This is a genomic window from Azospirillum cavernae (genome assembly GCF_003590795.1).
In the GTDB taxonomy this organism is placed as follows: Bacteria; Pseudomonadota; Alphaproteobacteria; order Azospirillales; family Azospirillaceae; genus Azospirillum; species Azospirillum cavernae.
This window is the reverse complement of the sequence record NZ_QYUL01000004.1, coordinates 1-57,671: the sequence shown is the minus strand read 5'-3', so window position 1 is coordinate 57,671 and position 57,671 is coordinate 1. Positions and strand designations below refer to the sequence as shown.

At 62.5% G+C, this 57,671-nt stretch carries 53 protein-coding genes and 1 pseudogene (1 of these 54 running past the window's edge); 33 read left to right on the top strand and 21 right to left on the bottom strand.

What is annotated here, in order from left to right; translation table 11 throughout:
* On the top strand, positions 1-847 hold the 3' portion of the coding sequence (locus D3877_RS23450; protein ID WP_119833235.1) for a WD40 repeat domain-containing protein. It extends 221 nt beyond the left edge of the window; the window shows 847 of its 1,068 coding nt (coding positions 222-1,068); its start codon lies beyond the left edge, outside the window; its stop codon occupies positions 845-847.
* A gap of 287 nt (positions 848-1,134) precedes the next feature.
* The gene (locus tag D3877_RS29570; RefSeq protein ID WP_147395266.1) at positions 1,135-2,679 is read left to right on the top strand and encodes a hypothetical protein; all 1,545 of its coding nucleotides are present in this window, start codon (positions 1,135-1,137) and stop codon (positions 2,677-2,679) included.
* Between the two features lie 190 nt (positions 2,680-2,869).
* Here the strand turns inward: D3877_RS29570 and D3877_RS23445 are convergent, their stop codons facing one another.
* Together D3877_RS23445 and D3877_RS23440 are read right to left on the bottom strand one after the other, a co-directional pair.
* Positions 2,870-5,302, bottom strand: coding sequence for a phage/plasmid primase, P4 family (locus D3877_RS23445; protein WP_119833234.1), 2,433 nt, complete (start codon positions 5,300-5,302; stop codon positions 2,870-2,872).
* Positions 5,295-5,777 carry a hypothetical protein gene (locus D3877_RS23440; protein ID WP_119833233.1) on the bottom strand — a complete coding sequence of 161 codons (483 nt, stop codon included), beginning with the start codon at positions 5,775-5,777 and terminating at the stop codon, positions 5,295-5,297. The genes D3877_RS23445 and D3877_RS23440 overlap by 8 nt, the downstream gene beginning before the upstream one ends.
* Positions 5,778-5,910: 133 nt before the next feature.
* Here D3877_RS23440 and D3877_RS23435 point away from each other — a divergent pair, with 133 nt between their 5' ends.
* From D3877_RS23435 to D3877_RS23305, 26 genes are all read left to right on the top strand, one after another.
* Positions 5,911-7,641, top strand: coding sequence for a phage terminase large subunit family protein (locus tag D3877_RS23435; protein WP_119833232.1), 1,731 nt, complete (start codon positions 5,911-5,913; stop codon positions 7,639-7,641).
* A complete protein-coding gene (locus D3877_RS23430) occupies positions 7,635-9,089 on the top strand; it encodes a hypothetical protein (protein ID WP_119833231.1) in 1,455 nt (484 codons plus the stop codon). Before D3877_RS23435 ends, D3877_RS23430 begins: the two co-directional genes overlap by 7 nt.
* An 88-nt stretch (positions 9,090-9,177) precedes the next feature.
* A complete protein-coding gene (locus tag D3877_RS23425; RefSeq protein WP_119833230.1) occupies positions 9,178-10,314 on the top strand; it encodes a hypothetical protein in 1,137 nt (378 codons plus the stop codon).
* 12 nt (positions 10,315-10,326) lie between these two features.
* Positions 10,327-10,725 carry a hypothetical protein gene (locus tag D3877_RS23420; RefSeq protein WP_119833229.1) on the top strand — a complete coding sequence of 133 codons (399 nt, stop codon included), beginning with the start codon at positions 10,327-10,329 and terminating at the stop codon, positions 10,723-10,725.
* A gap of 33 nt (positions 10,726-10,758) precedes the next feature.
* A complete protein-coding gene (locus tag D3877_RS23415) occupies positions 10,759-11,967 on the top strand; it encodes a hypothetical protein (RefSeq protein WP_119833228.1) in 1,209 nt (402 codons plus the stop codon).
* Between the two features lie 58 nt (positions 11,968-12,025).
* Positions 12,026-12,364: a hypothetical protein gene (locus tag D3877_RS23410; protein ID WP_119833227.1), complete on the top strand. Its 339-nt coding sequence runs from the start codon at positions 12,026-12,028 to the stop codon at positions 12,362-12,364.
* Positions 12,348-13,061 carry a hypothetical protein gene (locus D3877_RS23405; protein WP_119833226.1) on the top strand — a complete coding sequence of 238 codons (714 nt, stop codon included), beginning with the start codon at positions 12,348-12,350 and terminating at the stop codon, positions 13,059-13,061. The genes D3877_RS23410 and D3877_RS23405 overlap by 17 nt, the downstream gene beginning before the upstream one ends.
* 2 nt (positions 13,062-13,063) lie before the next feature.
* A complete protein-coding gene (locus tag D3877_RS23400; RefSeq protein WP_119833225.1) occupies positions 13,064-13,606 on the top strand; it encodes a hypothetical protein in 543 nt (180 codons plus the stop codon).
* Positions 13,606-14,292, top strand: a complete 687-nt coding sequence (locus D3877_RS23395) for a hypothetical protein (protein ID WP_119833224.1) — start codon at positions 13,606-13,608, stop codon at positions 14,290-14,292. Before D3877_RS23400 ends, D3877_RS23395 begins: the two co-directional genes overlap by 1 nt.
* An 8-nt stretch (positions 14,293-14,300) precedes the next feature.
* Positions 14,301-14,750 carry a hypothetical protein gene (locus D3877_RS23390; protein ID WP_119833223.1) on the top strand — a complete coding sequence of 150 codons (450 nt, stop codon included), beginning with the start codon at positions 14,301-14,303 and terminating at the stop codon, positions 14,748-14,750.
* Positions 14,751-14,845: 95 nt separating this feature from the next.
* Positions 14,846-15,562: a hypothetical protein gene (locus D3877_RS23385; protein ID WP_119833222.1), complete on the top strand. Its 717-nt coding sequence runs from the start codon at positions 14,846-14,848 to the stop codon at positions 15,560-15,562.
* Between the two features lie 53 nt (positions 15,563-15,615).
* Positions 15,616-16,005: a hypothetical protein gene (locus D3877_RS23380; protein ID WP_119833221.1), complete on the top strand. Its 390-nt coding sequence runs from the start codon at positions 15,616-15,618 to the stop codon at positions 16,003-16,005.
* A 553-nt stretch (positions 16,006-16,558) separates the two neighbouring features.
* Positions 16,559-21,424 (top strand): phage tail tape measure protein, encoded by a 4,866-nt coding sequence (locus D3877_RS23370; protein ID WP_158599979.1) that lies wholly within the window; start codon positions 16,559-16,561, stop codon positions 21,422-21,424.
* The gene (locus tag D3877_RS23365) at positions 21,424-21,831 is read left to right on the top strand and encodes a hypothetical protein (RefSeq protein WP_119833218.1); all 408 of its coding nucleotides are present in this window, start codon (positions 21,424-21,426) and stop codon (positions 21,829-21,831) included. Before D3877_RS23370 ends, D3877_RS23365 begins: the two co-directional genes overlap by 1 nt.
* Positions 21,828-22,313 (top strand): phage minor tail protein L, encoded by a 486-nt coding sequence (locus tag D3877_RS23360; RefSeq protein WP_119833217.1) that lies wholly within the window; start codon positions 21,828-21,830, stop codon positions 22,311-22,313. The genes D3877_RS23365 and D3877_RS23360 overlap by 4 nt, the downstream gene beginning before the upstream one ends.
* On the top strand, positions 22,310-22,813 hold the full coding sequence (locus tag D3877_RS23355; protein ID WP_119833216.1) for an NlpC/P60 family protein: 504 nt from the start codon (positions 22,310-22,312) through the stop codon (positions 22,811-22,813). Before D3877_RS23360 ends, D3877_RS23355 begins: the two co-directional genes overlap by 4 nt.
* A complete protein-coding gene (locus D3877_RS23350; protein ID WP_119833215.1) occupies positions 22,798-23,118 on the top strand; it encodes a hypothetical protein in 321 nt (106 codons plus the stop codon). Before D3877_RS23355 ends, D3877_RS23350 begins: the two co-directional genes overlap by 16 nt.
* Complete coding sequence (locus D3877_RS23345) at positions 23,109-23,645, top strand: tail assembly protein (protein WP_119833214.1); 537 nt, start codon at positions 23,109-23,111, stop codon at positions 23,643-23,645. Before D3877_RS23350 ends, D3877_RS23345 begins: the two co-directional genes overlap by 10 nt.
* Positions 23,646-23,647: 2 nt before the next feature.
* Positions 23,648-27,634 (top strand): TipJ family phage tail tip protein, encoded by a 3,987-nt coding sequence (gene gpJ / locus D3877_RS23340; RefSeq protein WP_119833213.1) that lies wholly within the window; start codon positions 23,648-23,650, stop codon positions 27,632-27,634.
* A complete protein-coding gene (locus tag D3877_RS23335; RefSeq protein WP_119833212.1) occupies positions 27,631-29,721 on the top strand; it encodes a hypothetical protein in 2,091 nt (696 codons plus the stop codon). The genes gpJ and D3877_RS23335 overlap by 4 nt, the downstream gene beginning before the upstream one ends.
* Positions 29,721-30,917 (top strand): hypothetical protein, encoded by a 1,197-nt coding sequence (locus tag D3877_RS23330; RefSeq protein ID WP_119833211.1) that lies wholly within the window; start codon positions 29,721-29,723, stop codon positions 30,915-30,917. Before D3877_RS23335 ends, D3877_RS23330 begins: the two co-directional genes overlap by 1 nt.
* Before the next feature lie 91 nt (positions 30,918-31,008).
* Positions 31,009-31,464: a hypothetical protein gene (locus D3877_RS23325; RefSeq protein WP_119833210.1), complete on the top strand. Its 456-nt coding sequence runs from the start codon at positions 31,009-31,011 to the stop codon at positions 31,462-31,464.
* Complete coding sequence (locus D3877_RS23320; protein WP_119833209.1) at positions 31,461-32,057, top strand: lysozyme family protein; 597 nt, start codon at positions 31,461-31,463, stop codon at positions 32,055-32,057. The genes D3877_RS23325 and D3877_RS23320 overlap by 4 nt, the downstream gene beginning before the upstream one ends.
* Positions 32,057-32,611 carry a hypothetical protein gene (locus D3877_RS23315; protein ID WP_119833208.1) on the top strand — a complete coding sequence of 185 codons (555 nt, stop codon included), beginning with the start codon at positions 32,057-32,059 and terminating at the stop codon, positions 32,609-32,611. Before D3877_RS23320 ends, D3877_RS23315 begins: the two co-directional genes overlap by 1 nt.
* A gap of 571 nt (positions 32,612-33,182) precedes the next feature.
* Positions 33,183-34,004, top strand: a complete 822-nt coding sequence (locus D3877_RS23310) for a DUF5131 family protein (protein ID WP_119833207.1) — start codon at positions 33,183-33,185, stop codon at positions 34,002-34,004.
* A 791-nt stretch (positions 34,005-34,795) separates the two neighbouring features.
* Positions 34,796-36,178, top strand: coding sequence for a three-Cys-motif partner protein TcmP (locus tag D3877_RS23305; RefSeq protein WP_119833206.1), 1,383 nt, complete (start codon positions 34,796-34,798; stop codon positions 36,176-36,178).
* A 194-nt stretch (positions 36,179-36,372) separates the two neighbouring features.
* On the opposite strand, the gene D3877_RS29975 is transcribed toward D3877_RS23305, so the two are convergent.
* On the bottom strand, positions 36,373-37,347 hold the full coding sequence (locus D3877_RS29975) for a glycosyltransferase family 9 protein (RefSeq protein ID WP_158599977.1): 975 nt from the start codon (positions 37,345-37,347) through the stop codon (positions 36,373-36,375).
* A 42-nt stretch (positions 37,348-37,389) separates the two neighbouring features.
* Here D3877_RS29975 and D3877_RS29970 point away from each other — a divergent pair, with 42 nt between their 5' ends.
* Positions 37,390-37,668: a hypothetical protein gene (locus D3877_RS29970; protein ID WP_158599976.1), complete on the top strand. Its 279-nt coding sequence runs from the start codon at positions 37,390-37,392 to the stop codon at positions 37,666-37,668.
* Positions 37,669-38,103: 435 nt separating this feature from the next.
* Here the strand turns inward: D3877_RS29970 and D3877_RS31070 are convergent, their stop codons facing one another.
* Genes D3877_RS31070 through D3877_RS23265 form a run of 6 tightly spaced genes read right to left on the bottom strand, consistent with a single transcriptional unit; the run spans position 38,104 to position 41,682 of the window.
* The gene (locus D3877_RS31070; RefSeq protein ID WP_420796913.1) at positions 38,104-38,625 is read right to left on the bottom strand and encodes a DUF2312 domain-containing protein; all 522 of its coding nucleotides are present in this window, start codon (positions 38,623-38,625) and stop codon (positions 38,104-38,106) included.
* Entirely contained in the window at positions 38,625-39,908 is a 1,284-nt protein-coding gene (locus tag D3877_RS23285) for an ATP-dependent DNA ligase (RefSeq protein ID WP_119833204.1), read from the bottom strand. The genes D3877_RS31070 and D3877_RS23285 overlap by 1 nt, the downstream gene beginning before the upstream one ends.
* A gap of 5 nt (positions 39,909-39,913) precedes the next feature.
* Positions 39,914-40,363, bottom strand: coding sequence for a nucleoside 2-deoxyribosyltransferase (locus D3877_RS23280; RefSeq protein WP_119833203.1), 450 nt, complete (start codon positions 40,361-40,363; stop codon positions 39,914-39,916).
* Positions 40,363-40,863: a nucleoside triphosphate pyrophosphohydrolase family protein gene (locus tag D3877_RS23275; protein WP_119833202.1), complete on the bottom strand. Its 501-nt coding sequence runs from the start codon at positions 40,861-40,863 to the stop codon at positions 40,363-40,365. The genes D3877_RS23280 and D3877_RS23275 overlap by 1 nt, the downstream gene beginning before the upstream one ends.
* The gene (locus tag D3877_RS23270; protein WP_119833201.1) at positions 40,860-41,066 is read right to left on the bottom strand and encodes a hypothetical protein; all 207 of its coding nucleotides are present in this window, start codon (positions 41,064-41,066) and stop codon (positions 40,860-40,862) included. The genes D3877_RS23275 and D3877_RS23270 overlap by 4 nt, the downstream gene beginning before the upstream one ends.
* A gap of 1 nt (position 41,067) precedes the next feature.
* The gene (locus D3877_RS23265; protein WP_119833200.1) at positions 41,068-41,682 is read right to left on the bottom strand and encodes a deoxynucleotide monophosphate kinase family protein; all 615 of its coding nucleotides are present in this window, start codon (positions 41,680-41,682) and stop codon (positions 41,068-41,070) included.
* Positions 41,683-42,528: 846 nt separating this feature from the next.
* Here D3877_RS23265 and D3877_RS23260 point away from each other — a divergent pair.
* The gene (locus tag D3877_RS23260; RefSeq protein ID WP_158599975.1) at positions 42,529-47,700 is read left to right on the top strand and encodes a beta strand repeat-containing protein; all 5,172 of its coding nucleotides are present in this window, start codon (positions 42,529-42,531) and stop codon (positions 47,698-47,700) included.
* A gap of 337 nt (positions 47,701-48,037) precedes the next feature.
* On the opposite strand, the gene D3877_RS29965 is transcribed toward D3877_RS23260, so the two are convergent.
* Positions 48,038-48,244, bottom strand: a complete 207-nt coding sequence (locus D3877_RS29965) for a tyrosine-type recombinase/integrase (protein ID WP_158599974.1) — start codon at positions 48,242-48,244, stop codon at positions 48,038-48,040.
* On the opposite strand from D3877_RS29965, the gene D3877_RS29960 reads away from it, so the two are divergent.
* Entirely contained in the window at positions 48,233-48,469 is a 237-nt protein-coding gene (locus D3877_RS29960; RefSeq protein ID WP_158599973.1) for a hypothetical protein, read from the top strand. The genes D3877_RS29965 and D3877_RS29960 overlap by 12 nt on opposite strands.
* 327 nt (positions 48,470-48,796) lie before the next feature.
* On the opposite strand, the gene D3877_RS23250 is transcribed toward D3877_RS29960, so the two are convergent.
* The 8 genes and pseudogenes from D3877_RS23250 to D3877_RS23220 all read right to left on the bottom strand — a co-directional run bounded on the left by D3877_RS23250 (position 48,797) and on the right by D3877_RS23220 (position 53,371).
* The gene (locus D3877_RS23250; protein ID WP_119833197.1) at positions 48,797-49,747 is read right to left on the bottom strand and encodes a carbon starvation induced protein CsiD; all 951 of its coding nucleotides are present in this window, start codon (positions 49,745-49,747) and stop codon (positions 48,797-48,799) included.
* 12 nt (positions 49,748-49,759) lie between these two features.
* Positions 49,760-50,242: an ATP-grasp domain-containing protein gene (locus tag D3877_RS23245; protein ID WP_119833196.1), complete on the bottom strand. Its 483-nt coding sequence runs from the start codon at positions 50,240-50,242 to the stop codon at positions 49,760-49,762.
* 11 nt (positions 50,243-50,253) lie between these two features.
* On the bottom strand, positions 50,254-50,862 hold the full coding sequence (locus tag D3877_RS23240; protein ID WP_147395265.1) for an ATP-grasp domain-containing protein: 609 nt from the start codon (positions 50,860-50,862) through the stop codon (positions 50,254-50,256).
* A gap of 4 nt (positions 50,863-50,866) precedes the next feature.
* On the bottom strand, positions 50,867-51,007 hold the full coding sequence (locus D3877_RS29955; protein ID WP_158599972.1) for a hypothetical protein: 141 nt from the start codon (positions 51,005-51,007) through the stop codon (positions 50,867-50,869).
* A 9-nt stretch (positions 51,008-51,016) separates the two neighbouring features.
* The gene (locus D3877_RS23235) at positions 51,017-51,202 is read right to left on the bottom strand and encodes a hypothetical protein (protein ID WP_211100297.1); all 186 of its coding nucleotides are present in this window, start codon (positions 51,200-51,202) and stop codon (positions 51,017-51,019) included.
* Positions 51,203-51,222: 20 nt separating this feature from the next.
* Entirely contained in the window at positions 51,223-51,951 is a 729-nt protein-coding gene (locus D3877_RS30655) for an FAD/NAD(P)-binding protein (RefSeq protein WP_238475043.1), read from the bottom strand.
* 70 nt (positions 51,952-52,021) lie between these two features.
* A pseudogene (locus tag D3877_RS31065) lies at positions 52,022-52,438 on the bottom strand (FAD/NAD(P)-binding protein); the annotation flags it as partial.
* 66 nt (positions 52,439-52,504) lie between these two features.
* A complete protein-coding gene (locus D3877_RS23220; protein WP_147395264.1) occupies positions 52,505-53,371 on the bottom strand; it encodes a DMT family transporter in 867 nt (288 codons plus the stop codon).
* Between the two features lie 947 nt (positions 53,372-54,318).
* Between D3877_RS23220 and D3877_RS23215 the strand changes: the two genes are divergently transcribed.
* Together D3877_RS23215 and D3877_RS29565 are read left to right on the top strand one after the other, a co-directional pair.
* Complete coding sequence (locus D3877_RS23215; RefSeq protein ID WP_119833190.1) at positions 54,319-54,669, top strand: hypothetical protein; 351 nt, start codon at positions 54,319-54,321, stop codon at positions 54,667-54,669.
* Between the two features lie 310 nt (positions 54,670-54,979).
* Positions 54,980-55,168, top strand: coding sequence for a helix-turn-helix transcriptional regulator (locus tag D3877_RS29565; RefSeq protein WP_147395263.1), 189 nt, complete (start codon positions 54,980-54,982; stop codon positions 55,166-55,168).
* 195 nt (positions 55,169-55,363) lie between these two features.
* On the opposite strand, the gene D3877_RS23205 is transcribed toward D3877_RS29565, so the two are convergent.
* From D3877_RS23205 to D3877_RS29950, 3 genes are all read right to left on the bottom strand, one after another.
* Positions 55,364-55,474, bottom strand: a complete 111-nt coding sequence (locus D3877_RS23205) for a hypothetical protein (protein WP_119833188.1) — start codon at positions 55,472-55,474, stop codon at positions 55,364-55,366.
* 150 nt (positions 55,475-55,624) lie between these two features.
* On the bottom strand, positions 55,625-55,852 hold the full coding sequence (locus D3877_RS29560) for a hypothetical protein (protein ID WP_147395262.1): 228 nt from the start codon (positions 55,850-55,852) through the stop codon (positions 55,625-55,627).
* Between the two features lie 285 nt (positions 55,853-56,137).
* The coding region (locus D3877_RS29950) for an ATP-binding cassette domain-containing protein (RefSeq protein WP_199720924.1) at positions 56,138-57,671 on the bottom strand (1,534 nt) is incomplete at its 5' end.

The following is a 57,671-nucleotide window of genomic DNA, read 5'->3' as shown; positions in this document are numbered from 1 at the left end:
CGATGGGCGTCTCGCGGTGATTCTGACCGGCACCGTCAACAAGCTGGTGATCTTCAACGCCGACACCCAGGATGTGATCGCCGAGATCGACGGAACCTTCACCAAGATCATTGGGTGGCGACCGACCGCCAACGATGTGCTGGCCGTCACGGACGCCGGCGGGTACGTGAAGTTCTATGACGCCGCGACCTGGACCCCGGTGTCTGGCGCCTACAGTCGTTCCACGGCGGTGAACGCGGGGGAGTGGTCCCCTGACGGGGCTTACATCGTTCTGGGCTTCGCATCCGGCAGTTCCTCAAGCCCATCCTTCCAGGTCATCGCCTGGGCGACCATGACCGCTTTCTCCAACCAGCTCACGGTTTCGACCGCCATAACCTCGCTGACTGTGGCGAAGGGGCGAGAAGGAACGGCAATATTTGTTTACTATGTCCTGAGCAACAACCTTTATGGCGCGTATCTAAACACATCAACATCAAAAATAATAACCTTAAGCCTAATAACAAGCATCGGCTTTCTGAACAATTTTGTTTCCACATCAAGCAAACTTGCGGGCATCGTGAATGGGTCCGTGGCGAACACCGCCTTCCGCGTCACCAATTGGACTGCGGTGAGCGGCCTACCGGCAGCCTCGACCGCGACCAACTACAACGCCGTGACCTGGACCGGAGGGGGCACGCTGGTGGCGGCCTCTCCGCAAGGACGGTATCTCCTGGGGCGTATATCCCAAACCTCGGGCATGACGAAGCAATTCAATTACTACGACGCCTCTCTGTCCGCCTATTATGCGGGCTTTGACACGGGCCTGAGTGTCAATGATTTCCGATGGGACCCACGAGGTTCGCTGTGAAGGAAAGCCCCGCTTCATCGGCGGGGCTTGTTGCTTGCGGCCGTTCCTGTCCAGTTAAGACACTTACTGTATGTGGGGTTGCTGCATCCGCTACTTGAAAGGCTACTGTGCGCTAGGAGCGGATGTGTGGGGAGAGGGCTTTTCTTTTGGCGATTTTTCATGCGTATTAATATATGAATCAGGCTATCATGATCCTTTGATGGGAGGCAGGTTGTAAAATTCTGCGCTGAGAACCCGTTTAAAATGATGGGGAATTTTCTAAAATCCAAAGTAGGAGCACGCTTCCAATGACCGAGCAATCACGCATTTTGACAGCATCGTCTCCCGAGCACTTGCTCGTTGAACGCATTGCGCTTCAAGAGCGCCAGATGGTTCATGATTGCCTCGCTCCGTACGAGCCGATTTCTGCAACATATGCTTGGCTTGATACTCTTCGCGCTATCGAAGAGTGCATTAACTTAATAAACGTCGATTGGGACGATGACGAATTTGAAGAATACATATACTCTCTCCCGCTCAGCCTGCACGTCGAATTGACACCGCAGTTTCAGGCTGTGCGCCAATTATTTATTAAAAAATTCAGCAGAAATTTCGCAAACCGCTTTACCAATCTTATAAGGTATGGCGTAGGTATAGCGACAGGTTTTGATGCACACGGACACTCTGAGATCGCTTCTTATTTTAGAACAGTCGGATCTATGATAATCTATCTTCAATCGCGACGGCGCCATTTCATAGCTCTACTTCATATGATTCCGAAGGCATGTTGCGGAAATAAGGCTGTAATACCTTACGATGCGCTCCTTATCTTCCTGCCGATGATTGAGCTCAACGGAGTTCAATTGAAAGGCGCACAGAACGCGCTGAAGGTGAAGCTGTCTCGGACAAAACTTGGTCTGCCGGCGCAAGAATCTGCTGAATTGGCAATGCTAGATCCATTTTTTCTTGAGCCCGAGCGAGCACCGATCATCAATATGCCAATCACGGACGATGTTACACAATGGGCGATGAGGGAAACGTTAAGTCCAGACAGAATTTTCTCAGCTGCTGAACTCCGAAATGATATTCTCAATATCGAAATAGCCTATTCAGAATTCGAATTGGCGAAGACAGAATTTCCATCTGCGGCAGGAATAGTGCGTCGTTTATCCATCAATTTTGTGGAAAAGGACTTTTGGATCGTAGTAAGTCCAGAAGATATTTCAGCGCTATTTGATGAATTTAGAGCGCCACCAGACTTGAAATCTGCATTTCTCTCATCGGGAGTGACCTATCTAGATTGTCTGTCTACTTATTCCCCTTTTGTTTTAATCAATGGCGTCTATCGATCAACCGTTACACTTCTGAGTCGTTTTATCTACTACTGGCGCGCTCGGTGCCTTGATCGTCAAAAGCGTTATCAGATCCGCACAGGCTTCATATTTGAAGAAGCGGTTCGCCAGGAGATAAGCCGACAGGGCTTCGTTGTGCAAGATGTACGGCGCATCAATCGTCGTGAGTTTGATGTTGTAACTGTTCGGGATGGCGTAATTTGGAACATTCAATGCAAAAACAATTTTACTGATATCGATTATCTCGAGGCGGACGCTTCGCGCTTTGCTAGATTCAATTATAGGCTAGTGCGTGCTTATGAGAGCGCCTTGTTAAAGGAAAAGAACCGAGAACATCTACTGAAGGAGAAGCTGGCGCTGAACGAGGTCCAACACATGGTGGTGTCACGCTTCCCGGTCGTTAGTGACAATCCGAGATTCGTGCCGTATAGCCGCATAAAGATGTTCGGTGAAATAGCCAATGACGTGATTTCCCATAACCAAAAAGGTGTGGTTTCTTAAGGATGCCGCGAAAATCAGAGAGCATAACACGTATAGCATGACTTAGTCGGTTCATATGATGTTGATTGGGAGGTCGCGATGCACGCTTTACCTTCCCTCTATGCCGTGGGTGACTGCCTAAACCGGGTAGGCACGCTTGCAACGTTCTGCCAGTAGAACAGCTCGATCAGGTCGGGCCGGGTGATTTCGATCACGCGGCCTCGGCGGGCGTCGCAGAGGTGCCGTTCACGTACAACACTTGGGTGTTTCCATCCTTGTCCTTCTGCGAAATGGGCGTGAAGCCGAAGACGTTCGCCAAATTCTCCATCCGACCCAAGAAGCTCCTCAAGGTAACAGGCCGGGCATCCCCCGCCTCGGCGCAGAAGCGATAGTATTCGGTGTAGAGTTGTGTCGATGAGGTGGGGGCGGAATTCAGGCATAGGACGCCCACGCCCTTCTGCTTCATAAAAAAACGCACGCTGTCATTGGCGTCCGCCATTGCCTCCACGGCCTGGGCGTGAGACGCCGGGATGGTGTAGCTGTGCTGGCGGATCAGGCGCGGCATCCCCTGGATCGCCCAGGCGGTGATCGCCTCGCGCTCCTCGGCGATCAGGATGTCCGCGAAGTCGAGTTGCACGTCTTCCAGCGGGACCGGCTGGTTGAAGGTCAGGACCAGCCAGCGGCGGTTGAACCCTTCCGACGTGTCCCTGGTCTTCGGCAGATGGTTCGACCCGAACCAGTGGGCGCACATCGGTCGGATGTCGAAGGCGTCCTTCCCCTTGTACTGGACCGGGATGCTCTCGCCCTCGACCACCTGCTTGAAGATGTCGCCCTGGATGTATTTGCTTTCGGACAGTTCGCCCGCCACGTTCAGCAGCTTGCCGACGAAACCGACCGGCATGAACTTGTCGCCCCAGGTGTTCGGCGGGATGTTGCTCACCGCCTCCTCGGGCAGCAGGCCGCGCATCACCTTCAGCACCTGGGATTTGCCGGAGCGGGCCACGCCGACCAGCAGGACCGCGCGCTGGAGGCGCGGCGCCATGCCCATGAGCGTGGCGCACATCGCCTCCTGGAGGGCCGTGATCTTGTCCGGGCGGTCGGCGTCCTTGGCCCAGCGCTCGTTCAGAAAGGCCAGCCAGCGCGGGCAACGGTCGGCCAGCTCGGGCATGTAGCGGTAGGGCAGACAGTAGGTCGCCCCATAGGCCGGATCGTGCGGCAGCATCCGGCCATCCTGGGAAAGGTAGCCGTTGGCGAAGTTGATGCCGACGAGGGCGCTATCGACCAGCGGGCGGGAGACCTTGCGGCCCATCACCTTGAGGATGCCGCTGTGATCCGCCGCCTTGCGGGCGGCGGGAAGATCGCCGTAATCGTTCGAGATCAGGCGGTAGATGTCCTCGTCGATCTTCCGTTCCCAGTGCGAGCCGGTCCAGGACCAGAATTTGTTGAAGGCGAACCGCACCTCGCCGAAGCGGCGCAGGTCGGCCAGCACCTGTTCGGCGATCTCGCTGTGGTCGGTGCCGACCACCTCGCCCTGGCGCAGTTCCCGCAGCCGCCGCTTCAGCGACGTGAAGGAAATGCCGGTCATCGAGGTCTCGGCGATCCAGCGGAGGATTTGCTCCTCGTGCAGAGCGTCGAACTGCTGGCGGGCGATCCGGTCCAGCGCCTTGTTCACCTCATCGACGCGGCGAAGATCCTCGGGAGGAAGCGCGCCAAGCGCGGCGTCCAGGTGGGTCCGCACCTGTTCGGGCGTCCATTCCTGGTTCTCGTCGGTGATGACGTTCAGGCCCAGCCCGGACTTCATCTCCCCCGACAGGTTGGCGTCCCAACCGACCGGCAACATGCGGCGCTTGTCCCCGGTCACATCCGAGACCAGGAACTCCGCCATGCGGACGATGCCCTTGTTGATGTCAACGTCGTCGCCCGCGACCTTCTCCACGCGGGCGTCGTGCCAACCGCGCATCTGGGCGACGGCTTCGAGGAACGTGACCTCGCCGCGCAGGATGGTGTTGGCGTAGAGACCGGCGACCTGGATCATCCGGTTGTCGCGGGCGCCCGGCGCCACCCATTCCGTCAGCTTGGTGAAGCCGTTGGCCGACAGCTCGTAGCCGAGTTCCTTCAGCCCTTCGCGCAGGATGATCTCCACGTCGCGCGGGAGCGGCGGAAGCTCGTCGTAGACTTCCAGCAGATCGACGTTCGCCCGGTAGGGAAGCCCGGTGTCCGGGTGGATCGACGGCGGGATCACGAGCTGCGTCTTGGCGGACAGCAGCTCCATGATGGTCGCGTCGTCCGCCTGCTTGATGCGGAAGGTGCGGTGTCCCGACCAGCGGAAGGCCAGAGCGAATCCCTTGCGGCCAAGACGCCGCCACGGGCTGTGCGGCAGCACGGTGTCGATGAACTGGTGAACCTTGGGGTCGTCGGTGTCCACGTCCAGCATCTCGATGCCGGACTGGGGGCCGAGCGCGACGCCGATGTTCCCGTGGGCGAACTCCGACAGCCAGCGGGCCTTCTGCTCTTCGGTCGGCAGGCTGTCGCTGAACATCTGCCAAGCGTCGATGGCGGGACGCTTCTGGCCCTTGACGAGCGGGATGGCGGGAATGCCGCGCGACCAGAAGGCCGGGGCGTGCGCGGCGAAGAGGTCAGCCATGGTCGTCCTGGGTTTCGAGGGCGGCGCCCAGGCGTTCCATGGCTTCGGCCCGCTGGTCGGGCGTCAGCATGTCCTCGAAGATGCCCAGCACGATGTCCTGGAACTGACCAACCGCCTTCATGCTGCTGGCCCGCTCCGTCAAGGAGATGAGCTTTTCCAGCAGGGCGGTGCGGGTCCGGTAGTAGGACATCCGCTCGGACACGTCGTCGGCCTTCAGCTTCTGGCCGAAGTCGCGGATTTCCAGGTAGAGGGCTTGGGTTTCGTCTTCGAGGATTTGCTGCTTCGATCCGGCGCGGCGCAGAAAAGCCTGGGGGCTGTCGCCGGAACCCGGAGCCAGGAGCTTCAGCAGCTCTTTGACCTTGGCGTCGTAGGAGCAGTCATCCGCGTCCAGATAGGCCGGGTCCAGCCGGAGCTGTTCCTGCACCACCTGGAGCGGGGCCAACGTCTTCTGACTGAGATCAGGGTAGAAGCGCATGGGCGGCCTGGAGTGGGGGGAGGCCCAGATCGTTCGCGACAACGCCCCCTGGGCGCAACGCCAGAGACGTTAGCGAGGATTCGCTAACGTCCTTTCGCTGTGCGCCAAGTCGTCGCCCGACTACCGTCGCCCGATGACCCGTCCAATCCAAGACTTCCTGTCGCGCGCCCGCGCCCGCTTCGATGTCGATCAGGCGGCGAGCTATGGTGACTGGATCACGCAGAACACATTGCTGCGGGGGCGGCCATTCTCGATGGCGAAGTATCCGTTTCAACAGGCCATCGCCGATGACATGCACGAGAATTTGTCGGTCATCAAATGCTCCCAGGTTGGTTTGACCGAGGTTCAGGTCCGCAAAATCCTCGCCTTCGTGAAGCGCAACAAAGGGGTCAACGCGATCTACACGTTGCCCGACGAGGCGATGTTCAAGAAGGTCAGCCAGATGCGGGTGAAACCCTGCATCGAAGAGAACGCCGTCTTCCAGCCGGAGAGCGGGGAGAAGATGGTCCGCTCGATGTCCACGATGCAGTTCGGCACGAGCTTCCTGCTGATGACCAACGCGACGGAGGGCGCCGCCACCTCGACGCCCGCCGATTACCTCGTCCATGACGAGGTGGACCTGACCGATCAGGGAATGCTGTCCCTGTTCCAGTCGCGTCTCCAGAATTCCGAATGGCGGATCAAGCACCGCTTCTCGACCCCGACCTTCTTCGGCTTCGGGATTGACGGCGACTATGAGGTGACGGACCAGCGCGAGTGGGTCATCCGCTGCCCCTATTGCCGTCACGTTCAGATCCCGGACTTCACCCGCGACTTCGTGGTGATCCCCGGTCTGCCCGACGACATCGAAGACCTGGGGCACATCACCGAAAGCCTGATGCCCAAGCTGGACCTTCTCGGCGCCTACGTCATGTGCGAGCGCTGCCACCAAGGCCCACTCGATCTGGACGATGAGGGGCGCCGCTGGGTCGCCCAGCGGCCCGACATCCAGCACGCGCGGGGCTATCGGGTCCGCCCGCTGTCCACCGGCCGCATCGGCATCCCCTACATCATCGGCCAGCTTCTGGAATACAAGCGCCGCGACTATCTGCGCGGCTGGTCGAACACGGTGCTGGGCAAGCCCTACATCGACGGCAACATCCGCCTGGAGCGCGCCGACATCGAGGCGTGCATCGCCCCGGTCCCGACCCGGCCGGATGAGGTGGACCCGACCCGCCCGCATTTCCTGGGCATCGACATGGGCGCGGTCTGCCACCTGATCCTGGGCGTCGGCACGCCGGAGGACTGCGACGCGCTGCTGTTCGAGACGATCCCGGCCAACGACATCGTGGACCGGGTGAAGGGCCTGTGCGGTCAGGTCAACATCGTGGCCGGCGCGGTTGACCGTCACCCCTACACCCCGACCGCCCACGACATCTTCGAGGTCAGCGGGAGGAAGGTGTTCCCCGTCGAGTACCGTGGATCGGCCGAAATCAACATCGTCTTCGACGAGTTCAAGAACCCGGCCTACGCCCAGGCCGACCGCACCTCGCTCCTCGACGTGGCGGCCAAGTCCGTCCGCTCGAAGAGGATCACCCTCTGCGGCTACGGCCACCAGAAGGAAACGATCATCACCCACTTCCGCGACAACGTGCGCGACGAGAAGCCGGAAAGCCCGGCCCGCTGGGTGAAGCTCAAGGGCGACGATCATTACTTCCACGCCCTCGGTTTCATGCTGTTCAGCCTCCGGCTTTGGCAGGCGCTTCAGCCGCTGCGGAAGGCCGAGACGCGAACCCTCTACGAAACCATTGGCGCGGACTGGGTGCCCGACGACGTGGGTCTCCTGGTTCCGTCGAGCCACAGCCAGGGGCTGCTATCATGGTGATGGACCTGTTCAAGCTCGGGGGCTTCAAACGCCGGGCCAATCGCGGCGGCGCCTCGATCACCAACACCTTCAACGGTCAGACGCCGGGCGGGCTGCTTTCCGTCCCGATGTACCAGGAACACATGCGCGACCTGTTCAAGGACAGGTTCCGCAAGGACAGCCGCTCCATCATGAAGGAGGCGTTTCAGGGCGACCCGGACGTGAGCGCCGCCGTCAACGCCTACCTGACCGTCTCGAACACCGACATGCTGGTCAGCGTGCATGATGAGCAGGGAAACCTGGACCGCGAGGGGTACGCCGTCCTTCAGCAGATCATCCGGCGCCTGACGGTGCAGTCCGACTTCTCGGCCTTCCAGCTCAAACCCTCTCTCCGGCTGCTGGCCGCCGAGATGCGCTACATGATCCTGCTGCGCGGCGGCGTGGCGAACGAACTGGTGTTCGACCGCACCCTGGCCCCCAGCGAAATCCGGCAGGTGGACCTCGCCACGGTGCGCTGGAAGGAGCCGAAGCCCGGCCAGTACAAGCCGGTGCAAATCCCGGCGGGGGGAGTGGGCGAAATCCCGCTCGACATCCCGACCTTCTTCGTCAGCTTCTTCCGCCGCGACCCGACCTCGATCTACACGAACAGCCATTTCGTCTCGGCGATCAACACCATCGCCGCGCGTCAGCAGGTCATCAACGATCTGTACCGGATCATGTACGTCACCGGCTTCCCGCGCATTGACATCAAGGTGCTGGAGGATGTGGTTCGCCAGTCCGCGCCCGCCGACGTTCAGGCGGACGCCGACAAGATGGCGAATTGGGCGCGGAGCAAGTTGCAGGAGATCGCCAAGTCCTTCGGCTCGCTGCGGGTGGATCAGGCGTTCATCCATTGGGACAGCGTGGAAGCCTCCATCATCAACGACGACAACCCCGGCGTGGGCATCGACATCTCGAAGGTCATCGACGTTCTGAACGCCCAGAACCAGGCGGCCCTGAAGGTGATGTCCACGATCATCGGCCGGGGGGAGAGCGGCGTGAACACGGCGTCGGTCGAGGCCCGCATCTTTTCCATGAACGCGGACGAGATCAACGAGCCGGTGGCCGACAATCTGTCCCGCCTCTTCACCTTCGCGCTGATGATGCAGGGCCGCGCCAACTACGCGGTGGTCCGCTTCCGCAAGGCTGAACTCCGGCCTTCGCTGGAGCTGGAAAACCACATGACCATGCGCCAGTCCCGTCTGCTGTCGCTGCTGTCCCTGGGCCTCATCAACGACGACGAGTTCCACATGGAAATGTTCGGTCGCCACCGACCGGACGACGCGCCCGCCCTGGCTGGCACCGGCTTCATGACGGTCAGCTCGACCACCACCGACACCAGTGCCGAGGAGAGCGGCAACGCCCTCGACCGCAGCCTGACCCCGGAGGGCAGCGCCGTGGCGAACAGCAAAATGGTCAAGAAGAGTTAGGGCTGGACCAGTAATCCCTATCACGTTGAAGCAGCCGAACCCATTCGGTCAACTTGCCCAGACCTCACCCCTTTACTTGGATGACGGCATGGGCAAGCGGGTCCAAGTCACCGATGTCATTGCCAGCCGGATCAAGACGACGGCCGGCAACGACGTCAATCTCGACAACCTCGTGGTCTACGAGGCCCTGGCGCTGAACACCCTGCCGATCCGGCAGAAGGGGTCGATCTTCGACGGCGCCGTGGTCTCCGAACGCACGATGACCGAGATGGCCGCCATGCTCCAGCGGGGCGAGGGCGTGCCGATCCAGGTGATGCACGACACCAAGGTGCTCCCGGTCGGCAAGGCGTTCTGGGCCGAGATCACGCGCGACCGCTCCAACCGCCCGCAGCTTCCGGTCCAGTTCTACATCCCGAACACCGAGACCGATCTCATCAACAAGATCGAGAACGCCACCGTCGATGAGGTGTCGGTCGGATTCCAGGCCAAGACGATCACCTGTTCCAAGTGTGGGTTCGACTATCTCGGCCCGGACGCGGACTTCATGAACGTCCTCTCCCTGACCTGTGAGAACGGCCACGCCATCGGCAAGGACAGCGTCCACACCCACGTCGATGGTCTCAGCGCTTGGCACGAGATGTCCCTGGTCGGCAAGGGGGCCGCGAACGGGGCGAAGATTCTGTCCCAGGCCGCCGCGCAGGGCGCCGCCCTGACCGCCAGCGGCACGACGGGCAAGGCCCTCCTCCTTCAACTGACGGCATCGAAAGAACCCACCATGCCCGATCCCGTGACCGTGAACCTGTCCGAACTGACGGGCTTCGCGTCCCAGTTGGCGACCGCCCAGGCGGACCTCGCCACCGCCAAGAAAGACCTCGACGCCAAGGGCGGCGAGGTCGCCAGCCTGACCGCCAAGATCGACGGCCTCAACACCCAGATCACCGAACTCGCGGCGAAGCTGGCCGAGGCCGAGAAGGTCGAGCCGGTCAAGATCGACACCGATCCGACGCTCTCCTTCCTGACGGACCAGTTCACCAAGCTGCACGTCGCCCTCGGCCAGAAGGACGCGACCGCGCCCAAGACGGCGACGGAGCTGATCGCTGGCATCACGGCGGCGCAGGGCAAGCTCTCGTCGCTGATTCCGGTCGGCGGGGTCGCCACCGGCGCGGTCTCCGACGCCGCCAAGGGCGCCGGTTTCACCAACGCCGCCTTCAAGTCGCGCAATTAAGGAGCAGGTTCCATGGCCTACAACGGCATTGGCATGGGTGTGACGCTGCTGGGTCTCGACCACCCGGAGTTCGGCTACACCGTCTATCTCGCCTCGGGCACCGGCAAGGCCCACGTCGGCTGCGCGCTGTCGGCCGACACCACCGCCAACACGATGAAGCCCGCCGCCGATGGCGACATCGTCCGGGGCGTCCTCTTCACCGTCGAGGACCGCAGCCAGGAAGGCATCCTGGTCGGCGCCATGCAGACCAAGGGCGGCTACAAGCTGCCGGTCAAGAGCGGCGCCACCATCAACGTCGGCCAGTCGGTCGTCGGCGCCGGGGACGGGACCGTCAAGGCGGCGACCACCGCGCAACCCAACAATTTCGTGGCCGAGGTTCTGACCGGCTACGTCGTCGTCGTCTTCCAGTAAGCCCGCGTCGGCTTCAACAAGGGTCTCAATCCTATGCCCGAAGTTCGTTCCCTCAATGAGATCCAGCGCCGGTCGCCCGAAGCGGTGCTCGCCGGTCTCACCACCGAAGGCCAGTCCCGCGACGCCGGACTGCGCCTGCTGCGTGACGCCAACAGCTTCGGCATCGGCGTCCGCGACTACCTGCTGCTGTCCATCGACCCGCGCCTGTCCGAGACGCCGGCACGCTTCGACGGGCTGAACGGCTACGAAGCCTCGCTGGCCTTCCTCAACATGCCGGTGCGCAACGACTTCGCCAACGGCATCACCCTTCAGGCGGCGTCCCAAACCTTCCAGACCTGGGAAGGCAGCCGGGCGATGTTCCCGGAGGTGGTGGACGACATGATGCGGTGGGCCTACCGCCAGGACACCCTGGAGACGGTCGAACCGCTGGTCTCCAACAGCCGCACCATCTCCGGCCCGGAACTCATCACCGCCGTGATCCTGGACCCGGACAACGACAAGGACAACTACCGCACCTCCGTGGTGTCGGAAGGTGGCCGCATCCCGGTTCGCACGATCCGCATGACCGAGAATTCGGTCAAAATCTGGAAGCACGGTTCGGGCTACCAGACGACCTACGAGTTCAGCCGCCGGGCCTCGCTCGACATGCTGACCCCGTTCGCGGCGCGCGTTCAGCGCGAGCTGGAACGGTCGAAGGTCGGCGTGGCGACGACCGTCATGCTGAACGGCGACGGCGTGCATCCGGCGGCGGGCGTGGTCAAGCAGACGGCGTTCGGCGGCACCCAGTCCGGCCGGATCGAGTACAAGCCGCTGCTGAAGTGGCTGGTCTCGCGCGCCAAGGCGGGCGTGCCGGTGGACATGGTGATGGGCAACTGGGACGCCTACGTCGAGTGGCTGATGCTGTTCATGGCGCCGGCCATCGCGAAGGTCGCGTCCGGCGAAGGGCTGGACACCAAGACGGCGGCCGAGCGGCTGGCGTCCGTGGGCGTCGGTCTTCAGGCCAGCCTGCCGGTGTTGAACTTCAACGTCGGCTTCGCTCTGTCCTCGACCATGGGGGACGGCAAGCTGCTGGGCTACACCAAGGCGGAAACGCTGGAGGAGCTGGTCGAGGCGAACTCGATGATCTCCGAGAGCGAGCAGTCGATCCGCAACCAAGTCATCACCTACGTGAAGACCCAGAGTTCGGGCTACAAGCTGGCCTTCGGCGACACCCGCGAAATCTACGACTACACGACCGCCTGATCGTGGGCCGTGACGGGGCGTCGGCCAACGCCGCCCCTTCTGACTTTGGGGGACCCCGATGAAAGCCATCCTGAACACCAAGGGCAACTTCCTGCTGCTGGACCCATCGTCGGGCCAGGAGGTTCCCTATCACCGCCCGGCGGTGGTCGAGGTGACGAACTTCTTTCAGGCCCGCCTCGGCATCGGTCAGCTTGAGGTGATCCACGCCAACCTCCCGGACATCGCCGACGACAAGGAACTGGCGGCGTGCATCAAGGAGCATGGCGTGGATGAGGGGGTCGAGACCTACCTGCTGACGCTCGCCGCCCTGACGGCCACGCCCGACGAGGACGAAGCGTCGTTCATGCCGGAGACCTTGCCGCCCGCCAAGGCGAAGACCGATGGCGATCCGGTATGAGATCGCCGGGGAGGATGTGACGCTCGTCCTTCCCCTCCTCATCGACGGCGACGGCACGACCGCCGATGACGGGACCGTCGCCATCAAGCTGCGCGACCACATCGGCGCCCTCGTCTACGCCGACACGATCTCCCTGTCCGAGGACGCGACCGAGTTCCTGTTCAGCGTCGCCGCCCATCTGAACGAGAAGACCCGCGCGTTCGAGCGCCGGACGATCACCTACCGCTGGACCACCAGCGGGCGTCCGGCCAGCCGCACCGTGACCTATGTCCTGGCCGATTACGTGGCGATGGACGCCACCCCGGACATGGTGCGCGAGCGGTTGGGGGTCTCCCGCGCCGAACTGGCCGACACCGAGATCGACCTGTTGGGCGCCTACCACACCCTGGCCGACACCCTCGGCGGGACGGCGCTGGCCGACCGGCTGGCCTCGGGAACCACGGACATGCTGCGCGCCAACCGCGCCATCGTCCTGACCGCCGCCCTGTCCCTGCTGCCCTCCCTGCGCCTGAAGGCGGCCCAGGCCGAGAAGTCGGGCGACGAGAGCTTCACCCGCTTCGACATCGACTGGGGCGCCCTGGAAACCGCCCTGAAGGACGAGGCGGCGTCCTCGACCTCCAGCTCGGCGACGGGCACGGGCGCTCCGCTGTTCATGCTCTCCGTCGCTCCCGATCCGCTCAACCCGTGGGATGATTGACCATGCCCGAGATGTCCCGCCTGGGCGCGCGTTACGACACGACCTACCGGGACAGCCGGGGGCGACGGGTGACGGGCCGCTTCGTCGCCGTGCCGGAGAGCAACCCAACCCAGGTCGTCCCCCAGAAGCGCCTCTTCCGCACGCCGGCCAACACGATCCTGCGTCCGGGCGACATCCTCCTCGATCTCCCCGGCACGCGCTATCTGCTGGCGGAAGGACCGGCGGGCGTCTATCGGCAGGAGGTGGTGAAGCGGACCTTCCGCTGCATCGAACTGGACCATTATCTTCAATGGACGCGGCGCACCGCGAAGATCGACCCGGTGATGAAGGTCGAGATCGACGACGCCGTCGCCGACCTGGGGCTGATCTGGTGCAACGTCGATCCCCGCGACGAGCGGCTGGAGCGGTCCTCGAAAGTCGCCAGCAGCTACGAGAAGTTCAAGCTCTACACCAACGCCCCGCTCCAGATTGACGACAAGGTTGGGGACTACCTGATCGTCCGCGTCGAGAAGGTGGCCGGGGTCATCGTCGCGGATGCCCAGTGATGGCGGGGAAGAGGTTCGACCCCGACCTCATCCTTCGCAACGTCCGGGTCGCGTTCGAGGAGCGCACCGACCAGGAGATGGAGCGCCGCATCCAGACGGTGGTCCGCAACGTCCGGCGCGAGCAGTCCAAATTCTTCACCATCCTGGCGACCCAGACCATCGGCACGCTGAACACGCCAGCCAATGTGGATTTCGGGGCGGCCCTTGGTCCCGTGAAGGGTGGGCGCGTCCCCTGGGAGACTCTGTCCGATGGCTGGCGCAAAGAGAAGAACCCGGCCCACCGGGATCGGTTCTTCATGAACACCGGCAGCCTTGCCGAACAGTTGATGGCGATGTCGCCCTTCGACCTGTTCGGAACCCCGGACTATTACCGGGGCAAGCGCCTGAAGAACGACGCCAAATACACCTGGACCATCCGTCTTTTCCCCGCTCTCAGCCGCCGGTACCCCCAGTTCGCCGGGCTGGAGAAGCACCCGAAATTCGCCGCCAGCGGAGTCGGGAAGAAGTTCTACGCGCGGCCAGCCGGCGGCAAGGGCAAGCCCATCATCAAGCGGCCCTTGCTCCAGCCCTTCCTGGTGACGTGGAACCTGCGCCTCCAGAAGGTGATCCTGCGCACGCTGGGTCGTTCCAACTCCTCGCGTGAGGCCAACACGCTGGGCCGCACCATCGGTGGGGCCATCGAATAGGAACCGTCATGTCATCCCATTTCCTGCACCTTTTCAAATCCACCGTCCGCGTCGTGACCGACACGATCCAGGAGGTGAAGGACGCGGGCATCGCCGACGCCCAGTTCATGAACATGGACGACATGGCCGAGATCGCCGAATGGCCCAACGTGGACCTGATCGGCATGGCCCAGTTTTCCATCACGTTCGACGACCATCTGATCGACATGACCTGCGCCTTCGGCGTCTCGCCCTACCAGGACCGGCAACTCCTCCGGCACATCACGATCATGGATCGTCTGGTCGATAAGCTGAAGCCGATGGCGACCCACCCTGTCTTCCATGCGGACACGGGCGACAAACTCGGCTGGATGAAAGTCACCAATGGGACGACGGTGCGCGGCATGGAGCGCACCGAAAGCCGACCGCTTCAGTTCATCGTCGCCAGCTTCGTGACCAGCCTGACCTACCAGCTCTGATCCTGCATTAGCGTCGCGTTGCTAATCGCTATGCTGTAGCGCCAGATTCCCCCGTTGGTCATCCATTGGAGCACTGCTTTCCACAGGAGTGACCCATGGCCGGTGAGGCGAAATCCACCAGCTTCGTGCTCGGCACGGCGACCGTGATGATCGGCCCGCGTGCGGATGTGTTCGAGCTGACCCCCGAAGAACATTCCATTGGGCTGGTGAAGAACTTCACCCTCAGCGGCGATCCCTCCTACCTCGACCTGACGCATGGTGTCCGCAACACCATCGTCTATTCGGTGATGACCTCCTTCCCGATCAAGGCGACGATGGAGGTTTTCGAGTTCACCTCGAAGAACCTGATGTACGGCCTGGGTCTCGACGGCACCGGCCTGGACACCACGGCGGCCTCGACCACCGGCACGGTGCCGACCATTTTCCCGACCGCCACCGGCTGGTACGTCTGCCAGGAAAACACCGAGGGCCGCGACCTCGTGTTCGCCGGGCAGCAGAACGCGGACATCCCCGACAGCATGGGCTTCACCGCCGCCGCCCGCATTCGCAAGATGAACATGGTCCCGGTCGGCAAGAAGGATGAGCAGCCGTTCCTCGGCGCCAAGATCGTCGGCATCCTGCCCGAGGGCAACGAGCCGGTCACGATCATCATCCCGAAGATGCGCATTCAGAAGGGCTTCACGCTGGCCTTCACGACCGACAACTACTCGAACATGCCCTATGAGTTCACGCCGTTCGACACGGTTCCCGGCGACGCCCACCACACCATCTTCAAGGATGTGGGCGTGGCGATGATGCTGACCGGCAACTGACCGAGATGACCCCTCCGGTTTGAGCCGGTGGGGTCCCCATCCCCCGCGAGGACATGATGACCAACAGCCTCAACCGCACCCTGACCCTTGAGATCAACGGCAAGAGCCGTGACCTCTTCATGTCGTTCGGCCTGCTGAACGAACTGGCCTCCCTCCTTGGCGATGTGGACCGGCTGACCGAACTGCCGATCAATCACGAGCTGCGCACCGTCATCCTGAAGGCGGTCCTCTCCGAGCGCACGAAGGCCGGAAAAATCGTGACCGAGGCCGACCTGTCGGAGATCGACATGGACCCCCAGGACGTTCCGAAGATCCTCGCCTGGGTCGGGGAATGGGTGGTCGATTTTTTCATTCAATCCGGCGAAGCCGTGAAGTCGGTCTTCGTCGCGAACATGGAACGGGTGAAGTCCCTGACCTCCTCACCGAATGGTACCGCAGCCTGACGTTCGACGAGGCGATCTGCTGGGCGTTCGACACGCTGCCAAGCCGCCTCCGCGAACTCTATTGGTCCATCTCCTGGGATGATTTGCGCACCCAAGTCCGCCTCAAACTTGGGAACGAACAGGCAAAATCGAACCAGGGCGTCGTCTCCCTGATCTTCGTCGCCTCGAAGATATTCGGCGGCAAGTCCGGCCCGAATGGAGGCGCCGCCGCCCGCCCCGTGAAGAACGCCCGCGAAGCGCAGATGGCTTGGTCCGCTCTCATGCGGGCTTCAAAGGGTGGATGAACATGGCGACATCGGACTACGAGTTTTCCGCCTCCGTAAACACGACATCGGCCGAACAATCTCTCAAAAATCTTGAGAGCCTGCTGCGTCGTGTCGCCCTGGGGGCCATCCGATTTGACGCCGCCTTGAAAGCAATTGGCGGACAAGACCTTAAGATAAAGGACGTAAAATCCACTCTCAATGCCCTAAAGACTGAATTTTCTCTGCTGAAAGTAGGCGATGTCAACGCCTCGCGCTCGAACGCGGCGTTCGAGGGCGTCATCAAGGGCATGACCGACAAGGCGAAGGTCGAGCTGCGGAAGTTCGGCGACACCGCCAGCCTCGAAGCCAAGGCGTCGCTGAACCGCTTCCAGAACACGCTGAACCAGGGCGCCCGGTCTCTCAACCAGGACGGCCTGCTGAACGACGTGCTGGGTGGGAAGTTCAAGGCGGCGAACTCGACCGCTGGCCTGAAGCGGCAGATCGGCGACCTGACCTCCCTCTACAACAGCTTCTACGACAATCTCGGTCGGAAGCGGGAGGGCAGCTCCGTCCTGGAAAATCTGGGCGGCGCGCTGTCCCAGGCCCAGACCAAACTGAAGCAGGTCGCCGACCCGATCACGGCAACCGTTGCCGACGCGCGCAAGCAGGTTCGCGACCTCGGCGCCGAGCTTGCCTCGGTCGTGATGCAGTCCGACCGGAAGAAGCAGACCCTCGGCGCCCGCGCCTATGAGGGGGACGCCCTCTCCACGGTCAAGCGGGGCGGGATCGGCGACCTGTCGGATCAGCAACTGAAGCTGGCCGAAAAGGCGGCGGCCCGCGTGCGCGAGACCACGCGCGGCGAGTTGGAGAGCCTGAAGGCCCAGCAGTCCAGCGCCTCGGCCATCGCCCAGAAGAACCGGGAGCTGGAACGCACCGCGACCCTGGAAGCCCAGATCACGGCCGAGCTGTCGCGCCGGAAGTCGGCTTCGGCAACGCCGGTCAAATCGACCCAGGAAAAGGCCGACGCCTCCTGGGACATGACGTTCGCCCGCGTCAACTCGGGCGGCGGGGCCAAGCTGCTGGAGATGCAGGCCCGCCTGCTGGTGAACTATCAGGCCATCAACGCCGCCCTGTCGTCCTTCAGCTTCGGCGCCCAGTTCGTCAAGGAACTGGACGCCGAGATGCGGAACCTCCAGGCGATCAGCAACACCACGGACACCGCCATGCAGGGTCTGCGGCAGACGCTGATCGGCGTGTCCGAGGACACCAAGTTCACGGCGGTGGAGGTGACGAAGGCCGCCACCACCATGTCGCAGGCTGGGTTCTCGACCGACCAAATCCAGGGCGCCATCAAGGGCGTCACCCTGCTGGCGACCGCCACCGGGTCCGACCTTGCCCAGTCCGTGGACGTGGCGACCTCCATCGTAGGCGTGTTCAACGTTCGCGCCGAGGAGATGGGACAGGTGGCGAACCAAGTCACCTCGGCCCTGAACCTCTCGAAGCTGACCATGGAGAAGCTGGCGACCGGCATCCAGTACGCCGGCAACATCGCGGCGGACAACAACGTGAGCTTCACGGAGTTGGTCACGGTGATGGGGGCGATGTCGAACGCCGGCATCAAGAACGGTTCGACGCTGGGCACCGGCATCCGGCAGTTGATGATCGACCTTCAGAACCCGACCGAGAAGCTGATTTCGGGGCTGGCGAAGGTTGGCCTGACCATGGCCGACGTGGACGTGCGCTCGAAGGGGTTGATCGGGGTGCTCCAGACCCTGAAGGACGCCGGTTTCACGACGGCCGACGCGATCCAGACCTTGGAGGTGCGGTCGGCGGCGGCCTACTCGGCGGCGGCGAAGTTCACGGACGGCATGGCCGAGATGCAGCGGCAAATCCTCCTGTCGAACGCGGCGGTCGAGGCGAACGACATCCAGATGAAATCCTTCGAGAACACCTGGAAGCAGTTCACGTCGGTGTTCGGGACCTTCGCCGATCAGATCGGGCGGGGGGCGCTCCTGGCGCTGCGCGACCTCGTGGCCGGCATCTCGGAGGTCGTTTCGGCCATGTCCAGGATGTCCGCCATCGGGACCATCGGGGACGCCGGCATCGCCGCCGCCTTCACCGCCATGGCGATGGCGGCGCTGAACCTCATCAAGAACCTGACCCCGGTGCGCGCCCTGATCGGCGGTGTGGGCGCCGCCATGACCGCCACGGCGGCGACGGCGGTCTCCATGGCGACCGCCGTGAAGACGGCCGGTGGCGTCTCGGCGGCGTTCACCGCCAGCCTCGCCAGCTTGCGCGGCGGGCTGCTGACGGCCCAGGGAGCCACGGCGGCCTTCAGCACCGCCATGACCGGCTTGGTCGCGGTCCTGTCCCGTTTCATCGTGCCCGCCGCGATCTTCCTGATCGCCGAGAGCTTCATCTCCGGCGCCCGAGAGGCGGATCGCTACGCCTCGGCCATCGACCAAGCGAAGGCGAGGGTCGATGAGCTGAACGGTCGGGTGCAGCAGCAACAGGAAGCCATGCAGTCCGTCTCCAAGCAGATGGACATCTACCAGGATCGGTCGGAGCGCCTGAAGTCGCACCAGGACGAATTGAGCGTGGCCGTCCTGGAAGCCGAACAGAAATTCGGGAAGCTCGGTTTCACCATGGACGGGTTGGAGCCGACTTTCGACAACATGATGCGGGCCTTGCAGAACCTGCAAGGCAAGCTGGCCGAGGATTTCACCGGCAACCTTGAAGCCCAACTCGACGCCCTGGGCAACAAGGTCAGGACCACCCAGCTCCAACTTCAAAGCTTTGGAGACCTGAACCAGATCGGCCCGCTGTTGGCGGGGATCGGCGAGAGCGACGCCCTGACCGTGGAGCGGACAGCCGTCCCGAAGAAGGCCCGGACGGGGAACTTCGTCAACGACACCTACGAGGGTGTCATGGACATCGTCACGAACCCCGTTCAACGGTTCAAGGCGGACATGGCGGCCTTGTTCAATGACAAGGCGACCCTGGCCCAGCTCCGGCCCGACAGCATCACCGGCCTGAACACGTCGGCGCTGAAGACCGACCTCGGGAAGCAGATCACCAGCCACCTTCAGCAAGGCCCGAACGCCAACGTCAACGACGTCAACCGCAGCATTGGGGACATCGAGCGCCGGATCATCGAGACCCGGCGCTCGGGCCAGGACACCTCCGGGCTTGAGAAGCTGAAGGACACCCTGGAGAAGTTGAGCACCGGACTGGTCAACATCCGTGCCGATGAACAGAAGCAGAAGGACATCAAGGACAACCAGCTTCCCGCCGCCAAGTTCATGGAGACGGTTGGCCCCGCGCTGGAGCAGCAGGTTCGCGAGTACAAATCGCTCACCGACAGCGTGAAGCGACAGATCGATGCCGCCGGTTCGGCCCGCGAAAAGGACAAGGTCCTGAAGGAGAACCAGCCCAAGCTGGAGGCGGCGAAGTCCGCGCTCATGTCCGCGCGGGGCGGTTTGGCGGGGGATCAGCAGAAGGTCTTCGACAAGCTGATGGGTTCGACCATGAACGAGGTCGAGCATGTGGTCGAAGGCATGGGCGACGACATCGCCGACAGCCTGGACAAGGCCGAAAAGCGGGTGAAGCAGGAGCGGGCCAAGCGGCTCGAAGCCCAGATCACCCGGCTTGGCCGCTTCCGCAAGGGCGAGGACCCGAACCAGGGGGATGTCGAGAGCCGGATCGCCCAGGTGAAATCGGTCGGCGCCGAGCTGATGGACGCCGAGCTGTCGGCCTTGCGCACCCAGCTTGAGGGCGACAAGGATTTGGCCGGCAACCCGGAGGAGATCGAAGCCGCGCTGAACGAGCGGAAGATGGCGATCCAGGAAAAGATCGACGCCTCCGTCGAAGGTCTCGGCCGCCTGTATGACGGCATGGAAAAGTCGCTCACGCTGAAGACCGAGAGCGCCATGGCCGCCCTGAAGCGGCTGGACAAGGAGAGCAAGGAGACGCTGGAGCAATCGACCTTCGAGGCCGCGACCCCGACCCGGATGCGGTCGGTCACGATCAACGCCAAGAAGGAGATGGTCTCGCGTGGTCTCGCGAACGAAACCGACATCGTTGCCCTGGAAATGGACCAGCGCGACGACCAGGACAAGCTCGAAGAGACCATGGTCGGCCTCTACAAGCGGCGGGCGGACGACATCGCCGAACTGATGCGGAAAGCCACGGAGGCTTCCGACGCCGAGATCAGGAAGATGGAGGAGCTGAAGGCCGCGTCCGAGGATGCGACCAGGGGGCTGAACGCGCGCAAGGAAGCCCAGAAGGAATACAACGAGACCGTCAGCGAGCACAAAACCACCCTGAACGAAGTCACCTCCTTGACGATTGCGCACAAGGACGCCCTTCGTCAGGTCGAGGAGCAGCAAGAGAAGGTTCGGGCGAAGAACGACGACCTGTCCGGCAACTGGACGAAAGCCTGGAAGGCCAACACCCAAAAGACGCTGGAGACGGCGGGCGCGTTCAAGACCTTCCAGGACGCGACCATCGCCCTGGGGCAGACGGCCATCACCGAGGGGATGAGCGGCCTTTCGACGTTCATTTCCGATCTCGCGTCGGGCGCCAAGACGGCGGGCGAAGCCTTCCGCGACATGGCCCGGTCCTTCGCCACGGCTCTCTTGAACATGGCGTCGCAGCAGGCCGCCGCGTCCGTCATGGGGGCGCTGTTCGGGAACGCGGCCACCGGCAACTCAGGCGCCAGCGGGGCCGCCAGCGGCGCGTCCGGCGGCATCATCTCCTCGCTGGGGAGCTGGGTCAGCTCCCTGTTCTACACGGGCGGCCCGGTGCGCAACGCCAGCGGCACCCGGCTGCGCCTCTCCACCGGCAGCGTGTCGGGGGTGGATGTCGGGCGCGACAGCGTGGACGCGATCCTGCGCCCCGGCGAGTTCGTCATGAACAAGTCGGCGACCGACGCGGTGGGGGAGGATTTCCTGGCCGACTTGAACGCACGCGGCGCGGCGGCTCTGCCAAGTCAAATGCCGACCATGCCGAAGCCCACCCAACCGGCCCCGGTCAAGACGAACGTCTACGTCGTGTCGCCGGATCGCGCCCCGCAGATGGGGCCGAGCGATGTGGTCGCCACGATCAGCAACGACATCGCGACCGGCGGCTCCGTCAAGCAGCTCATCAAGTCCGTTGTCGCCGGGAGGATGTGATGGCCGATATCGAAGAGTACATCTGGAGCGCCTTCCGATGCTCCGTGAAATACGGCGATGTGAACCCGAGCATGCAATTCGGGATGAACTGGGAGTTCGTGGCGGCCCCGGAAGCCCCGGCGCTGAAGCAGCTCACCCTCCAGTATGAGAGCCTTTGCTACTATTCGGACTGGGACGCCGCCGGAGAATACCTCGTTCCCAACAAGGAGAGGAGTCCGGCAACCAACATGTGGCTGTTGGAGGCGTTCTACACCCGGCACCTCCGGCACAAGAAGTTCAAGATCGCCACACCCGGCTACGGCTATATTTACTGCCGCTTCAAAGAACCCCTCGAAATACCCGACGGCATTGTGGACGGCTACGGCTGGACCGAAAACTTTGAGGTTGTTCTCCAGGAGGTACGATGAGCCTGCCACCGACCGACCATCAATGGGACGCCGTGAAGCTGACGGGCGACGGAAAGGTCGATCTCTTCGAGATCGTCTGCCTGGATGGCATGAAGTTCTTCCTGAAGAACAGCGACACGGTGACGTACAACAGCGTCACCTACGAGGGGGTTGCCCTTCAGTTCGGGGGTTCCCGGCGCACCTCGAAGGAGGAAACCCCGCGCCCGTCGCTGACGCTGGTGAACCCGGAAGGGGTTTTGAGCCAGTATGTTTTGGATGAGCTGTTCGACTTCGGCAAAGTCGTTCGTCGTCAACTTCTCCGCACCGAGTTGGACGGCGACACCGGCGCCCCCTACGAGGAAAAATACTTCATCTCGCGGGCGACCTCGCTGACGAAACGAAGCGTGACCTTCGAGCTGCGCGGCTACAGCGACCGGTTCAACGCCAACATACCGGCCCGCATGTACATCCTCCCGGACTTCCCGATGGTGAGCCTGCAATGACCCTGCGGTATGAACATCTGATGGATCGTGAGTTTGTCTTCGGCAAGACCGATTGCCTGACGCTGGTGCGGGACATCTATCGGGACAACTTCGGCATCGCCATCACCAACTACGCCCGCCCCACCGCGTTCTGGGAGCACGGCTTCAACCTCTACATCCAGTTCCAGGAACGGGAGGGGTTCAAGATCGTGGATTACGACCCCTTCGGGATGCAGCCGGGCGACGTGTTCGTGTGCGCCATCATGACCAAGGTCCCGGCCCACGCGGCGGTCTATCTGGGGGATGGCCGGGTGGTCCACCACCTCCCCCCGAGCGAGCGGCAACCCGCCCGGCGGGGACGCCCCTCGGTCGATCCCGTTAAGGGCCTCATCCGTAACACCCTGTGCGCTTGCTTGAGGCATGGCGACGTGGTGGTAAAGGAAGAGTTGGGCGAACCGGTCAATTTGATTGAAAGCGCCCCGGATTTCATCAAACGGAGGCTGCTGTGCCCGAGCGCCTGACCGAGTTTTACTCCGACGAGGGACCCGAGCGCATTGGGTTCATCTTCAAGGACGGAACCATCGCCGAGGTGGTGAACGTCTACGAGAACCCCCTGGAAGGGGCCAGCATCGCGCCGGAAGACCTGTTGGAATGGCTGCCCCATTCCTCCGGCCTTTGGCACACCCACCCCGGCAAGCCGTCGAATCTCACCGTCCAGGACATGCGGTCCTTCAAAGCCTTCCCCGATCACGCCCACTACATCGTGGGCCAGGACGGGATCGCCAAATATGTGGTGGATCGCGGCGAGGTGATCCGATGCGCGTGATCTTCCACGGTCATCTTCAGAAGCTGTGCCCCGTCGTCCATGACATGAAGGTGGACAGCCCGTATGAGGCGCTGACCGCGCTGGTCGCCCAGATTCCCGTTCTGCAAATCGTCCGTGGCGGCCAAGGCTACCCGTGCCGGGTCGTCGGGTTCCGCACCCCCCAGGCCCTGATGCGGCGCAGCGACGTGGAGGAGATCCACGTCATGCCCGACTACACGGTGGCCGGCAAAGCCGGTTCGTGGATACAGATCGGGATCGGCGCAATCCTGGTCGCGGTCGGCGCCTACACCGGCAACGCCTTCCTCATCAACGCTGGCGTCGCCCTCATCATGGGCGGCATCCTCCAACTGCTGGCGCCGTCGCCGAACAAGGACGGCAACCCCGACGCCTCGAAATATCTGGGGGCGCCGAAAAACACCGTGGCAATGGGCACGCGCATCATCATCGCCTATGGCGTCAACCGGCTGTACGGGCAATTCCTCTCCTACGATGTGAATGTGATCGGCGTCCCTGTTGCTGGGGAATGAGCATGGACTATGAGGTGCATGGCAAGGTTGGGGCAAAGAAGGCCGCGCCGGACAATCTCCGCTCCGAAGACCAGATGGAATGTGTCCTCGGTCTTTGCGAGGGCGAGATCGAGGGGTTCTACAGCGCCACGGACGGTTACGACGGCCTCGACAGCTTGATGCTGAACGACACCTCGTTCCGCAATCTCGACGGCAGCTTGAACTTCGATGACAGCACCGTCCACCTCTACAACGGGACGGCGGATCAGGGACCGATCCAGCCGATCCTCGGCGGGTTGGCCCGCAGCCGTTCGGTCGGGGTCAGTCTGGCCTACGCGGTGCCCGTCACCCGCACCTCCATGGGCGGAACCGACATCAATTTCCTGGATGTCCGGCTGGTCATCAACGCCCTCTACGACAACGACAGCTATTGGGAGGGCAGCCTTTCCTGCTCGTTCAAGATCGAGTGGAAGCTGACGGCGCTGACCCGGTGGACATCCAAGACCGTCACCGTCACCGGCAAGACGACCTCCAGCTCGTTCGTTCGCGAAGTCCGCGTCCCCGTCTCCCCCGATGAGACGACGAACAACCGCTACGACATCCGGGTGACGCTCCTCACCCAGTCGTCGGGGAACTTCGTGGCCCAGGCCACCTGGGAAAGCTTTCAGGAGGTCCAGCGCTATCCCGAGCGGGGCTTCGAGAACACCGCAGTCCTGCATTTCTGGTGCAAGGCGACCAATCAGATCTCGGCGCTGCCCGAAATCAGCGGCATCTACAAATGCATGCGGGTCCGGGTCCCGTCGAACTTCAACCCGACGACCCGCACCTACATCGGCATCTGGGACGGGTCCTTCGTGACGGCCTGGACCGACGACCCGGCGTGGTGCCTCTACGACTTGGTGATGAACGACCGCTATGGCCTGAACGCCTATGGTCCCATCACCCTGAACAAATGGGACGCCTATCGGGCCTCGAAATTCTGCAACAGGTTCGTCCCGGCGAAGATGCTGAGTGACGCGGGCCTGCCGGTGGACATCCCGGCGGCGGCCCTCACCCAGGACGCCACCCGTTTCGACTTCTACAGCGTCATCCCGATCAACGCGACGGGGGTGAACCGCTGGCATGACTGGCTGATCTCGGACCCGATGCAGAGCTATCTTGTCCAGTTCAGCGAGGATGGGACCAACGTCTCCTATTTCGCGGGCGCGGAGAAATCGGTCGGCTATCGGGTGAATCTTCCCACCGATGGAACCTACACGTTCCGATTCTGGGCCGACGACACCGTCTATGTCTCCGTCGATGGCGTGCAGATCGGCATGACCTCGCTGCCCATCACCAACACCACGGGCGGGCAAACCGACGTGGCCGTTCCGATGACGGCGGGCGCGCACGTCGTCAAATTCCTGGTGGTGAACCAGAGTTTCGCGGCCGATCCCTCCACCAACCCCTACGCCCTGTCCGCTGCGATCTATCAGCCGGACGGAAACCTCCTGTGGAACAGCCGGATGACCGAGACCTTGGTCACGGAGCCGCTGTGTCCCGAGGGCTGGACCTACAAGAATGACCGGTGCGAGAAGACCAACCCCGAGGACAAGGTTTGGGAGCCGCGCTTCACCTTCAACGGTGTCCTGAGCGACGCGCGGCTGTCGATGGAACAGGTCCGCTACATGGCGGGGGCGTTCCATGGCGTCCTCTATGACGACCTGGATGGCAGCATCCGTCTGTGCGTGCCGGATGCCCAGCCGCCGACCGCGATCTTCAACCAGGAGAATGTCGAGAACGGGGTCTTCGAGTACAGCCTGACCGACCTGACCACCCGCTACAACGACTGGACCATCTCCTTCGTCAACCCGGACCTTCTGTGGACCGAAGACCGCCTGCGCATCTTCGACCCGGATCACATCGCCAAGTATGGCCGGCTGCCCACCGACTTCATCGCCATCGCCTGTATCTATGAGAGCGAGGCGATCCGCCGGGGCTACTACCGCTACCAGATCGCCACCGGCCAGACGAAGATGGTGACATTCACCACCAACCGTCAGAGCTGCTGGGTCCGCCCCTACGACCGCATCCGCATCGCCGACCGGCACGCGGACGGCAAGCAGTCCGGGCGCGTGAAGCTGGTGCATGACGACCTGAAGACCATCGACCTGCACGAGCCGGTCAGCGTGACCGCCGCGACCGGGTTCGACTTCAACGCCGTTGCCCCTTTCGACTATCAGGCCCTCGACAGCGCCGGGCCTATCGCCGACGAGATGAACGCCATCGGTGTTCGCATGAGCGAGGATGGCTCTACCGGCGTGTTCTATTACGACGCCGAGAAGTCGGTCGGCTACACCGTCACCCTGCCGGCGACGGGGACCTACATCATCCGTCTCTGGGCGGACGACAGCATCACGGCCTATCTGGACGATGCGCAGATCGGCCAGACCAACCTGAGCATCACGACGGCCAACGGGATCGGCTACACCGACGTGGCGTTCGAGGCCACGGCGGGGTCTCACACTCTGAAGCTCGTGGTCGCGAACGGGAACCTGACCAGCAGCCCCTCGACCAACCCCTACAGCTTCGCCGCCAAGATCCTCACCGCAGCCGCCACCGAGCTGTGGAACACCCGGATGACCGAAACCGTGGTCGCCGAGATCGGATCATACTTCATCCCGCAGGTTCCAGGCGGCGGGTCCAAGGCGTTCGCGATTGCCAGCACGGGCGCCGACCTGACCACCATCATCTTGCGGACCCCATTGGAAGGCGATTACCCGGAGCTGTACTTCCCGTTCAACATCATCTCCGAGAAACCCGCGAAGGAGAAGATGTGGCGCGTCCTCGACATCCAGGAATCCGAAGGCTCGCCCGACAAGGTGGTGATCGAGGCCGTCATCGACTGGTGCTTCGATGATTATGAGGAGAACCGGGAGGGGGTTGCCGACTACACGCCCGGCCCGATCCTGGACGGGGTGTTCAAGCCAGGCACGACCCCGACCACGGAAGATGTCCCGCCGGGGATGAGCTGCCCGGATTTCTCCATCGACTGGAGCGATGACGGCCGGCAGATCCTCATCTCACCCAATGGGTTGAACGACACCTACACGCGCTACAACGGCGAGTACAAGGTCTTCTCCCGGTTGCAGGGGACGACCGACGCCTGGACCCAGCGGTCCACCTCGGCCAACGCGATCCTCAACCACCCGGCTGGCGCCTGCGAGTTCAAGGTTCTTCCCTACAACATCTATGGCGTGGCGGCGGATTTCAGCAGCGCCCCGACCTGTCTCTACGCGGTCCCGCAATGCCCGCCCACCGAGGTTCTGGGCACGCCGCAGGATGTCAACGTGGCCGTCTCCTGGGACGGCAACGGTGGCCGCTATGGCTACATGATCGACTGGACGGCCGGCGGCGTTTACGTCGCCAGTTATCAGGTCGTGTGCCGCGACATCGAGACCGGCGCGGTCTACCACACGGCGGACATTGAGACGCCGTACTTCCGCTACACCGCCGCGATGCAAATCCAGGACGGCGCCCCTTCGGACGCCCGAGGCTTCACCTTTGAGATCCGCTTTCGGGATGAGTGCGGAAACCTGGGCGACCCGGCCACCGTCACCGGAACCAACCGACCGGACGCGACCGACGAGAGCTACGACAGCACCCAGACCATCAACTACAACTGCGCCACCCTGAAGAACCCGATCCTCCAAGGATACAGCGAGCACATCCTCGACCTCGGCAGCAAGTCCGGCTTGGTGGAGCTGAACATCAAGGAAAGCAACAACTTCATCATCAACTTGGTGGGGGATGTGGAGATCGCGGTGCTGGGCGGATGTGGCGACGGCAAGCCCGTGACCATCATCTTCACCCGGCCCGAGGGCGAGCATCAGGCGAGCTACGCCAACCCCGTCCGGTGGCGGAACGCCAAGCTGCCGCCGATCACCAGCGATCTGGCGATGCACCTGCTGTTCGACATGGGCGGGAGCGTCGGCTGGCTGGGCGCCGAGGGTGGGGCGAGGTTCGGATGACCATCAACTTCTGGGCCTTCTGGCTCCAGGACGACGACATCCTCGTGGACCGTATGGTCGGCGTCGGCCGCCTGGACATCGACGGCAGCGCCGTCACCGTCACCAACTTTGAGGTCGTCACCCCGGTCGAGGAGATCAACTTCCCCATCGACAAGGTGCGGATGGCCTCCTACACGCGCAGCACGATGCCCATGGTCGCGCTGGGCAACGGCGACACGCTCTACATCTTCGAGAGCGGAAAGCCGTTCAAGGAGGAGGAGGCCCTTTACGTCGCCGGGATCACGGCGAAAGCCTTCGACATCTCGTCCATGGATTATTGCCGGGCGGTCAGCGGTTACAGCTTCTACGGCGTCATGACCGTCTTCGCCCAGCCCGATCAATCGGTGAAGGTGGCGACCTGGAGGACTGTCTATTCCGGCGGCTACCTGTCGGGCGCCAAGAAGCAGTTGCAGGAAAAGCTGCTGCCCGCCAACCACTCGGCATCCGCCGTGTCGCTCGGCAATTTTGGGGCGGATGTCTACGGCGTTTCGTCCAACCTGACGATCCCCGATCTCTACAACCACGAGACCCACACCGCCGCGTCCTATGAGGTGTATGTCCAGCCGGAGCCTCAGAAAGAGGTGCTGGAACCCGCCTGGAATCTCGTCCGCCGGCCGGTCGGCTACTTCAAATACATTTGGGCCTGCGCGACCTACAAGCGTGAGACCTACCGCCCCGCGACCTGGATCAAGCAGGTCTGGTACGACGCCCTCTACAAGGAACAGAGCTGGGTCGCTCCGACCGCCTACGCCGAGACCCTGACCGGGACCTACAGCATCTACTTCGTCAAGGCGACGACCGATGTCTCGGTGGCGACGGCCTACGGCGCCTCCATCTACATCGACCCGTACTCGGCGGACAAAACCTGCACCACCTACATGTTCCGGCGCGAACTGGTCAGCGTCACGAAATACAGCACCAATTATTGGAAGCTCACCTACCGCCAATACACGGTCAACACCTGCGCCAAGGACGGGTACTGGACGAACACGGGGACGACGGGGCGTTTCGCCACCCAACCGGCCGAGACCGCCACCACCCGGTGGGTGCTGTCCTCGCTCGGCTACTGGTCCACCACGACCGAGACAATGGTGACGGACACCCAACCGGCGGACGGGGCCGGATACAAATGGATCCTATCCCTGGCCTCGGGCTGGGATTACGTCGAGACCATCACGTCCTGCGCCACGCCGGTCAGCACATCGGCGGTGCGCTACACCCTGAGCGCCGCCGGGAAATGGGTGTATTCCGGGGTGGTCTACGCCGACGCCGCGCCCGCCAGCACCAGCGCGATCAAGTATGTCGCCACCACGGCGGCGGTGTGGCTGGTGGACACCGGGGGCTATGACGCATCCTGGACGCGGCAATTGGTCCAGGACGCGCACTGGGCGGTCGAGACCACCATGAACACGGCGCGGGCGCTCGCCACCAGGGTCAACACCCCGCCCGCCGGGTGGCGGTTGCCGAAGACCTCGGTCGAGCTTCAGACCCTGCCGTCGCGCGAGATCGTCCCCCCCTTCTGGTCGCGGTGGGAGGGCGCGACCCTCACCGCCCAGCCGGACGGAACGGAGGGGACCGACTGGCGGCGGACCTTGCGCCTCCAGGGCTTCACCATGCCGGTCTACGCGCTGGTCAACGCGGGCGCCATGATGATGTCCATCGACCAGGGCAGCTATGTGATCCGCTACGATGAGAGCAAGGGCACGCTGAAGACCGACGAACTCATGAAGCCCATCGCTCTGGCCGCCACCTTCCTCAACAACGGCGCCGATCTGGTGGACACCGCGCTGGCCGATGGCGGCTGGTCCCCGGTCCTTGCCGCCGATGATTACGTCTTCGACTTCGACGGTGGGTTCTATCCAATCGGCGAGACGATCTACAGCCATGAGCTGGACGGGGAGGACTACGAGGGTTTGGCCGACGCCGAGATCAATGGCGGGTTCTATCCGGTCGCCGAGAACGACCTGTACGGCGCCGAGCAAGACGGCAACCTCTACCCGCAGACGATCAGCGCCTATGAGTATGAACCCGATGGGGAGCGGTATTGATGAGCCTCAGCCATTTTCATTCCAGCTCCTTCGATCCGACCACCACGGCGGATGAGGTCACGGGCCTGCTGCCGGCCCAGGTCGCCCAGCGGGTGTCCGAGGCCGCCGTCTATCAGGTCCGGGAGACGGTGCCGAAGGTCCGGGTTCAGACGATCAGCGACACGACCCCGGAGTTGGCGAAGTCCCTCATCAACCTGACGAGGATCTACATCGGGCCGGACGCGGCGGCTGCCGCCAACAAGACCCTCCACGCCTACATCACGTCGATCAACGACCAGTACGCCAGCCAGGGCAAGCATGTGATCTGGAGCAGCGGCTGGAGTTTCCAGGACCTGAGCAAGGGCGGCGTTCCGCGCGGCTACTTCACCGGCAGCTATCGGGTGGCGTCGGGAACCTACGCCCTGGGTTGGCGCGACCTCAAGGACGGGGAGGATTTGAACCGTTACGCCCGCGTCTACACGGTCAACGGCACGAAGACCCAGGACCGTTGGCCGGTCGAGGGGGAGACCCTGACCGGCAAGACCCTCGTCACCATTCGTTCGGCCACCACCCGCTACGTCTATCCGGGGGAGAACACCCAGGGGCGGACGACGACCAACTACACCTACAAGGCGGCCCAGTCCGGTTTCGTGCCGAAGGAACTCCCGCTCACCTTCCAGAACACCCACTGGATGACGGCCAAATTGTCGAGCGATCAAAACTACATGGCGGATCGCGTTGCCTACGATCACCTCAACATGACGCTCCAGTTCGTGACCAGCGGCGGGTGCTGGCTCAACGGGACCGGGGCGGTCTTCGGCATCGCCGGGGAACTGGCGGACGGACGGATCGCCCTGGCCCTGACCAAGCTGTCGGCGGACGGGCGCGCTTTCAACGTGACCCTGGACCCGATGGTCCTGGAGGGCGTGCCGTCCGGTCGGGTGTTGCGCATGGTCCCGATCTCCACCAACCGGAGCGCCATCCTGGTGGATTTGTACGCCACCGAGGGCTTCCAGTACGCCGTCTTCTTCTTCAAGAACCTGCACGCCGGAAACCCGGTCCTGCTGAAATCGACCATCCTCGACCTGACCCCCGGCCCGGAGGCCGACCTGACGGCCGCCGACCTGTGTTCGCTCGGTGGATCGGCGGTCTGGGTCGTGTTGCGGGACCGGATCACGGGCTTCGCCAAGACATACAGCCTGACCTCGCCCGCATAGCGGTTAGAGATCCAGCCCAAACACAGCTACGGATTCCCTTCTTCTCCCACGGTGCTTTTATGTCCCAGTGCCGTGGGCGGGGGATGAAGCCGTGGATGATGTTCTGCAAAATCTTATCGGCCTCGCCGCCGATACGGCGGCCCCGTGGTGGGTGAAAGCCGCGCTCGGCGGCGCCGGGGTTGCCGGTTGTCTCTATCTGCGCAGCCGCAAGCAGCGGACGGAGGAGGATGTGACCCTCACCGCCGTCCACAGCAAGGCTTACGCCGCCCTGAAACGGCAGATCACCGACCAAGCCACCACGATTTCCCAGCTCCAGAAAGAGATTCAGGACCTGTACGCCGAACTCCGGCGGCAGCAGGAGGCCGAAATGTCAGCCCGGAAGGAGCTGGGCACGATCCAGGTCGAGCTGCACATGACCCGTCAAGCCATGGAGGAATGGGCCACCGTCTGGGAGCAGGTTCAAACCCAGGTGAAGGCCAACGCTTGCGCGGAATGCGTGCTCTCCCACATTCACCCGCCGTTCATTCCGCAGGGGGTTTCGCCATGAACGTCTGCCAGGAAGCGCTGGACCTCATCATCCTTTTCGAGGTCACGAGCCAAGCCGTCTACGAGAAGAAATACGCCCGCCCAACTTGGCCGGGGGGCGACAGCGGCGTCACCATCGGGATCGGGTTCGACCTCGGCTACGAGACCGGCGAGGGGCTGGATCGTGACTGGCCGATGCTGCCCAAGGACATCCGCAGCCGGTTGAAGACCGTGACCGGGCTGACGGGCGCCAAGGCCCAGGCCGCGCTGCCGACCTTGCGGGACATCGCCATTCCGTGGGCCGCTGCGGGCGAGAGCTTCCGCACTGCCACGTTGCCGCGCTACGTGGACCAGACGGTCGGCGCCTTCCCCGGCTGCGAGACGTTGCCGGCGCTGTGCTTCGGCACCCTGGTCAGCCTCGTCTACAACCGGGGCGCCTCCGTCAAGGGGGACCGCCGGGTCGAGATGGCCGCGATCCGCGACCTGATCCGGGCTGGCACGTTGACCGAGGTGCCCGACCAGTTCCGCAAGATGAAGCGCCTGTGGCCCACCGTCGAGGGTCTGCGCGACCGACGTGAGAAAGAAGCCTGCCTCTGGGAAGGGGGACTCCGCTGATGGCGAATATCTTCGACGACATCTGGACCGGCGTGACCAGCCTGATATCCACCGTGGCCCCGACCATCGCCACCGCTCTCGGCGGCCCGCTCGCCGGCACGGCGGTCAGCGCCATCACGGGCGCGCTCGGCCTCGACGCCACGACCCCGGCCAAGGAGATCGTGGCCGCCGTCCAGAAGGCGGACCCGGAGACCCTGCTGAAGCTGAAGCAGGCCGAGCAGGACTTCCAGGCCACGCTTGCCAAGCTCGACGTGGACCTGGAACGGATCGCCGCCGACGACCGCGCCTCGGCGCGCGACCGCGAGAAGGCGGTCGGCAGCACGGCGATCAACATCCTGGCCGGCATCGTGATCGTCGGCTTCTTCGCCACGGTCGGCTACGTCCTGTCGGGCCGGGTCGGTCTGACCGGGGAGCAGGGCGTGCTGGTCGGCACGGTGGTGGGCTATGTGTCGGCGAAGGCCGATCAGGTGGTCAGCTACTTCTTCGGCTCCTCGCATGGCTCCGAGAGGAAGACCGCCGCGATGTCGGCGGCCATGACGAAGGCGCGGGGATGATTGTGCCTGCGCAGGCCCACGAAGCCCTGGCCCAGGTTGAGCGCCTGCGGGGTTGAATCAGATAGAACTATTCCCATTATCGAGCAGGAGTTCGCCATAAAATCTTGGGATTTGAAATAAAACAACCGTCATTCCCATAATCATAGAGTTAATATACTAAAAGTATAGAATAATATTCTGAACAAATTAACAAAAACCCTGATTTTCCATATATATTATAAAAAATTTACTCAAGAAGGCGCGAGATATATGCCTGATTTACGCTGCGCTTCACCGTTTTGATGCTGTTCAGCCGTATTGAGTTTCAGCAGAGTGGTGGTCAAAAGAAGTCCAACGCCAGCCTTCACAAGGTGAAAACCCCCACTGAGTCTGCTGGTAATCGCATGCTTGTTCTCTTATTGTTCTATAGCGTAATTTATGCTATTCAGCAAAAAACGTGATGTGCCGAGCCAAATGCGGGTACGATCCCGACGCGAAAGAACCGCTTCATGCCCACTCACGGTATGGAGCATTTTTATTCACAAGGCCGCTCGGCGGATTAAGATGAGGGCCAGCGAGGCAGGAGCGGCGTTTGGCAAAGAACTCGAAGATTGAGTGGACGACTCATACGTTTAACCCCTGGTGGGGTTGCGTAAAAATGTCACCGGCATGTAAATTTTGCTATGCGGAGAGTTGGGCTAAAAGACTGGGGGAGCCGGTTTGGGGTCTTCATGCGGATCGACGCTTTTTTGGCGAGCGACATTGGGCCGAGCCGCTTCAGTGGAACAGAACAGCGTTAGCAACGGGCCAGCGTGCCCGTGTGTTCTGCGCCTCTATGGCAGATGTATTTGAGGACCGTGTCGATCTCGACCCGGAGCGTGAACGGTTGTGGCAGCTAATTACTGAGACTCCCGCGTTGGATTGGCTCCTTTTAACGAAGCGTCCTGATCGTGTACGGTCCTGTACACCCTGGCGTGACGAGTTTCCAAAGAATGTTTGGCTTGGAACAACAACCGAAAATCAGGAGTGGGCTGACCGGCGATTGCCTGCGCTCGCTGATATTCCTGCTGCCGTGCGTTTCATTTCGGCTGAACCGTTGCTTGGTCCACTTAGCCTGAAAGGTTGGACCGACTCGATTGATTGGGTTATCACAGGTGGAGAAAGTGGACCCAAGGCACGTCCGTCAAGCCCTTCTTGGTTTCGATCATTGCTCAATGAGTGTATGACGGCTGATATCCCTTTTCACTTCAAACAATGGGGTGATTGGGCGCCTGGTCAGGGGATCAATTTGGCTAAAGCGCGAAGCGCAGCAGCCGATGACGGAACAACGATGCTGCGAATCGGAAAGAAAGCTGCTGGTCGTATACTTGATGGCATGACATGGGATGGTCTTCCACGGATTATCACTGCTTGATAGAGGATTAGGAATTGTGAGTGCGCGCATCAAGTATAGCACTGGAAATGGGAATACGATTCCTTACCCACCGCTCTTTGATGAAATTCGGCGAAATTATGGATTCATCGATACACGAGGGCATCCCGACCGCGTCGCGGAGATACCGGAGGCACAGGAAAGCCGAGCGCTGGCCGCCTTACTCACTAAACTTGCCATACCGAATGCGCGCCTAGTCTCACTCGGATGTGATCTTGGGCAGCATGATGTACCCAGGGCACGCATTGAGGCACGCCGAATAGCAGGCGGATATGTTCAAATTGTTGCCGGGAACGCTGAAGATTATGAATTAAAATTTCTCCAATCTGTAGCAAAAGAAATAGAGTATGGCCTAAAGGTAGCGGCTAATGCTGATAGGTAGGAAGTAAACCTCCAACTTGCACCGGTCTTTCTTGCGATTGAGGAAGTCGAAGTCCAATCTATCTGGCTCTGGTTCTTTGCGGAGGCATCAACAATTGACCGGGCGATAGCCTCACGTGAGCGTCTCATTAAGGCAATAGAGCAGATCATCGCAATCTAAGGGACGTAGTGGCAAAGTCTATTATGTTCAAATTCTAAACATATGATTGCTTGGCTGATAGGGCAGATGCGCAATTCATCAAAGAGAAACGACCGCTGACGACGCAGTTCGGAAAGACACAGCCTCCAACAAAAGGCAGTTCAGTTTTCAATCGATTGCACTAGGCAACAGCTCACGTTTCAAGTCATGGTGGAACTTCACTTGAGGCTTCGTTCCATCTGAAAGATCTGCCATGGCGAGGAAGAAGGTCGATAGCGATCAGCTTGGCTTGACCATACCTGGGTTGTATGAGCTTGCCAAACCCAAGTTAGCGCTGGGTAAGCCTGAAAAACTGGGGTATCATTGGGGACCCGGAATGGCGCTGCCCGAACTTGGGGAGCATAGCGCCGCTAAACACGACATCTATAGCACGTATGTTGATCGGTACGTTGCAACTCTTACAAAACGGCATGTCCAATCTCAGCTTAGAATGACCATCGTTGATGGGTTCTGTGGCGGTGGCTTGTATTCGATGGGTGAGAAGGTCATCGATGGTTCCCCGCTGCGGCTTCTAACCGCTATTGACCAAGCTCGTGAACTCCTCATCGCGCGACGAAGTGACTTTGTCCTTGATGTTGATTTTGTTTTTATCGATGAAAACAGAAACCATGTTGCATTTCTGACAGATCAACTCGTCAAGCGGGGATACAGCTCCTTAATTGGAACGAAAATTCGGTTAATACAGTCAACTTTTGAAGAGGCCATACCGGACGTTATATCAACTATTAAGAAAAAAGGGAGGGCGCATCACTCTTTATTTTTTCTAGATCAGTATGGATGGAGTGATGTAAAACTTCTAACGGTTCGGAAAATCATGGGAGAGCTGGCTAATCCTGAGGTTATACTGACATTTATGGTGGACTCTCTAATTAATTTGCTTCATGACAGGACATCTAGTCTTAGCGCGCTCGCTGCAATCGACTATAAACGCGAAGACGTTCGCGCACTTCTAGATATTAAGAACGAATACGGTCAAAAGGGTTGGAAGAGAGCAATCCAGAACACAGTGTATCGTCATATACTTAGCTGTACTGGCGCGGCATATTACACGCCTTTTTTTGTTCATCCGCCGGAGTCTCATCGGGATTATTGGCTAATTCATCTTTCAAAGCACCATCAGGCCCGTGAAGAGATGGGAAACGTCTTCTGGGCAACAAACAATACGATGGAGCACTTTGGCGGCTCAGGATTCGACGCTCTTGGCTTCGACCCCAACGTGGACGTTCGGCAGGGCATGATGGATTACCTTTTCAACGATGATGCTGCCGCTCGATCAAAGAAACATCTATTGGAGCAGATTCCACCCCTTCTTCAAGCTGGGTGGAAAGATGGGGTCGCCGTCACCAAGCGCTCGCTGTTCGCGGCCCGCGCTAATGATACACCGGTGGTTGGTAAGTTGGTTGATAGCCAACTCACAGAATTGCGGGATGCGGGAGAGGTAGTTATTGTCGGTAAAAAACACGATAAATCTGGAAATGTCATTGGCGAGATAGTGCGTGAACGTGCTTATGACTTTGGATGGGATGATGAGATTCGGCGCCCTAGACAACCATCTCTTTTCTCATTTCTTCTATAGACATAATATAATTTATATCATCAATTGTATATTTATAACTTATGTTTCTGACAAATGGTGATATTTCATGTGGTGAGTACGAAAATTCTGCACATAGATGTTGGGAGCCTGTCTTAACGAGACAGGCACAGCCCAATCTTCGGGTAATGGCTATTATTACAGTGACGACTATGCGGCAGATTTTCCTCTATATATTACTCTGCTTCAGAGCGGCACAAGACGGTGTCGCCCGCTCCTTCAGCCACCAGCGTCAATTCTCGCTTTACCCGCTCCACCACCGGCCCCCAGTCGCCCGGCCGTTCCTGGCGGAAGAGGCGCAGCGTCGGATACCAAGGGCTGTCGTCGCGGTCCAACAGCCAACGCCAGCAGCCGTCAAAGCGGGACAGCGCCCACACCGGCTTGCCCAGGGCGCCCGCCAGATGGATGACCGAGGTGTCCACCCCGATCACGAGGTCGAGCTGTTCGATGATGGCGGCGGTGTCCGCGTAATCCCGCACCCCGTCCATCGGGTCGATGAGGGCAAGGCCCCCCGGAGCGCTCTCCACCTGCTTGGACGCAGGCCCCTTTTGCAGGCTGACCCAGGTCACATCGGGAATCTGGGCCAGCGGGGCGAACTGGCTCAAGGCCATGCTGCGCCGCGAATCCATCTTGCGGGCCGCCGCGCAGCCCAGCTTGGGGTCGCCCGCCCACACCAGACCAACTTTCAGCGTCCCGGAGGTCGGAACGACCGAGGCCCACGACCGCCGGGCGTCGGCGGGGGTGAACAGATAGGGCGTGGTCGCCGGGACGCTGTCCAGGGTGACGCCCAGACGGGCCATCAAGGACATCAGGGACACCCAGCAATCATAGCCGGAGCGGTCGGGAAACTCCGTCACCACCTCGTCCACCCCCGCCGCGCTGGCGATGATCCGGGCGAGCGGCGCGCGGCATTGGACCACCACCCTCGCGCAGAGCGGTCGGACCAGCGCGGCAAGACGGATGAATTGGAGGGTGTCGCCGAAGCCCTGTTCCTCGCAAATCAGCAGCGTCTGGCCGGTGAGATCCTGCCCGGTCCATTCCGGCTTGTCCGACGTGGGGCGCCTGAATCCGAGGTCCTGAGCCTGCCACCGCCACTCGTACTCGTTCCAACCCTCATCCCACTGCCCACTGGCGAGAAGTCCTGCGGCCAAATTGATATGGGCGTAGGCGTAGTTTGGGAAAATCGAGATGGCGTGGCGATGAACAGCAATGGCTGCATCAATGCTCCCGCTTTCTTTGAGAAGAAGCCCTATATTCGTTATTGGTTCTGGCCTGTCTGGGGCCAGCGCGGCCGAGCGGCCATTGGCGATCAAGGCGCCGTCTGTTTCGTATTGATCCTGAAGCAAACTCCCAAGACCAAAGTAAGCTTCAAAAGCCGAAGGGCTAAGGGCAATCGCCGCTTTGCATGCTCTGATTGCCTCATCATGCAGGCCCAGCTCATTCAAACAGATGGATATTTTGATGTAAGTTGAGAGAAGACTGCCCTTATCCGAGAGGCACCGTCTGTAGACGCGCACGGCGTCCTCATGCCGATGCTGACATTGATACGAGTCCCCCAAGCTGCGAAGCGCATTAAAATTCAGAGGTTGCAGGTCAACGACATTCTCAAGAAAATCAGCGCCTTCCTTGTATTGTCCACGGCTGCACAGCGAAACACCCAATAAATGGTTTGCTCCAACGTTTACTGAATTGTCTTTTAGCAACAATTTGCAGAGACGTTCAGCTTCCATGAGGCACCCTGCCTCAAAGAGAGAGACGGCTTCTCTCAGGTTTGGTTTTACAGCCGCCTCTGCCATGCCTACCTCTGGGTGTTGTGGATCGCTGAGGTTATACGTTTCAAAGAGAAAACCCTGGCGCAGTTTCCGCACCAGGGCTTACGGATCACGCGGGCAAGGGCCGGGGTTCGCTCAGTCCGTCATCCCCATGGCGGTTTTGTAGAGCTTCAGCTTGGCCTCCTTCTCCTGTCGGTCAGCCTTGTCCATCTTCCGCAGCCGCAAGCAGATGCGGATGATTTTGCTGTCGAATCCCACCCCTTTGGCCTCGGTGAACAGGTCCTTGATGTCCTCCTGGAGGCCGCGCTTCTCCTCCTCCAGCCGCTCGATGCGATCCACGAAGGCTTTCAGCCGGTCGGCGGCCAAACTTCCGGCGGTCGAGTTGTGGCCGATCATCCCCAGCGCGTCGTCATCCTCCATGCCCAGGGCCGTCTTGTAGAGTCCCAGCAGGGCTTCCTGCTCCTGCTGGTCGGCTTTGTCCATCCGCCGCAAGCGGAGAAGCTGGCGGATGATCTCGGCCTCGAAGCCGGTCGCCTTCGCCTCGGCGAACACCTCCTTGATGTCCTCGGCGAGGCCCTTCTTCTCCGCGTCCAGGGCCTCGATCCGGCTGACGACGCTCCTCAACCGGTCAGCCGCGATGCCGCCCACATCCGTCATCACGCGACCCCCTTGTCCTTGTCGTCGCGGAAACGCACGAAGCGCGGGTGGCGAAGGCTGCCGTCCGGCGTCACCTCGTGATACTCGACCTCGATCAGGCGACCGATGAAGCCGCCCAGCGGCTCGTCCCGCAGCGCGTCGGAGAAGCCGCCGCCGACCCGGACCTCGACCCCGTTGCGGTCCACGATCACGCCGCCGAGTTTGCCGGCGTATTTGGTGCCCGGTTCGCCCTCATAGGCGCCCATGACGCGGAGGTCTTCGGTCTCCTCGGCCTTCACCTTCAGCCAATGGTGCGACCGCTTGTTCTCATAGCCGCCGGTCAGCGTCTTGACGATGACGCCCTCCATCGGCTTGTCGCAGGACAGGCCGAGGAACTGGCCCACGGTCATGGCCCGGACCTCCTCGTAATAGGCCATGACTTCGGCGACCGAGTGCAGCAGGCGCTGCGGCATCACCCGGAGGGCCAGGGCGCCATCGACCGGCTCGCCCAGGACATCCTCCAGGGTGGAGCGGCGGGTGAGATACGGGCGCAGGCTGCCGGAGGTGAACTCCTCCTGCGTCAGCAGATCGAAGACGAACATGGAGGCGGCGTCCACCGGGGTGGATTTGCGGCGGGTCCGGCCCACGCTGTCGTTGAACGCGCCGGTCGCCACCTCGCCGTCGAACACGACCTTGGCGTAGGGGCAGGACAGCGCCAGGAACGCCTCGGCCAGCGGCTTGAGGGCCGGCATCGGAAGGCCGTTGCGGCTGCGGGCCTCGGCCTCGCCGTTCTCATAATCCACCCAGACCTGGAGTCGCAGGCCGTCCAGCTTCGGTTCGCCCGCGACCGGCCAGCCCTTGATGCGCTTGGCCTCGAAAGGGTGGGCCGCCATCGGCTCATATTCGGGCACCAGCCGTTTCACCACCTTGTTCAAGGTGGTGGCGGTGAAGCCGGCCCGAAGATCCTTGTTCAGGATGCGGACCAGGAGCTGCCCGGCGCCGGTCGGGAGTTGGTGCAGCATCTCCTCGACGCAGCGTTCCGCCGTCTTGCCGGTGTACTCGCGACGGGCGAGGCGATCCAGGTAGGAGAAGATTTGCGTGGTGTCCGGCTCGCCCCAGGTGGATTGCCCCTGGCGCTCCAGCGACGGGACGATGCCGAAGGTGATGAACGGATCGTAGGCGTAGATGCAGACCGCGCGGAAGATCGGGTCCTTCAGGGCCACGGCCAGGAGCGTCTGCTTTTCGGTGCGCGAGCTGGTGGCGGCGACCGTCTCCAGCGTCTCGAAGGCATCGTTCAAGGTCATCGGGGTCAGTCCTTGTGGAGGGCGGCCAGGATGCCGATGGCATCGTTCAGGTCGGCGACGACCCAGCCGGAGAGTTCGCGGATGAAGGCGTGGTGGTGCGGGTTGGCGTCGGGCAGGACCGTGACGACCGGGATGCGGGCGGCGTCCGCCCAGCCGAACTCCACACAGGTCCCGATGCTGACCGCCGGGGCGTCGGTGAAGTTGACCAGCATCGCCGTGGCGCGGTTCAGCACGTAATGCCGGTCTTTCGCGACAATGGCCTTCGGACTGGTCATCATCCCGTTGCCCGAGCAGGACAGCGCGCCCTGGTGGGCGATCAGTTCAGCCTCGACCGGGTTGATGGTGGCGATGCCGCGTTCGCCGAGGCGGAAGGCGGCCTCAATCCGCCACCGGTTGCACGCCTCGAAGGTCAGGCCCTTCATCGGGCCGGCGAGGTAGACGGCGGGGGCGCCCATCACGCACCCGCCTTGGCGCCGTGACGGGCTTCCAGCTTGATGATGTTCTGGTCGGCAACCCCCTGGAGGGACGATCCAACCGAGACGACCTGGGTGTTCAGGCACGACAATGCGCCGCCCAGATGCAGGCGAACCTTGGTCGGGCAGACGGCGCGGTCGCGGTAGAACAGCGCCTTCTTCAGCACGTCCGACAGCCTGGAGACGTGCAAGGCGTATTCTGCCAGCACCTCCTCCATGACCGGGCGTTCACGCGGGATGACGATGTGGGTGTCGAGGTTGTCGCCGAGAGCGTCGGCGATCAGGTTCATGTACCAAAGCTGGTCGCCCGCCTCGTCCAGGAAGCGGTCCTGGTCGAACTCGGGGGCGAAGGACACCTCCAGCAACTCGCCCAGTTCCGAGGCGAGGCCGATGATGCCGTGCTGGAGTCGGACATCCACGACGCTGCGGATTTCGGACCACTCGAAACGCAGCGCGGAAGCGCGATAGTCGGTCAGGTTCATTGGGATTGTTCCTTGGCGGCGCGGACGGCGCGGGCCTTCTTCCCCTGTTGGGTTTTGAAGGCGGCCGGGCGGCGGAATTTGTGGCGGCAACACGCCGTGCGGATGTTCGAGGGGGAACGGTCGAAGACCTTCGCGATGTCCTCGACCGGGGCGCCCGCCTCCCACATCATCTTCAGCGTGGCGAGGTTGTACCGGGCGCCCATGTCAGTCCCGGATCGCGGGCGGGATGTAGTCGCAGTCACACCCCGGCTGGACGCAGCGGCAAATCCCCAGGCCCATCATGATGGCGTCCATCTGGTGCTTCAGGAGATGGATGCCGTTGGGGTCGTTGAAGACGTTGGTGACTTCGTGGTCGGCGTTGACCGTGTTGACCACGGCCTCGCTGGCATGGCCGCTGTCCGGGGTCTCGAACGGGCTGTCGATTGCCACCACCCGGACCAGTTTGCCGCCCAGGGCCTGGACGGCGGCGCCCTCGTCCGGGAAGCGGCAATCCGAGGCGACCACCCGCTGGTGTTTGCGGGCCTGCTGGAGGAAAGCTTCGATCCAGACGCCATCGAAGTTGTTGCGGAACGCCTCGGTGCCGACCACCTGCATGATCTTGCGCGGGGTGAGGTGCGGGTAGCGGTCGAGGATTGTTTCCTTCAGCGCCCGGTCGGACATCTCGGCGTCGGTCAGCCCGAAGACCGTCTTGCAAACCTGCCGGAGCGGGTCGGCGAATCCGATCTTGACGAAGCCATATTGGGAGACGAGATGGTTGGCGGCGGTGTCCTTGCCGGCCCCGGCCTTGCCGTTCAGGCCGATGATGAGCGGGGTGTTCATGGGACCTCTCAGTGAATGGAGAGGTCCCCTTTATGAAACTCGGAACTCAGCAAGTCTCAACCAGAGCGGTTAGTGATGCAGCCAAAAAACAATCTTCTTCACTCCAAAATCTGGCGTTCGCCATGGGGCAGTCATGGGGCGGTATCGTGCAGAATGGAGTGCGAAAAGACGCCGTTCATGCGCTGAAAACTGGCGGATTTCCTAGGGTTCGCAAAAGATCTCAGCCCTCCGAAGGCAGAGGCCGATGGTTCGAATCCATTCGGGTCCGCCAATTTTCCCGTTGTTTATCAATGCATTGAAGTTCTTCCCCCTCGGGGAGCATGCGCGCAGGCGTGTGGAACAATGCATGAACGCGGCAAGTGATTGGCACGTTTTTGACATGTGGCCCCCCGTTCCCTCCTTGTTCCTTTCTGGCGAATCGAGCGATTCGCAAAAATGCGGACACCTTGCCAGCGGAAGTGGTCAGTCGGCTGCTGTCAGCGTCGATCTGATCTTGCCATACAAGGCAATTTCATCTGCGTTGAACACCCCTCCCATCGTCTGACAACCGGGCCATCGCCTCGCTACGCCAACCCCACCAAGTACAGCATGCGCGAGCAGAGAGGTCATGGTTGCGTCATTTATCTCAGTTGAAACCTTTATAATATTTTCATAGCCTATGAATTATCATTCGTATGAATGCGTCTCACGCCAGCGCTGAAGAAGGGCGATGATGGCGCCATATGGGCTGATCTTGATGTTCTTCCGACCGCTTCACGCTCAAAAAGAGCGCTTCGCACGGCCCTTCCATTCGCGTGGCGTCGCTCTAAGCCCCCTCCACCCCCCTTTCATTTCGGGAACACAACCGTGACAACATCCCTCGTCGCGTCCGTTGAACGGCGCGCCAACACCTACACGTCCAGCGACCAGTTCAACAGCGACGTGACCATGCTCGTTGGGGGCGGCTATCTGGTCACATGGACCAGCACGACCCAGGAGGGATCCGGTCTCTGGGGGATCTATGGCCAGCGCTTCGACACCGCTGGCGTTCCGGTCAGCGGCGAGTTTCACATCAACACGTCGACCACAGGGCTGCAACATTACGCCTCAACTGTGGCGTTGGCCGATGGCGGATTCACCACCTTCTGGAACGACATCGGCACGCAGGACGTGGCGTCCACCTACTCCATTCAAAGCCAGCGTTTCGATTCCAACGGAAACCCCTTCGGGCCTCAGACCGCGCTGAAACCGGCCGGAGCGCTGCAAATCTACCCGCGCACCACCAAGCTGGCCAATGGCGGCTTCGTCCTGGCATGGTCTGAGCAGAACGGCGCCAACACGGACTTTCACGCCCAACGTTTCGACGGGACCGGCGCCAAAGTGGGCGGCGAAATTCTCGTCGGAGGCGGCCCCTCCGTGTCGTCCGTGGGACATGGCGTCACCACGCTCGCCGATGGCGGTTTTGCCGTGACATGGTCGACGCAAAGCGATGGCAGCGGCGCCAGCGTCCTCATGCGGACCTATGATTCGTCCGGCGCGCCCAAAGGGGCCGCCGCCCAGGTCAACATCACGACGAGCGGGAACCAGTATTATCCCTCCACCGCCACTTTGACCGATGGCTCCTTTGTCGTGACCTGGATCTCAGCGGGTCAGGACGGCAGCGGGATGGGCGTGTACGCCCGGCGTTTCAACGCCTCCGGCACGCCGCTCAGCGGCGAGATTCCGGTCAACGCATGGACCAACGGCAACCAAAACAGTTCGGCGGTCGCGGCGCTCGCCGATGGCGGTTTCGTCGTTCATTACCCCTCGGCTGGGGCCGACGGGTCCGGCGCCGCGACCTTGGCCCGCCGCTTCGACAGCCAGGGCAATCCGGTTGGCGGTGAGTTTGTGGTCTCCACCACGACATCGGGCGACCAGACCGAAGGGGCCATCGTCGCCCGCCCGGATGGCGGGTTCGTGGCGTCGTGGACCAGCAACGACGGGTCCGGCTGGGGAATCTACACACGCGTTTACTCGCCCAGCACGCAGGCCCCGGTGTTTTCCACGCAGAACCCCGTGGTTGGTCAAGGTCAAAGCATCGACGTCGCCGGGCTGTTCCGGGAGGGCCATCTCCAAGGCAACGCCTATGTGACCGCTGAATTGCAGGCCGTCACCCAGATCCAGTTTGTTGACATCAACCGCGCGGCTGGCTCGGGCTATTTCACTGTGGATGGCGTCGCGCAAGCGGCTGGACAGCCCATCACAGTGGCGGTCGGCGATTTGCAACGGGTGCGGTTCGTCGGCGGCAGCGCGGCGGGTGACAATGATTTTCTCATCCGCATGACCGACGGGACCAACTGGAGCGCGTGGAAGGACGGCGCCGTCCAAACCGAACAGTCACTTCCCAGCCTGACCGCTGGCAGCGAACTGCGCACCAACGCCTACACCCCCGGCTATCAGACTCATCCGTCCACAACGGTTCTCGCCAACGGCAACCAAGTCGCCGTCTGGGCCGACGGCAACGGACGCGACGGCAGCGGTTACACGCTGATCCGCCGAACCTTTGACAGCCAGGGCAACGCCCTCACCGGCGAAGGCTGGGTCAGCACCTACAACTCCTCCGACCAGTTCTATCCCCAGGTCCAGGCGCTGCATGATGGCGGTTACGTCATGGTGTGGCAATCGGCGGGCGCCGATGGCAGCGGCTATGGCGTCACGGGCCAGCGCTATGACGCCAACGGCACGCCGCTGGGTCTGGAGTTCCAAATCTCGACCGGCGCGGGAGCCTTGTACGATCAGACGCAGCCAGCGGTCACAGCGCTCGCCGACGGCGGTTTCGTCGTGGCGTGGACCAGCGTTGAGCCGGACGGCGCGGAAACCGATGTTCGCATGCAACGCTTCACCGCCTCTGGCGTCATCGCCGGTCCAGCCATCGACGTGCATGCGGTTGACGACACCGTGCAGCGAACTCCGGCGGTGGCCGCCCTGTCCGATGGCAGCTTGGTCGTGGCCTGGAGCACGACAGGCACCTGGCGGGCCGACGCCGATGTCGCTCTTCAACGGTATGACGCCGCCGGACAGGCGATTGGCGGCATCGTTCAGGTGAACAGCTACGCCCCGACCAGCGCCAGCAACCAGGCTTGGCCCAGCGTCGCGGCGCTGAAGAATGGCGGCTTTGTCGTGGTTTGGGACTCCATCGGCCAGGATGGTTCGGGGATCGGCCTCTACGGGCAGCGCTATGACGCCAACGGCGCCAAGGACGGCTCCGAATTCCAAGTCAACACCGGAACCTCCGGCGATCAGACGGGGGCCAAGGTTGTTGGCTTGGGCGACGGCGGCTTCGTCGTCGCCTGGTCCACGTTGGGGACCCAGGATGGATCCGGGGCTGGCGCCATGGCCCAGCGCTTTGATGCGAGCGGCGGCAAGATCGGCGGTGAGTTTTCGCTGGCGCAGGCCGTGTCGGGCGACCAGACACAGCCCAGCCTTTCGGCCCGCGCCGATGGCGGGTTTGTCGCCAGTTGGGTGACGCCGGATGGTGATTCCTATGGAATCTCCCACCGCGTCTGGGCTGGCGGAACCCTGCCGCCCGCCTACAGTCTGTTGACGGGAACGGCGGCCGCCGACACCTTGGCGGGCGGCGCTGGCCTGGATCGCATCCGGGCGGGCGCCGGCAACGACAGCGTCACGGGCGCCGGTGGCAACGACGTGCTGTACGGCGAGGATGGCAACGACACCCTCGACGGGGGAACCGGCATTGATTTTCTGGTTGGCGGCAGCGGCGACGATGTCTATCTGGTCGATGACCCAACCGATCAGATTTATGAGCAGGCGGCGGATGGCAACGACGAGGTGCGCTCCACCGCCTCGACCTACGCCCTTGGCGACCCGAATTTGGAAGTCCTGGTCTATACGGGAAGCGCGGCGTTTTACGGCGTCGGCAACGCGCTCGACAACCGGATCGTCGGCGGCGTCGGGGCGGACACCCTGGACGGTGGGGCCGGAGCCGACACGCTTGATGGCGGAGCCGGTGACGACGTCTATATCGTCGGCGAGGTCGGCGACGTCATCCTCGACAGCGGCGGCGTCGATACGGTGCGCGTGAGCTTGCCCAGCCACACGTTGGCCGTCGGGCTTGAGAACCTGGTCTACACTGGCGGCGGCAATTTCTCCGGCGTCGGCAACGCGGGCGCCAACGCGCTGACCGGCGGCGTCGGGGCGGACACCTTGTCCGGTGGGGCCGGGGCGGACACGCTGACCGGCGGCGCTGGCAACGACACCTACATCGTGGATGACGCTGGCGATGTGGTGATCGAACTGGCGGGTCAAGGCGTCGACACGCTGCGAAGTTCTGTGGATCGCACGCTGGACGCCAATGTTGAACAGCTCGTGCTGACCGGCGCCGCTCTTCAGGGCGTCGGCAATGCGCTCAACAACAGCATGACAGGGACTTCCGCTGACAATGTTCTAACCGGCCTGGACGGCAACGACACGCTGAATGGCGGGGCTGGCGCCGACACGCTGATCGGCGGCGTCGGCAACGATCTGTATGTCGTCGACAACATCGGCGACGTGCTGGTCGAACTGCCGGGCGAAGGCGTCGACACGGTGCAAAGTTCGATCTCTCACACCCTGCTGGCCGATTTTGAAAACCTGACCCTGACCGGCTCCGCCGCCATCGCCGGAACCGGCAACGCGGCGAACAACCTGCTGACCGGCAATGGCGCGGCCAATCTGCTGAGCGGCCTGGAGGGCGCCGACACGCTCAACGGCGGCGGCGGAGCCGACACGCTGATCGGCGGCCTCGGCAACGATCTCTATGTCGTCGACAACGTCGGCGATGTCGTGACCGAACTGGCCGGTGAGGGCACGGATGCCGTCAACGCTTCGGTCTCGTTCACGCTGGCGGCCAACCTTGAGAAGCTGACGCTCACCGGGTCCGCGTCCATCGACGGCACGGGCAATGAGCTGAACAACAGCCTGACCGGCAACGCTGGGGCCAATCTTCTGGATGGCGGTCTGGGCGCCGACACGCTCATCGGCGGCTCCGGCAATGACGTCTACATCATCGACGACGCGGGCGACGTGGTGACGGAACTGGCCAGCCAAGGCTCCGACGAGGTGCGCGCCAGCCTGTCGAGCTATCTGCTGGGCGCCAACGTCGAAACCCTGATCTACACCGGCGCAGGTGACTTCACCGGCACCGGCAACGCTCTCGACAACCGGCTGACCGGCGGAATCGGCAACGACACGCTCAACGGCGGCAACGGGGCCGACACCCTGGATGGCGGATCGGGGAGCAACCTGCTGGTCGGCGGCCTCGGCAACGACCTCTATTTCGTCAGCGGCGCGGGCGACCAAGTGGTCGAGCTGTCTGGCGAGGGCGTTGACGAGGTGCGGACCGCCCTGACCAGCTACACGCTGGCCGATGGGGTGGAGACCCTGACCTACACAGGCGCGGCGGCCTTCGCCGGGACCGGCAACGCGCTGGACAACCTCATTGCGGGTGGTGCAAACGCGGACACGCTGGATGGCGGAATCGGCGCCGACACGCTGTTGGGTGGGTTCGGCGACGACGTCTATGTGGTGGACAGTGTCGGCGACGCGGTGGTCGAAGCCGTCAACGCCGGAATCGACGCGGTGCGCACCACCCTGTCGGCCTTCACGCTTGGCGACAACGTGGAGCGGTTGGCGTTCCTGGGAACCAGCAATGCCAATGGTCTCGGCAACGGGCTGGACAATTGGCTGGCGGGGAATGTCGGCAACGACACGCTGATCGGCGACGCCGGAAACGACACGTTGCTGGGTGGTCTGGGCAATGATGTCCTCACCGGCGGCAGCGGAGCCGATCTGTTCGCCTTCACTCTGGGGGACGGGCAGGACCAGATCACCGACTTCGACGCGTCCCAGGGGGACAGGATCGGGCTGGCGGTCGGCCAGACCTACACGGTGGGCGTCAACGCCAACGGCGACGCGTTGATCGCTTATGGCGGGACCGACACCCTCACCTTGGTCGGCATCCAGCCCGCTGCCGTGTCAAGCGCGTGGTTTATCGCCATCTGAGCCGTTGAAGGGGGAGGCGCCCAGCCTCCCCCATTCATCCTGCGACCGATTCCTGACTTGTCCGTCAAAGGGTGGCAAAGCGGACGGGCATCACCAGAGGAAGCGATCCGATCGGAGTGAAGGCCGTTGGTTGGGGATATCGCGAAAAGGAGGCGTCAGCAGTCTGCCGAAGCCGCTGAGCGTGCCGTTGCCGGTTGTTTCTCGCCGGTTGCTTCTCGACATGATGGGCAAGTTTATGCTTAGGGATGTGTTGTAGCGGTTAGAACATCCTATAAAATTGTGGGTGACTGCTGTCTCAGCCGAATAGGCGCAGATTCGGTCCGAGCCGCGCCATCGCTCACCCTGTCGCTTTTCCCGGTTTGCCGCCCGGCGGCGCGCCGTCGAGCAGGTTGACCAGATTTCGGCGGCGTTCCGGGACGTCGTGGCCGTAGATCATCACGGAACTGGCGTCGAGCCAGCCGCCTTGCGCCATCACGGATCGGATGTCGGCGCCCTTGGCCAGCATGTTGGTGGCGAGCAGGTGGCGGAACCAATGCTGCGTCACCTGATGGCGGAACAGCGGCTCACGCTGTCCGGCTTCAGGCCGGGTGTGCCGACCGATTGGCGGGTCACGTCGGTGGAACACAAGCTGGACAAAGGCGACCACACCTGTTCGCTGGACGCCGAACAATTCAACGAGGGGCAGCGGAACGCCGCCGCCAACGCCGCAAAGCTGGCCAAGGTCGGCGCGGATGGGTCTGTCCCGGACGCGGACGTGGTCCGATTCTGACCGCGACAACAATCCAGACCGCTTATCACTTTCATATAGGAGGATCTACTGTGGGAATCGATGAACTGTCGCAGACGCTTGGCCGGTTGGAGGCTGGTCAAGACCGCGTAGGCGGTCAGCCCTTATGCCGACATCTTATTCCATCGCTACTCGCTCCCCTAGAGCAGATCGCGTTAAATCAGGATCGATTTAACGCGTGAATCTGCTCGATAAATCAAAGATTAGAGCGCCGCACTGTTTCAGATTTAGCGCGCGGCGCTCTAAACCCAGAGGGGGAGCTTTCGCGGATCCAAAGCCCAGCTTTTCAGCAGCTTCCGCTTCCTGGCGTCATCTCATATATGGATGCCGATGTGGAAAATACCCATATTGCCGCAGAAGGGAACGCTGCAATCCTGGGTTTCTCTTGAACGGGGCGCGGCCATGAACCCAGACTGAATTGTTCAAAATCAGCATGGAACCAACCGGAAGCGGCTCCACCACGATGGCTTCACAGTCTTCGAGAGCGGCATGAACCTTCTCGATGAAGGTCGCCTCCGCAATCGTTTCGGGAAGGATGAACTGGTCGACAAACTTGATGCGCCGTTGGCCGCCGACTGTGTCGAGGATGCGCGAACGCCCCCTCTCCATGCTGCTGACCTTCGAAAAAATTTCATACCGGCGATCTTTCTCGTCGAGGCCGAATGAGAAGATCGTGTTGCTGCCATCAAGACGGCAGAGACGCTCAAAAGCGTCGAAGTCGGCCATGTGGAGAAGGCGCGATTCTCCACCGATGGCGTTCTGCTCCTCCAATTTCATCATCATCAACCAATCGACCGGATTGTCCGCAAAGACGCCGTCCGTGTGCAGGCTGAAATAGCGATAAGGATCCAGAATCTTGAGCGATGGCGCGTCATCATGCACGACCGTCGTGATGCCGAAATAACCGCCCGAGGGTTCTGGAATCGGTTTGCTGAGAAGGTGGCTGACGGCGGTCGCGATCAAAACGCAATCCTGCTGGTTGCTCAACTCCCCGAAATGGAGCGCCAAGCATCCTGTTTCATAGTCATCCAAAACCGCGCGCAGGCGATCACCGAAATCATCGCCAAAAGCCGCCAACATTTCGCGCGCGCAAATATACCGCTTGTAGGGAATGCGCTTCAGATCATCGATGGTGATCGCCTCAACCCGTTGCAGAAAGGTCTGAACGGCGCTGGCGGTTGGCCGAATATGAACCATCCGTCCCCGCCGCTCCTCACGCGTGAGCGGATCATGCGCGACCGGCGCCATAGCAAGTGACATCAAAATTCCCCCTCAATTCGCGTATTCGACTGGCGCAAAAATCGTCATGGCGGCGTAGGCGTGATCGACGAAATCCCGGTCGCCGCCGCACAGGACCGTCGTTGTGAAGTCAAGGTTGGATCGGCAGCCTTCGTGCCAATCTCCCTTTGTCGTGTGAGAGCGCATGTCAAGCCGGCCAACCAGATCGTCAGGCGGCGACCGAACCCCCGTCACCCACCCGTGGCCACGGGGATAAACAAGATAGAAGGCGTCTTGCAAAAGCGGTGGTCGGGCGACAGCGGGCGGCATGATGACCGACGCCAAGGCTCCCCCCACATTGGCGGCAAGCGCGAGCGTTAAGATGTTGAGGCCAAAAGCGCGCTCGTACATCTGGGCGACGAGCATGCCGGGCGGGCGGGCGCCGCTTTCGATGAAGGTGATCGCGCCATCGGGGCCGACCATCAACTCGGTGTGTTGGGCGACGCTGGCCACGCCAAGGGCGCGGACGGCGTCCACAGCAAAGTCAATCAGGCGCGAAGACAGCGTGGAATGGGATTCATCGCCCGTCCGCCAAGCGGAAAACCATTCTGAAATTCGATGGTGGGCGCGACATATTCCGTGCAGGCGGTGAACAGCAACTCATCGCCCGACCAAATTGTGTCGCAGTGATACAGCTTTCCTTCCGCGAAGGTCTCTATTTCATAATCCAGGCTGAGCTGCTGGGATCTCTTGACGGCGTGGGTGAACGCGTCTTCGTCGGCAACAATATGAACGGCGTTCGTGCCTGCGGAATCCACAGGTTTTATCACCATCCGAGGACCGAAACGCGCCGCCAGAGCGGTGTAGGATGGCCAGTCGCCGGGTTGCGGCAGCCGATCCGCCTCGGGGGTTTTCAAACCGGCGGCGCGCACGTGGCGCTTCATCAGCAACTTGTCGCGATAACGCAGAATTTCGTCGGGACGAGCGCCGGGAACGTCGAGTTGAGCGCGCAGATTAGCCGCGAGAAGCGTCGCCCCTTCGTCAAACGTCACGATGGCGGTCGGTTTGCCCGGCAAGGCGCGAATAAGCGCCAGGGCTTCCATCTCATCATATTGCCAGAGAACGCCGTCGTTCGAAGCGATCGGGACATGCTCCACCGGCTCAACCACGCGCGCGTGGATGGGGCAAAGCCTCCGCCTCCGCCTTCGACATGATCGCGACAAAATCGACGGTGTGACGGATCTCCGGCGGAATGTTCAGAAAACCCAATTGACGAGACGATAAAAGGACGACCGTGACCATGATCCACACTCACGCGGCTTCGGTGTGTTGACGGATGGAGTCGACGCCGCGCGGAAGAATGGCCTTGAGGCCTTGCGCGCTGCGAACGGATGAATAGAGAAAATTTGGCGTGTAGATCGCGCCCTGCGCGACGGGGCCAAGGGCGTAAATCGGCAACGCCGATTTGACCCTGCCGGTCGCGGCGTCAACATCCACGCCGCCGTCGGCGTTGATTCTCACCAGACGCTTGCGGGCAAGTTCCGCAAGGAAGGATCGTCGGCGGGACGTCCCAAGCCGGTGGCGTTGATGATGACGTCAAATTGGTTTGGCGCGCCGGGCGGCGGCGCGTCATCGAAACTCGGCCGCCCCGCCTGGTCAAGACCACCGGCGGCAAGCCTCAATTGTCCGGTCGCCAACATCCCCGCCAGAATGCGCGCGTTGCGCAGCGGCATGGCGGAGATGAAGCGCCCAAGCCGGGCGCCGATCCGCTGCTGAAAATCGCCGCGCTCGGCTGCGGGCGTCAAAGGCCATTCCGTGTTGAGGGCGTCGATGGCGAACATCATCAGACGTTCCCACGGGGCCGGCCCAGCCTCGCTTTCCTGCCAAGCGGCCATGAATTCGTCCGCGCCATCCCGAAAGGAAGCGGAGCCGTTCAGGGCCTTCGCCATGGAGGCGCCGCCCTGTTGCGCCAAAACCGGCGCCAGACATTGCAGGCGCTTCACGCCCTGTCGCGCGGCGGCGTTGACGACGGCGCGCTCAGCGTCCCGACCTGCGTCGCTGTGCAACAGGGACCGGCGAACCGCCGGCAGCCTTCCCGAACGGCTGAGGAGCGTGATGGGTCCTCGGTGCTCCTTTGAATGCAGCCACACGCAGGCGTCGATGGCGCTGAGATGAGAGCCAAGAATCAGAACCGCGTCGTCCTGCTCCACATCGTCCAACTGGCAGACGGGATAAGGCTGACGCATCGCACGGCGGACGCCGTCTCAAGGGTTCGGAACGGAGCGCCCATCGCCAGCACGAGGCGTCGAACAGAAAACGACTGCCTTCACTCCGAACGGCAAGGTCGGCCTCGGGAGTTTCCTCGACGCATCGGACCTCCATCTGACGCACGCGCAACCGCGAGAACCGGCCGCCAAGACCATTCATCGTCTGTTGCAGATACGCTGCGGCTTCGGTTCGCGCGACAAAATCAGCCGGGTTCGTCGGTCGATGAGTGGCCAGAAAGGAAACAAAGTCGTTGGGGTTTTCGGCGCGAACCGACGTGACGCCCGCGCTGGTGTTGAGGAGCAGGACGGGATCGCCCGTGTTGAAGGTGCGGCCCTTGTAAGGGGCCTGTTTCTCGAAGACGGTCACGTCCACCGGGCTGTGATGAGCCTCGGCGGCGGAGCAGAGGGCGACGGCGGCGGCGCAGCCCGATGGGCCGCCGCCGACGACGCCGATGCGAACAGTCATCGTCAATCTCCTTTGCGCCCATTGGTCGGGCGATGAACAGCAATCAGCATGCGATCGTCGCCGCCGTCACGATGGCGAGATCCGCCAGCGAAGGAGCGACCGGCGCCGCGACAAAGGACAGAAACGCGCACAAAGCGGAATCAACGGCATCAGGCGCGCGGTGCGTTCCGGGCCAATCCATTCATTGGATTTCTGCAAAAGGTAGAGGGGGATCACGCTGCCGACGAGGGCGATAAACGCATAGGTCAACCAGGCGCCAAGAGTCAAAACAGGACGAGCGGGTTCTTGGAAAACCAAGGCGCCCGCGAATATTATCGTGCCGATAAAGCGCAGGGCCAGAATATCCGACGTTCCCAAATTGGTTTTGACTTGAAAATCTTTGGAAACGTCAAGATAGCTTGCTCCGGCGATCGCCGAAACGATGCTGAGTCCGACGCCGGTCAGCGACGCCGAAAGCGACGTTTGGGAGGAAACGCAGGCGGCCAGACCAATGCCCCCGCAGCCCAACATGCGTGAACCGCCAGGAATCCGCCTTTCCCAAACACTTTCGCAGCACGGCGACGCAAGCGGCAGCGTGCCGAAAAAAACCAGCACATAGGTGAAGGCCGATACGTTCAGCAGGATGACGTAAACCAGAAACGTGTTGGCGATCGTCAAGCCGTTGATCAGAAGCAGACCCCGCGCGTCCCGTCCGGCGGAGTTGATCCAGTTTGGCGCGCGGCGCAGACCGATGGCGATGAAAAAGGCGCTGGTCATGCCGTAGGTCATCAACGTCGCCAAGGCTGGTCCATCGTGACGCACGATGCCCGACATGACGATGAAAGCGATGGCGAAGGCCAGGCAGAAACCCGCTCCGGGCAGATAGTGGGCAAATGCCGGCCACGCGGCCAGGCTGTCACGTCGCCAAGGGCGGTCAGTGGTGTGTGGCGTCACAAGACATTCTATTTGGTTGCGCGTCTGCGCATGGGCCAGCCGCCATTCGCGACATGACGCCCATCGACGCTGGGAGGCTTACGCTCTCCAAAGGGGTGTTTGATTTGGTTTTTGCGCGCGATATCCCACAAATCTTAGGCGAAGAAGGAGAGGAAGACGCCAAGCAGGTCTGTCATAATGATGTTCGTCAATGAACAACAGGGTTGGAGCGGGGTTTCTGCCAGATTTTGCGGTTTTAGAATTTACAACCATGATAAAAAGATACGCACAAAATAAACAAAAGTTCTTTTATTCTACAATCATAATATTCACATTATAATTAGATATCTAACTAAATTTATTCTCACGACTACAGATTGTGATGTCACGGCGATATATAGGAAAAATTTTCCATGATCAATCCAATATTCACTGATATATCAATGTATGTCTTTCCTTTTCGTTATAGGTGATAAAGCAATTGGATATGATGAATGGAGGTGCTTCGTAATTGCTCGGAGGCTGGCGTCGCGAACGTTTAAGCGACGACGAAGGAGCCGTCGACGAGATCGCGGATGGCTCAGCGGAGATGATCGCGGGTTTGGGCGCGCCTCTATGCTCGGCGCCCCCGATGCCGCCAACTCTCAACGGATTTATGCGCCAACGTCCTGAGATATCGCCCTGCGCCGGAAGCCCACCGCCATGGCGTCCGCCCCCGATCCTGCCATAGTTGAACCTGCGAGCGAAAGCATGGGGGGAGAGGGGGGCATCACGATGGCGGGCAGCGCGGCGCGGCAGGGCGAGTCACCGATCCCGGTGCTGTCGCTCACCCGGAGGGGATGGCCGGAGAGGCCAGCTTCGTCCAGTGGAGGGAGATCTGTCGATCTTCTTCGATGTCGAACCGCTCCACCGAGGGATGAGTCGGTCTTCACCGGGTCGATGACGACCTTTCATCTGGCGGCCTGCTGATGACGCGCATCGCCGGGTCCGCCGTGTCGTTGCGGCGGACCAGCGCCACCATCGCCCGCAGCGCGGTCGAACATTATCTGGTGCAGGTCCATCTGACCGGCGGCTGCGCCGGACTGGCGGCCGGGCGGGAGTTCGAGCTGCAAGCGGGCGACGTCGGCGTGCTGGACTTGACCCGGTGCTGGCGGTCGAGACCACCGATTTCGAACCCTCGCCTGGTGGTCCCCGCGAAAGCTTGCGCCGCTCGTCACCGCGCCGGATGCCCTGCATGGACTGGTCCTGCTGCGTCCTCCGCCGTCGGCGAACTGCTGGCCGACCATGTGCGCGCCCTCTACGCCAGCTTCCGGGGCTAAACGTCAGGGCGGCGGCGGCGGTGGCGAGCGGGACCGCCGGGCTGATCGCCGCCTGCGTCGGACCGGCGCTCGATGCCCGCGCCCAGGCCGGGGACCTGCACGGCGCGTTGCTCGACCGCATCAAGCTGTTCATCGAGGACCAGCTCGACAGCCCCGATCTCGGCGCCGATGCGATCTGCGCCGGTTCGGCCTGTCGCGGTCGAATCTCTACCGCCTGTTCGTGCCGCTGGGCGGGTGGCCAAGCATGTGCGGGACCGCAGGCTGGTGCGGGCGCTGGAGATCTGGTCACGCCCGGCCGGATCGTCCCCGGATGCCGACATCGCTATCACTGGGGTTCGGATCGGAAGCCTCGTTCAGCCGGGCGTTCCGGGTCGCCTACGGCATGGCGCCGGGGGAGGCGCGGGACACGGCGGAGGGCATGCGGCGGCTGCCGACGCAGGACGACGGCGCGGTCGACCGCGTCCTCCGGCGCTGGATCCGCTCCCTGACCGCCCGCTGACCGCACACCGATCAAAGAACGTCAGGCCCGTTGTCCTCCAGCAATTGGCGGCTTGCCAGGGCACGGAACGGACCGTCCTGGTCCATCAGGTCGCGGTAGGATCCGGACTGCACGATGCGACCGCGTTCCATCACGCAGATCCGGTCAGCCTGGACCACGTGCTGAGCCGGTGGGCGATGACGATCCGCGTGGCGTTCAGCCGGGCCAGGCTGTCGGCGACGATCGCTGGGTGCGGTTGTCGAGCGCGCTGGTCGCCTCGTCCAGCAGCAGGACGCGCGGATGGCGGACGATGGCGCGGGCGATCATCAGCCGCTGGCGCTGGCGCCCGACAGGGTTGCCGCCCCATCCGACAGCAGCGTGTGCATGCCATCGGCATCGCCCGGAATCCTCCTCCAGCCGGCCATCCGGGCGGCCTCCCACGCGTCGTCAATCCGAGGGGCGGAGCCGAGGATGTTCTCAGGATGCTGCCGGGCAGCAGCGCGCCGCGCTGGAGCACCACGCCGAGTTGCGGCGGACCGAGGCGGGATCGACGTCGGCCAGCGACTGCCCGTCGAACGACACAGTTCCCGCTCCGGCGTCTCGAACCCCAGCAGCAGGCGGAACAGGGTCGATTTGCCGATCCCGAGGGCCGACCACCGCGACGAAGGATCCGGGATCCGCCGTCAGGCTGACATCGTTCAGCACGGCGGGCCGTCGCCGTAGCGGAAGGTGAGCCAGTCACCGCGACCGCCCCTGGAGCGGGCACCTCCGGCTGTCGTCGGGTCTCCGCGTCGCGTCCAGGATCGGCCGCATGCGCTTGAGGATCGGCGCCGGTCGAGCGAGGCGGTCAGCGCCGTCACCACCTGGAAGCGGAGCCGAGGAACTGCCGAAAGCGGCGTTGAAGGCGACGAAGTCGCCGACCGCAACCGGCTTGGCCGCCGAGCGATGATGAGAAGAACACCAGCGTCGCCAGCAGCGGCGCCAGCGCGTTCAGCACCGCGAACGCGGCCCGGCCAGCCCGACCCGATACCCCTCCCGCCGCTGGGCGGAGACAGGTGCAGCCAGCGGCGAACAGCCGGTCCCGCCCCGTTCACCCGGATGGTCGGCAGCGCGGTCAGCAGGTCGAGCAGCGCCGACGAGGTTCCGCGACCGCTCGACCGAGCGCCGCTCGTAGCGAAGCTGGACCAGGCCGGTCGCGGTCAGCAGCAGGGTGGCGACCAGCGCCACCCAATGCGGACCGCCAGCCGGGCGTCGTAGGTCAGCATCAGCGCGAAATTGACCAGCGAGAACACGCCGGAGACCGGCGGACAGCAGCGTGTCGGCCACCACCCGGCGAAGCTGGGTCGGGGCCAGCGCCCGCATCAGCAGGTCGCCGGTGTGGAAGCGGCGGAAGAAGGTCGCGGCAGCCGCAGCAGCCGGTCCCAGATGGCGGCCTGAAGCTGGGTCGGCCCGCCCCTCGAACCGCAACAGCAGGAGGGAGCGGACCAGGGCGAACATCGCCCCGCCCACCGCGATGGCGGCAAGCCCCAGCGCCATGTGGACGATGCCCAGGGTCTCGGCGAACGGCACCGCCTCGTTGACCAGAATCCCGGTGGCGACCGGGGTCAGCAGGCCGAGCAGGACCATGGTCACGGTCAACAGAACGGCGACGCCGACGTCCCTCCCCGACCCGGTGAAGGCGGCGGTCAGGATGTCGCGCGGCGACAGCGGGCGGGCGGGCAGCGGACGGTAGAGCGCGATGCCGTCGCGGGCGAGGCCAGCGGCGTACGGCGCCGTCACCGCATGACGGCGGCCATCGGCCTCCACCGCCTCGAACCGACCGGGACCACGGCGCAGCACGCGCAGGGCGCCGCGTGTCGGCCCGCCATCCGACGAAGGATGGCGGATCGCGCCGCCACAGCCGTCCGGCAGGGTGACGACGCGGCAGCGGAAGCCCTGGCGCGGGCATGACGCTGCGCCACCGCCAGCAGATCGCCGTCCCCCTCCGCGTCCGTCACCGGGCGCAGCGCAATGCCGAGGTCTCGGCCACCCGTGCAGCGCGGCGGCGGCGGCTTCATCCGGAACCACGGTCTCGACGGTGGAAAGCCCGCTCAGCAGCCCGGCGGCGTCGCGCACCGCCCCGTCCACCGCAGCGCGGTCCCGGTCCCGCGCAACCCGATGCGCTCGCGGCGTCCAACGCGCCGAGGCCCATCTCGGCGGCAAGCCACGGCAGCGCGTCGGCGCACACCGCGTCGAGCGGCCCCCAGCCGTGGCGGGCGAGAATCTCGGCGGTGGACAGGCCGCGAACGCTGCGGTTCGCCGCCACCCTATGCCAGGAGCGCGCGTCGTCAGCAGATGGGGAACCTCGTCACCCTCGACCACCGCCCAGGCGACGCGATGGCCGACCACCGGCTGGGGATGGTCGAAGCGGCGGACCTCTCCCGGCTGGAGCAGCAGGGCCTCCGTCGGCACGTCGGCCGGGTCGCGCGCGGCGCCGAAGGCGGCGAGCACGGGGTCGAGGCCCGCCGCCGCCGCCGGATCCAGC

What these genes read in the sequence shown, in the direction of transcription:
- D3877_RS23335 (WP_119833212.1), top strand. Translation starts at nt 27,631, where the DNA reads ATGACCATCAACTTCTGGGCCTTCTGGCTCCAGGACGACGACATCCTC.
- D3877_RS23425 (WP_119833230.1), top strand. Translation starts at nt 9,178, where the DNA reads ATGGGCAAGCGGGTCCAAGTCACCGATGTCATTGCCAGCCGGATCAAG.
- D3877_RS23285 (WP_119833204.1), bottom strand. Translation starts at nt 39,908, where the DNA reads ATGACCTTGAACGATGCCTTCGAGACGCTGGAGACGGTCGCCGCCACC.
- D3877_RS23360 (WP_119833217.1), top strand. Translation starts at nt 21,828, where the DNA reads ATGAGCCTGCCACCGACCGACCATCAATGGGACGCCGTGAAGCTGACG.
- D3877_RS23265 (WP_119833200.1), bottom strand. Translation starts at nt 41,682, where the DNA reads ATGAACACCCCGCTCATCATCGGCCTGAACGGCAAGGCCGGGGCCGGC.
- D3877_RS23305 (WP_119833206.1), top strand. Translation starts at nt 34,796, where the DNA reads ATGGCGAGGAAGAAGGTCGATAGCGATCAGCTTGGCTTGACCATACCT.
- D3877_RS23415 (WP_119833228.1), top strand. Translation starts at nt 10,759, where the DNA reads ATGCCCGAAGTTCGTTCCCTCAATGAGATCCAGCGCCGGTCGCCCGAA.
- D3877_RS23390 (WP_119833223.1), top strand. Translation starts at nt 14,301, where the DNA reads ATGTCATCCCATTTCCTGCACCTTTTCAAATCCACCGTCCGCGTCGTG.
- D3877_RS23250 (WP_119833197.1), bottom strand. Translation starts at nt 49,747, where the DNA reads ATGTCACTTGCTATGGCGCCGGTCGCGCATGATCCGCTCACGCGTGAG.
- D3877_RS23410 (WP_119833227.1), top strand. Translation starts at nt 12,026, where the DNA reads ATGAAAGCCATCCTGAACACCAAGGGCAACTTCCTGCTGCTGGACCCA.
- D3877_RS30655 (WP_238475043.1), bottom strand. Translation starts at nt 51,951, where the DNA reads ATGCGTCAGCCTTATCCCGTCTGCCAGTTGGACGATGTGGAGCAGGAC.
- D3877_RS29565 (WP_147395263.1), top strand. Translation starts at nt 54,980, where the DNA reads ATGCCGACATCGCTATCACTGGGGTTCGGATCGGAAGCCTCGTTCAGC.
- D3877_RS23315 (WP_119833208.1), top strand. Translation starts at nt 32,057, where the DNA reads ATGGCGAATATCTTCGACGACATCTGGACCGGCGTGACCAGCCTGATA.
- D3877_RS31070 (WP_420796913.1), bottom strand. Translation starts at nt 38,625, where the DNA reads ATGACGGATGTGGGCGGCATCGCGGCTGACCGGTTGAGGAGCGTCGTC.
- D3877_RS23370 (WP_158599979.1), top strand. Translation starts at nt 16,559, where the DNA reads ATGACCGACAAGGCGAAGGTCGAGCTGCGGAAGTTCGGCGACACCGCC.
- D3877_RS29570 (WP_147395266.1), top strand. Translation starts at nt 1,135, where the DNA reads ATGACCGAGCAATCACGCATTTTGACAGCATCGTCTCCCGAGCACTTG.
- D3877_RS23320 (WP_119833209.1), top strand. Translation starts at nt 31,461, where the DNA reads ATGAACGTCTGCCAGGAAGCGCTGGACCTCATCATCCTTTTCGAGGTC.
- D3877_RS23280 (WP_119833203.1), bottom strand. Translation starts at nt 40,363, where the DNA reads ATGGGCGCCCCCGCCGTCTACCTCGCCGGCCCGATGAAGGGCCTGACC.
- D3877_RS23435 (WP_119833232.1), top strand. Translation starts at nt 5,911, where the DNA reads ATGACCCGTCCAATCCAAGACTTCCTGTCGCGCGCCCGCGCCCGCTTC.
- D3877_RS23215 (WP_119833190.1), top strand. Translation starts at nt 54,319, where the DNA reads ATGACGCGCATCGCCGGGTCCGCCGTGTCGTTGCGGCGGACCAGCGCC.
- D3877_RS23420 (WP_119833229.1), top strand. Translation starts at nt 10,327, where the DNA reads ATGGCCTACAACGGCATTGGCATGGGTGTGACGCTGCTGGGTCTCGAC.
- D3877_RS23400 (WP_119833225.1), top strand. Translation starts at nt 13,064, where the DNA reads ATGCCCGAGATGTCCCGCCTGGGCGCGCGTTACGACACGACCTACCGG.
- D3877_RS23330 (WP_119833211.1), top strand. Translation starts at nt 29,721, where the DNA reads ATGAGCCTCAGCCATTTTCATTCCAGCTCCTTCGATCCGACCACCACG.
- D3877_RS23365 (WP_119833218.1), top strand. Translation starts at nt 21,424, where the DNA reads ATGGCCGATATCGAAGAGTACATCTGGAGCGCCTTCCGATGCTCCGTG.
- D3877_RS23355 (WP_119833216.1), top strand. Translation starts at nt 22,310, where the DNA reads ATGACCCTGCGGTATGAACATCTGATGGATCGTGAGTTTGTCTTCGGC.
- D3877_RS29960 (WP_158599973.1), top strand. Translation starts at nt 48,233, where the DNA reads ATGCTGCGTCACCTGATGGCGGAACAGCGGCTCACGCTGTCCGGCTTC.
- D3877_RS23385 (WP_119833222.1), top strand. Translation starts at nt 14,846, where the DNA reads ATGGCCGGTGAGGCGAAATCCACCAGCTTCGTGCTCGGCACGGCGACC.
- D3877_RS23430 (WP_119833231.1), top strand. Translation starts at nt 7,635, where the DNA reads ATGGTGATGGACCTGTTCAAGCTCGGGGGCTTCAAACGCCGGGCCAAT.
- D3877_RS23380 (WP_119833221.1), top strand. Translation starts at nt 15,616, where the DNA reads ATGATGACCAACAGCCTCAACCGCACCCTGACCCTTGAGATCAACGGC.
- D3877_RS23405 (WP_119833226.1), top strand. Translation starts at nt 12,348, where the DNA reads ATGGCGATCCGGTATGAGATCGCCGGGGAGGATGTGACGCTCGTCCTT.
- D3877_RS23345 (WP_119833214.1), top strand. Translation starts at nt 23,109, where the DNA reads ATGCGCGTGATCTTCCACGGTCATCTTCAGAAGCTGTGCCCCGTCGTC.
- D3877_RS23275 (WP_119833202.1), bottom strand. Translation starts at nt 40,863, where the DNA reads ATGAACCTGACCGACTATCGCGCTTCCGCGCTGCGTTTCGAGTGGTCC.
- D3877_RS23395 (WP_119833224.1), top strand. Translation starts at nt 13,606, where the DNA reads ATGGCGGGGAAGAGGTTCGACCCCGACCTCATCCTTCGCAACGTCCGG.
- D3877_RS23445 (WP_119833234.1), bottom strand. Translation starts at nt 5,302, where the DNA reads ATGGCTGACCTCTTCGCCGCGCACGCCCCGGCCTTCTGGTCGCGCGGC.
- D3877_RS23270 (WP_119833201.1), bottom strand. Translation starts at nt 41,066, where the DNA reads ATGGGCGCCCGGTACAACCTCGCCACGCTGAAGATGATGTGGGAGGCG.
- gpJ (WP_119833213.1), top strand. Translation starts at nt 23,648, where the DNA reads ATGGACTATGAGGTGCATGGCAAGGTTGGGGCAAAGAAGGCCGCGCCG.
- D3877_RS23440 (WP_119833233.1), bottom strand. Translation starts at nt 5,777, where the DNA reads ATGCGCTTCTACCCTGATCTCAGTCAGAAGACGTTGGCCCCGCTCCAG.
- D3877_RS23205 (WP_119833188.1), bottom strand. Translation starts at nt 55,474, where the DNA reads ATGATCGCCCGCGCCATCGTCCGCCATCCGCGCGTCCTGCTGCTGGAC.
- D3877_RS29955 (WP_158599972.1), bottom strand. Translation starts at nt 51,007, where the DNA reads ATGGTCACGGTCGTCCTTTTATCGTCTCGTCAATTGGGTTTTCTGAAC.